A 57,671-nucleotide genomic window follows, 5' to 3' on the forward strand; every position below is an offset into this window, starting at 1 on the left:
GTGTCGGTGGACACGGCGTGTTCGTCGTCGTTGGTGGCGTTGCACCTGGCGGTGCAGTCGCTGCGGCGTGGCGAGTGCGACCTGGCCCTGGCCGGCGGCGTCACGGTCATGGCCACCCCCGGCACCTTCTTCGAGTTCTCCCGGCAGCGGGGACTGGCGGCCGACGGCCGGTGCAAGGCGTTCGCGGCGGGTGCCGACGGCACGGGCTGGGGTGAGGGTGTTGGTGTGCTGCTGGTGGAGCGGTTGTCGGACGCGCGGCGTAACGGTCACGAGGTGCTGGCGATCGTGCGGGGCAGTGCGGTCAATCAGGATGGTGCGTCGAACGGGCTGACGGCCCCGAACGGTCCGTCGCAGCAGCGGGTGATCCGCCAGGCGCTCGCCGGTGCCCGGCTGGGCAGCGCGGATGTCGACGTGGTGGAGGCGCACGGTACGGGCACGACGCTGGGTGACCCGATCGAGGCGCAGGCCCTGCTGGCGACCTACGGGCAGGGCCGGGAGGGACACGAGCCGCTGCTGCTCGGCTCGATCAAGTCGAACATCGGCCACACCCAGGCCGCCTCGGGTGTCGCCGGTGTGATCAAGATGGTGCTGGCGATGCGGGAGGGCGTGGTCCCGGCGACGCTGCACGTGGACGAGCCGTCGCCGCACATCGACTGGACCTCCGGTGCGGTGGAGCTGGCGACGCAGGCGCGGCCGTGGCCGGCGGTGGAGCGCCCGCGTCGGGCGGCGGTGTCGTCGTTCGGCATGTCCGGTACGAACGCCCACGTGATCATCGAGCAGGCCGACGAGCTGTCCGTCGCTCCGGTCGGGCACGGCCCGGGCCTGGTGGCCTCCGATGTCGTGGTGTGGCCGGTGTCGGCGCGGTCGAAGGGCGCGCTCGCGGGGCAGGCGGCCCGACTGGCGGACTTCCTGCGCGGGCGCGGCGCCGGCGGCGCCGGGCACCTCCAGCGGGCCAACGAAGCCGTGGTGGATGTGGCGGCGGTGGGCTGGTCCCTGGCTACGACCCGGTCGGCGTTCGGTCACCGTGCCGCTGTCGTCGGGTCGGGCACGGAGGAGTTGCTGGCGGGGCTGGAGGCCCTGTCCGCCGGTACCCCGGCGGGGAACCTCGTGACGGGTGCGGTTTCCGGCACCGGTGCGGGTGTGGTGTTCGTGTTCCCGGGTCAGGGTGCGCAGTCGGCACGAATGGCGGCGGGTCTCGTCGGTCGTGTGCCGGTGTTCGACGCGCGTCTGGCGGAGTGTCAGCGGGCGTTGGCGCCGTACCTGGATGTCGATCTGGTGTCGGTGTTGACCGGCGAGGATGAGTCGTGGCTGGAGCGGGTCGAGGTGGTGCAGCCGGTGCTGTGGGCCGTGGGTGTGGCTCTGGCGGCGGTGTGGCAGCACGCCGGGGTCACCCCGGCGGCGGTGGTCGGTCATTCGCAGGGCGAGATCGGCGCGGCGTGCGTGGCCGGGATCCTCAGCCTGGAGGACGCGGCGAAGGCGGTCGCGTTGCGGTCGCGGGCGCTGACGGTGCTGCGGGGTACAGGGACGATGGCGTCGGTCGACCTGTCGGCGGAGTCGGTGGCCGAGCGGCTGCCGGCGTTCCCGGGCGTCGGTGTCGCGGCGGTGAACGGTCCGTCGACGGTCGTGGTCTCGGGTCCGCCGCAGCCGGTCGCCGACCTGGTGGAGTCGTGTCAGGCCGACGGCGTTCGGGCCCGCCTGATCCCGGTCGACTACGCCTCGCATTCGGCGGCGGTGCAGGACGTCGCGGAGCAGTTGCGCGCCGACCTGGCCGACGTGACGCCGCAGCCGGGCCACACCCGCCTCGTGTCGACGCTCACCGGGGACTGGGTGGACCCGTCCTCGATGACGGCGGACTACTGGTACGACAACCTGCGGCAGACCGTCCAGTTCGACGCGGCGGTGCGGGTGGCCGTCGCCGCCGGGCACACCACGTTCGTCGAGATTTCCCCGCACCCGGTGCTGGCGATGCCGGTCACGGCGATCCTGGACGACGCCGGCGTGAGCGGGCACACGCTGGGCAGCCTGCGGCGCGGTGACGACGACGCGACGCGGCTGCTGACGAACCTCGCCACCGCGCACACGATCGGCCTGCCCGTCGACCTGACCAGGGTCCTCGCCGAGACCGGCACCGTCGCACTGCCCACGTACGCCTTCGAGCACGGACGCTACTGGCTGGACGCCCCCGCGCACCGCGTACGTGACGTCGGCTCCGCCGGCCTCCAGGATACCGGGCACCCGCTGCTCAGCGCGGCCGTACCCGTCGCCGACGACCGGACGGTGGTGCTGACCGGGCGGCTGTCGGTGCGTACCCACCCGTGGCTGGCCGACCACGCCGTCGGCGGCGCAGTGATCGTCCCCGGCACCGGCGTCGTCGACATGGTGGTCCGGGCCGGCGACGAGGTCGACGCCGGCCAGGTGGGCGACCTGACGCTGATCAACCCGCTGGTGCTCCCCGCGACCGGCGCGATGCAGGTGCAGGTCCGCGTGGGCCCGCCCGCCGACACCGGCGAGCGGAGCGTCACAGTGCACTCCCGCCCCGAGGAGGACGCCGACGCCGAGTGGACCCGGCACGCCGAGGGCCTCCTGCTGCCGCAGCTGCCCGACCCGGCCGCCGTACCAGGGCAGTGGCCGCCGGCCGGCGCCGTCGAGATCGACGCCGACCTGGACGCCTGGTACGCACAGATGGCCGAGGGTGGCCTCGGCTACGGCCCCGCCTTCCGTGGGCTGCGCCGGGTGTGGCGCGGCGACGGCGAGGTCTACGCCGAGGTGGCGCTCCCCGAGGAGGCGAGCGCCGACGCGTCCCGCTTCGGGCTGCACCCGGCCCTGTTCGACGCGGCCCTGCAGGCCAGCGGGGTCACCGCCCTGCTCGGCGACCCGGCGGACACCTCCGGGGCGGGCTGGATGCCGTTCGCCTTCCGCTCGGTCGCCCTGCACGCCCACGGGGCCACCCGGCTGCGGGCGCGGCTGCGCTCCCTCGGCCCGGACACCGTCGCGGTCACCCTCGCCGACACCGCCGGCCAGCCCGTCGCCACCGTCGAGTCGCTGACGTTCCGCCCCGTCGCCGCGGGCCGGGCCGACGAGGCGGCCGCGCTGCGCCGCACCTCGGTGTTCCACCTGGACTGGACGCCGCTGCCGGGTGCCGACGCGGCGGCGGGGCAGACGGTCAGCTGGGCGCTGCTCGGCGACGACACCCTCGGCCTCACCGGTGCGCTCACCGCCGCCGGGCACCCGGTGCGGTCCCACGCCGACCTGGCGGCGCTGGTCGCCGAGATCGGGGAGTCCGGGGACGTACCCGATATGGTGCTTGACCTGCGCTCCGGCGCGGAGCCGGACCCGCAGCGCGCCGGCGAGGCCGCGCACGACGCGGCCCGCGACGCGCTCGCGCTGGTGCAGCAGTGGCTGGGCGAGTCCCGGCTGGAGCGGTCCCGGCTGGTCCTGCACACCCGGGGCGCGGTCGGCGCGGCCCCGGGCGAGGCCCCCCGCGACCTGGCCCGGGCGAGCCTGTGGGGACTGGTCCGCTCCGCGCAGTCCGAGCACCCCGGCCGGTTCACGCTGCTCGACACCGACGACGACGCCGCCTCCCTGGCGGCCGTCCCGGCGGCCGTCGCCTCCGGCGAGCCGCAGCTCGCGCTCCGCGACGGCGCGCCGCTCGTGCCGCGGCTGACCCGGGCCCGCGACGCCGGGGTGCTGCCGCTGCCCGCCGGCGAGGTGCCATGGCGCCTCGACGTCACCGAGAAGGGCACGCTGGAGAACCTCGCCCTGCTGCCCGGCCCCGAGACGGCCGGGGAGCTGCCGGCGGGCCACGTCCTGGTCGGGATGCGCGCCTCCGGGCTGAACTTCCGCGACGTGGTGCTGGCCCTCGGCATGGTCCCCGACCAGGAGGTGCTGGGCAACGAGGGCGCCGGCGTGGTGCTCGGCGTGGGGCCGGGCGTCACCGACCTCGCCCCCGGCGACCGGGTGACGGGCATCTTCTCCGGCTCGTTCTCCTCGGCGGCGGTCACCGACCGCAGACTGCTCACCCGCATCCCCGACGGCTGGTCCTACACCGACGCCGCCGCCGTGCCCGTGGTCTTCCTGACCGCCTGGTACGGGCTGGTGGAGCTGGCCCGGCTGCGCGCGGGCGAGTCAGTGCTCGTCCACGCGGCGGCCGGCGGCGTCGGCATGGCCGCCGTGCAGATCGCCCGCCACCTCGGCGCGGAGGTCTACGGCACGGCCAGCCCCGGCAAGTGGCCGGCGCTGCGCGCCACCGGCTTCGACGACGCGCACCTCGCCTCCTCCCGCAGCCTCGACTTCGCCGACGAGTTCGCCCACCGCACCGGTGGCCGGGGCGTCGACGTGGTGCTCAACGCCCTGCGCGGCGAGTACGTCGACGCGTCGCTGCGGCTGCTCGCCGACGGCGGCCGGTTCGTCGAGATGGGCAAGACCGACAAGCGCGACCCGCAGCAGGTCGCCGCCGACCACCCGGGCGTCAGCTACCAGGTCTTCGACCTCATCGAGGCCGGCCCCGGGAAGATCGGCGCGATGCTGGGCGAACTGATGGCGCTCTTCGCCGCCGGTGCGCTGCGGCCCCTGCCCCGGCGCACCTGGGACGTCCGGCGCGCCCCCGAGGCGTTCCGCTTCCTCAGCCAGGCCCGGCACGTCGGCAAGCTCGCCCTGAGTATCCCGCAGACGCCCCGGCTCGACGGCACGGTCCTGGTCTCCGGGGCGACCGGCACCCTCGGCGCGCTGCTCTGCCGGCATCTGGTCACCGCGCACGGCGCCCGGCAACTGCTGCTGGTCAGCCGGCGCGGCCCGGACGCCGAGGGCGCCGACGACCTGCTCGCCGACCTCAAGGCCCTCGGCGCGGACGTGTCGATCGTCGCCGCCGACCTGGCCGACCCGGACGCCGTGGCGGACGTGCTGTCCACGGTGGACCGACGCCACCCGCTGCGCGCCGTCGTGCACGCCGCCGGCGTCCTCGACGACGCCACCGTCGAGTCGCTCACCCCCGACCGCCTCGCCGCGGTGCTGCGGCCCAAGGTCGACGTGGCGTGGAACCTGCACCGGGCCACCCTCGGCCACGAGCTGAGCGCGTTCGTGCTCTTCTCCGCCGCCGCGGGCGTGTTCGGCGGTCCCGGCCAGGGCAACTACGCCGCCGGCAACGCGTTCCTCGACGCCCTCGCCGAGCACCGGCGGGCCCTCGGCCTGCCGGCCGTCGCGCTGGCGTGGGGCCGCTGGGCGCAGGCCAGCGGCATGACCGGTCACCTCGACTCGGCCGACATCCGCCGCCTCGACCGGGGCGGCATGGCCGCCCTCTCCGACGCCGAGGGGCTCGCCCTGTTCGACGCGGTCTGGCGCTCGGAGCGGGCGACCCTCATGCCCGCCAAGATCGTCACCGGCGTGGCCGCGCCCGGGTCGCCCGTACACCCGCTGCTGACCAACCTGGTCCGCGCCGCCGGCCGCCGGGGCGCGGCCGGTGCGGCCACCGACGGGCAGGCGTACGCCGAGACGCTGCGCGCCCTGCCCGACGACAAGCGGGCACGCGCCCTGCGCGACCTGGTGCTGTCGCACGTGGCGGTCGTCCTCGGCCACGGCGACCCGGCCGGCATCGAGCCGACCCGGGCGTTCCGGGAACTCGGCTTCGACTCGCTCACCGCCGTCGAGCTGCGCAACCGGCTCGGCGCGGCCACCGGGCTGCGGCTGCCGGCGACGCTGGTCTTCGACAACCCGACGCCCGAGGCGCTCGCCGCCCACCTGGGCGGGCAGTTCGTCCCGGCGAACTCGGCGGGCGAGCCGTCGGGGGCGGGCCGGGAACTCGACCGGCTGGAGGCGGCGCTCGTCGGGCTGGACCCGGCCGACGACGAGTTCCGCCGGATCACCGACCGGCTGCACGGCCTGCTGGGCCGGCTGACCGAGCGGCAGGCGGACGCGGACGGCGACGACGACCTGGAGTCGGCCACCGCCGCGAACATCTTCGACCTGATCGACCGCGAGCTGGAGACGTCGTGACCACCAGCCGCAACGACATCGGCATGCCGAGTGAGGTAGGTCCACGGTGAGCAACGAGGACGAGAAGTACGTCGAGTACCTGAAGCGTACGACCTCGGAGCTGCGGCGTACCCGGCGTCGGCTGCGCGAGCTGGAGGCCCGCGACGCCGAGCCCGTCGCCATCGTGGCGATGAGCTGCCGTTACCCCGGCGGGGTCGACAGCCCCGAGGCGCTGTGGCAGCTCGTGCACGACGGCGGCGACGGGATCGGGCCGTTCCCCGCCGACCGGGGCTGGGACCTGGAGAACCTCTTCCACCCCGACCCCGACCACCCGGGCACCAGCTACGTGCGCGAGGGCGGCTTCGTCTACTCCGCCGCCGACTTCGACGCCGACCTGTTCGGCATCTCGCCCCGCGAGGCCGTCGCCATGGACCCGCAGCAGCGGCTGCTGCTGGAGACGTCCTGGGAGGCGTTCGAGCGGGCCGCGCTGCCGCTGCCGGCCGTCCGGGGCAGCCGCACCGGCGTCTTCGTCGGGGCGTCGTCGCACGGCTACGACGGCATGATGGCGCAGGCCGAGAACGGCGAGGGGCACCTGCTCACCGGCAACGCCACGAGCGTCATCTCCGGCCGCGTCGCGTACACGCTCGGGCTGGAGGGGCCGGCGGTCACCGTCGACACCGCCTGCTCGTCCTCGCTCGTCGCCCTTCACCTGGCCGCGCAGGCCCTGCGCAACGGCGACTGCGAGCTGGCCCTCGCGGGCGGCGTGACGGTGATGCCCACCCCGGCGGTCTTCGTCGGCTTCAGCCGGCAACGCGGCCTCGCCGCCGACGGCCGGTGCAAGGCGTTCGCCGCCGGCGCGGACGGCACCTCGTGGTCCGAGGGCATCGGCATCCTGCTGCTCACCCGGCTCTCCGACGCGCAGCGGCACGGCCACCCGGTGCTCGCCGTGATACGCGGCAGCGCGGTCAACCAGGACGGCGCGTCCAACGGGCTCAGCGCCCCGCACGGCCCCTCCCAGGTGCGCGTCATCCGCCAGGCCCTGGGCAACGCCCGCCTCACGCCCGAGCAGGTCGACGTGGTGGAGGCGCACGGCACGGGCACCCGGCTCGGCGACCCGATCGAGGCGCAGGCGCTGCTGGCCACGTACGGACAGGACCGGGGGGACTCCGCGCCGCTGCTGCTCGGGTCGGTCAAGTCGAACATCGGGCACACGCAGGCCGCCGCCGGCGTGGCCGGTGTGATCAAGATGGTGATGGCGATGCGGCACGGCGTCGTGCCGCCCACCCTGCACGTCGACGAGCCGTCCCCGCACATCGACTGGACCGCCGGGGCGGTCACCCTCGCCACCGCCGCGACGCCCTGGCCCGCCGTGGACCGGCCGCGCCGGGCCGCCGTGTCGTCGTTCGGCGTGTCCGGCACCAACGCGCACACCATCATCGAGCAGGCCCCGGCTCCCGCCGAGGTCGAGGCCGAGCCGACCACGCCGCAGGCCCGCACAGTGGCCCCCGTGCTGCTCTCCGCCCGCTCCGACGCCGCGCTCGCCGCGCAGGCCGGCCGCTGGGCCGCCCGGTTCGCCGCCGACGAGACCCTCCGCCCGCTCGACGTGGCCTTCTCGTCGGTCACCTTCCGCTCCACCCTGGACCGTCGGGCCGTGCTGTCCGCGACCGGCCGCGACGACCTGCTCGCGGGGCTGCGCGCCCTTGCCGCCGGGGAACCGGCCGGTACCGTCGTGACCGGTGCCGGGGCGCCGCGCGGCCAGCTCGCGGTGCTCTTCTCGGGTCAGGGCGCGCAGCGCGTCGGCATGGGCCGGGAGTTGTACGCCGAGTTCCCCGTGTTCGCCGCCGCGCTGGACGAGGTGTGCGGGCACCTGGATCGAGCCTTGCCGCGCCCCCTGCGTGAGGTGCTCTTCGCCGCTGAGGGCTCGGCCGACGCCGACCTGCTGGACCAGACGGTGTTCACGCAGGCCGGTCTGTTCGCCGTCGAGGTGGCGCTGTTCCGGCTGGTGGAGTCCTTCGGCGTCGCCCCCGACCTGGTCGGCGGTCACTCGATCGGCGAGGTCACGGCCGCGTACGTGGCCGGGGTGCTGTCGCTGGAGCACGCCTGCGCGCTGGTGACGGCGCGGGGCCGGTTGATGCAGGCGCTGCCCGCCGGGGGTGGGATGCTGGCCGTCGCGGCCACCGAGGCCGACGTCCTCGCCACGCTCGACGGCCTGGCCGACGTGGGGATCGCGGCGGTCAACGGGCCGACCTCGGTCGTGGTCTCGGGCGCCGTGGCGGCCCTGGACGAGGTGGAGCGGCTCTGGAAGAACCGGGGCGTACGCACCCGCCGCCTCACCGTCAGCCACGCGTTCCACAGTCCGCTGATGGAGCCGATGCTCGCCCAGTTCCGCGCCGTCCTCGACGGGTTGACGTTCTCCGCGCCGTCGCTGCCGGTGGTGTCGAACGTGACCGGTGCGCTGGCCGACGCCGACGAGATCCGTACGGCCGACTACTGGGTGCGTCACGTCCGCGAGGCCGTCCGCTTCGCCGACGGAATCACCGCGCTGCGCGCCGCCGGGGCGGACACGTTCCTGGAGGTCGGGCCGCGCAGCGTACTGACCGCGATGGTCGGCGACGCCCTGTCGGACGGGGCCGGTGTGCTCGCCGTGCCGGCGCAGCGCGGGGACCGGCCCGAGGCGCACGGGCTGCTGGCCGGGCTGGCGGAGCTGCACGTGCGCGGGGTCGCAGTCGACTGGCGGCAGTGGTTCGCCGAGACCGGCGCGCGGCGGGTGAACCTGCCCACGTACGCCTTCCAGCACCAGCGCTACTGGCCCGAGGCCGGCGGCACCGCCGTGACGGCCGCGCCGGGCGACGCCGCCGAGGGGGACTTCTGGGCGGCCGTGGAGCGCGGCGACCTGACCGGGGTCGCCGCCCACCTGGCCGTGCAGGACGACCCCGCCGCGGTCGAGGCCCTCGCCCCGGCCGTACCGGTGCTCTCGTCGTGGCGACGGGCCCGGCAGCGCGACGCCGTGGTGGACGGCTGGACGTACCGGATCGACTGGGAGCCGGTACGCCCCGCCGCCGCGCCCGCGCTGACCGGCCGCTGGCTGGTCGTCACCGCCGACGCCGACGACGCCGGGGCGGCCGGCACGCTGACCGGCGCGGGCGCCCACGTCGACACGCTCACCGTCGCCCCCGGCGTCGACCGTGCCGAGCTGACCGGGCTGCTGCGCGGCCACGGCGAGCAGGGCTGGACCGGTGTGCTCTGCGTGCTCCCCGCGACCGACCGGGCGCTGCCGGACGCCCCGGCCGTCTCCGTCGGCGCCGCGCTGCTGCTCACCCTCACCCAGGCGCTCGCCGACGCCGGCCTGCCCGGCCGGCTCTGGTGCCTCACCCGGGGCGCCGTGCGCGTCGGGGCCGGCGAGACCCTCACCGACCCCTGGCCCGCCCTGGCCTGGGGCCTGGGCCGGGTCGTCGCGCTCGAACAGCCCGACCGCTGGGGCGGCCTGATCGACCTGCCCGCCCGCGCCGAGCGCACCGCGGCGGACGCGCTGCTCGCCGTCCTCGCCGACGCCGGCCACGACCAGGTGGCGATCCGCCCCCAGGGCGTCTTCGGCCGGCGGCTGGTGCCGGCCGCGCCGCCCGCGGGTGCGGGTTGGCGGCCCGCCGGGACGGTGCTGGTGACCGGTGGTACGGGTGCGCTGGGTCGGCACGTGGCGCGCTGGTTGCTGGCGAACGGGGCGGCCGAGGTGGTGCTGGCGTCGCGGCGGGGTCCGGCGGCGCCGGGCGCTGCGGAGCTGGTCGACGAGTTGGGCGCGGTACGCGTGGTGGCGTGCGACGTCACCGATCGGGCGGCCGTCGACGCCCTCGTGGCCGGCCTGCCGGAGTTGACCGCCGTCGTGCACACCGCCGGCGTGATCGACGACGGCGTCCTCGACGGGCTCGACCTGGGCCGGATGCAGACCGTCCTCGACGGCAAGGTCCGCGCCGCCCAGGTGCTGCACGAGGCCACCGCCCACCGCGACCTCGACGCGTTCGTGCTCTTCTCCTCCCTCGCCGGGATCATCGGCAGCGCCGGACAGGGCAACTACGCGGCGGCCAACGCCTATCTCGACGCGTTCGCGGCCTGGCGACGCGACCAGGGCCTGCCCGGCACCGCCATCGCCTGGGGCGCCTGGGCCGAGGACGGCATGGCCGCCGCGCTGACCGCCCGGCTCGCCCGGGGCGGCGTCGACGCGCTCCCCGCCGCAGAGGCCGTCACCGCCCTCGGCCGGCTGGTCAACACCGCCGAGCCGGCCGTCACCGTCGCCGCCGTCGACTGGGGCCGCCTCGCCGCCTCCTGGGGCCGCCCGACGCCACTGATCGCCGCCCTGCCCGGGGTGCCCGCCGTGCCCACCGGCCCCGCCCGCGCCGTGGTGGTCGGCCGGTCCCTGCCGCAGCTCGCCGACCTCGTACGCACCCAGGCCGCCGTCGTGCTCGGCTACCCGGCCGGCCGGCCGCTGCCCGAGCGCACCTTCCGCGACCTCGGCTTCGACTCGCTCACCGCCGTCGAGCTGCGCAACCGGCTCACCGCCGAGACCGGGATGACCCTGCCCGCCACGCTGGTCTTCGACCACCCCACGGTCGCCGAACTCGCCGCCCACCTGCACGGCCTCACCGCCGGGCACACCACCGGCGAGGTGGTCGCCGACGGCACCGGCCGCGACCGCGAACCGATCGCCATCGTCGCCATGAGCTGCCGCTTCCCCGGCGGGGTCACCTCGCCCGAGCAGCTCTGGGACCTGCTGGCCACCGGCACCGACGCGCTGAGCCTGATGCCCGGCGAGCGCGGCTGGAACCTCGCCGAGCTGTACCACCCCGACCCCGAGCACCTCGGCACCAGCTACGTCCGGGAGGGCGGCTTCGTCGCCGGAGCCGGCGAGTTCGACCCGGCGTTCTTCGGCATCAGCCCCCGCGAGGCCCTCGCCATGGACCCGCAGCAGCGGCTGCTGCTGGAGACCACCTGGGAGGCGTTCGAGCGGGCCCGGATCGACCCGACCGCCCTGCGCGGCAGCCGCACCGGCGTGTACGTCGGCACCAACGGCCAGGACTACGGCTCGCTGCTGATGGCCAACGGGGACGTCGACGAGAACTACCTCGCCACCGGCACCTCCGCCAGCGTCATCTCCGGCCGGCTGGCGTACACCTTCGGACTGCACGGCCCGGCGGTCACCGTCGACACGGCCTGCTCGTCGTCGCTGGTCGCGATGCACCTGGCCGCGCAGGCCCTCCAGACGGGCGAGTGTGACCTCGCCCTGGCCGGCGGCGCCACCGTGATGGCCACCCCCGGCATCTTCGTCGGCTTCTCCCGCCAGCGTGGCCTCGCCGCCGACGGCCGGTGCAAGCCGTTCGCCGGAGCCGCCGACGGCACCGGCTGGGGCGAGGGCGTCGGCCTGCTGGTGCTCCAGCGCCTCTCCGACGCCCGCCGCGACGGCAACCCGGTCCTCGCCGTGCTGCGCGGCAGCGCCGTCAACCAGGACGGCGCCTCCAACGGCCTCACCGCACCCAACGGCCCCGCCCAGCAGCGGGTGATCCGGCAGGCCCTCGCCAACGCCGGACTCACCGCCGACCAGGTGGACGCCGTCGAGGCGCACGGCACCGGCACCACCCTCGGCGACCCGATCGAGGCGCAGGCGCTCATCGCCACGTACGGCCAGGACCGGCCCGCCGACCGGCCGCTCTGGCTCGGCTCGATCAAGTCGAACATCGGGCACACCCAGGCGGCGGCCGGCGTCGCCGGGGTGATGAAGATGGTCCTGGCCATGCGGCACGGGGTGCTGCCGCCCACCCTGCACGTGGACGAGCCCACCCCGCACGTCGACTGGACCGCCGGCAGCGTCGAGCTGCTCACCGCCGCCCGGCCGTGGGAGCCGGCCGACGGGGTACGCCGCGCCGCCGTCTCCTCGTTCGGGATCAGCGGCACCAACGTGCACACCATCCTCGAACAGGCCCCCGCCGACGAGCCGGAGCCCGGACCGGCAGCCGACGTGCCGACCGGGGAACTGCCCTGGGTCCTCTCCGGGCGCACCGTCGACGCCCTCACCGCCCGCAGCCGGGACCTGCGCGAGCACCTCGGCACAGTGGACGACGACGCGCTCGCCGACGTCGGCTGGTCGCTGGCCGCCACCCGCGCCGCCCACGACCACCGGGCCGTCGTCTTCGCCGCCGACCGCGACGACCTGGCCGCGTCCCTCGACGCGCTCGCCGCCGGCCGGCCCGGCCCGCAGACCGTCACCCGCCTCCCCGGCACGCCGGGCGAGGTCGCGTTCGTCTTCCCGGGCCAGGGCTCGCAGTGGGCCGGGATGGCCGCCGAGCTGCTCGACACCGCCCCCGTCTTCGCGGAGACGTTCGCCGCCTGCGCCGAGGCGCTGCGCCCGTACGTCGACTGGTCACCGACCGACGTGGTGCGCGGCGCGCCCGACGCCCCGTCGCTGGAGCGCGTCGACGTCGTGCAGCCCACCCTGTTCGCGGTCAGCGTCTCGCTCGCCGCGCTCTGGGAGTCGTACGGGGTGCGCCCCGCAGCCGTCGTCGGCCACTCCCAGGGCGAGATCGCCGCCGCGTACGTCGCCGGTGGCCTCACCCTCGACGACGCGGCGGCCGTGGTCGCGCTGCGCAGCCGGATCATCGCCGGCATCGCCGGGGACGGCGGCATGGTCTCGGTCGCCACCACCGCCGACGAGGCCACCGCGACGATCGCCCGCTGGGCTGGCCGCATCGCCCTGGCCGCCGTCAACGGACCCACCTCCGTCGTGGTCTCCGGCGACGGCGCCGCCCTCGACGAGCTCGTCGCCCACTACGAGTCCCGCGAGGTGCGGGTGCGCCGCGTGCCCGTGGACTACGCCTCCCACTCCGCCCACGTCGAGCAGCTGCGCGAGCAGCTCCTGGAACTGCTCGCCGGGCTGCGGCCCCGCACCGGCGAGGTCCGGTTCCGCTCCACAGTCGAGGGCGACTGGCTCGACACCGCCGCCCTCGACGCCGACTACTGGTACCGCAACCTGCGGCAGACCGTCCGCTTCGACGAGGCGGTACGCAGCCTCGTCACCGCCGGCTACCAGACCTTCGTCGAGGTCAGCGCCCACCCGGTGCTGACCATGGCCGTGCAGGAGAGCGTCGAGCTGGCCGCCGCCGACCCGGACGCGGTCACCGTCACCGGCAGCCTGCGCCGGGGCGAGGGCGGCCTCGGCCGCTTCCTGCGCGCCCTGGCCGAGGTCTGGGCCGGGGGTACGGCCGTGGACTGGCGGCCCGCCTTCGCCGGTCTCGCCGGGCGTCGTCTCGACCTGCCCACGTATCCGTTCCAGCGGCAGCTCTACTGGCCGCAGCCGTCAACCGCGCCCGCCCCCGCGGCCGCCGGTCCCGTGGCCGACGACGAGGTCGACGCCCGGTTCTGGGCGGCCGTCGAGGCGGAGGACCTGACCGCGCTCACGGCCGAACTCTCCGCCACGGCCGAGTCGCGGCCCGTCCCGGAGACGGCGTTCGCCGACGTGCTGCCGGTGCTCGCCGCCTGGCGTCGCCGGCACCGCGACCAGGCCACCGTGGACTCCTGGCGGTACCGGGACAACTGGACGCCCGTCGCTCCCGACGCCTCCGGCGAGCCGGCAGCCACCGGCACCTGGTGGCTGCTCACCGGCCCCGACGACACCGGCGCGGCCGAGGCCGACTTCTGCACCGACGCATTGCGGCGGCACGGCGGCACCGTCGTACCGCTGGCGCTGGACGCCGACCGCACGGACCGCGCGGCGCTCGCCGCTCGGCTGCGCGACCTCGCCGACGGCGGCCCTCGCCCCGCCGGGATCGTGTCGCTGCTGCCGCTCGACGAGACGCCCGCCCCGGCGCACCAGTCGGTGCCGGTCGGTTTCGCCGGCACCGTCACCCTCGTGCAGGCGCTCGGCGACGCCGGAGTCCGCGCGCCGCTGTGGTGCCTCACCCGGGGTGCCGTCGCCACCGGCCCGGCCGACCCGCTGCCGCACCCGCTCCAGCAGCTCACCTGGGGCTTCGGCCGGGTCGCCGCACTCGAACACCCGGACCGCTGGGGCGGCCTCGTGGACCTGCCCGACGAACTCGACGACGCGGCCGGCCGACGGCTGGTCCGTGTCCTCGCCGGCGCCGACGGCGAGGACCAGGTCGCGCTGCGGTGGGCCGGCGCCTTCGGCCGGCGACTGCTGCACGCCCCGCTCGGCGACGCCCCCGCCCCGCGCACCTGGCGACCGTCGGGCACCGCCCTGGTCACCGGCGGCACCGGCGCGCTCGGCGGACACATGGCCCGCTGGCTCGCCGCCAACGGCGCCGCGCACCTGGTGCTGGTCAGCCGGCGCGGCCGGCAGGCCGAGGGCATCGCCGACCTCGAGGCCGAGCTGGTCGCACTGGGCGCCCGGGTCACCGTCGCCGCCTGCGACGCCGCCGACCGGTCGGCGCTCGCCGCCGTCCTCGCCGACCTGCCGCCCGAGCACCCGCTGACCACAGTCGTGCACACCGCCGCCGTCCTCGACGACTCGGTGATCAACTCGCTGACCCTGGAGCAGGTCGACTACGCGCTCAGCGCGAAGGTCACGACCGCGCTGAACCTGCACGAGCTGACCCGCGAGCTGGACCTCGACGCGTTCATCCTGTTCTCCTCGATGGCCGGCACCGTCGGCAGCTCCGGCGTGGGCAACTACGCCCCCGGCAACGCGTTCCTCAACGCCCTCGCCGAGCACCGGCGCGCCCTCGGCCTGCCCGCCACCTCCATCGGCTGGGGCGCCTGGGGCGGCGGCGGCATGGCCGACGGCGAGTTCGGCCGGATGCTGCACCGCCACGGCGCACCCGAGATGCCCCCGCGCCTCGCCGTCGCGGCCCTGCACCAGGCCGTCGAGCACGACGAGACCTTCCTGACCATCTCGAACATCGCCTGGGACCGGTTCTTCGTCGCGTTCACCGCCACCCGTCCCGGCCCGCTGATCTCGGAGATCCCCGAGGCGCAGCGGTTGCAGGCCACCAAGGGCCTCGCCGAGACGAAGGAGACCGACGAGGCCGGCCCCGCCGGCGCGTTCACCCGGATGAGCGCCGCCGAGCGCCAGCAGGCGCTGCTCGATCTGGTCCGCGACCAGGCGGCCGCGGTCCTCAAGTACGCCGACGGCCAGGCCGTCGACCCGCACCACGCGTTCCGGGACCTCGGCTTCGACTCGGTGACGGCGGTGGAGCTGCGCAACCGGCTCGCCACCGCCACCTCGCTGCGGCTGCCGGTGACCCTGGTCTTCGACTACCCGTCGCCGACCGCGCTCGCCCGGCACCTGCACGAGGAGTTGGGCGGCGAGGCCGCCGTGGCCGTCGAGGCCGCCCCGGTGACGCTCGGCGACGACGAGCCGGTGGCCATCGTCGCCATGTCCTGCCGCTTCCCCGGCGGGGCGAACGACCCCGAGCGGTTCTGGCAGATGCTGCACGCCGGCCGCGACGCCGTGTCCGACCTACCCGGCGATCGGGGTTGGGACGTCGAGAAGCTCTACGACCCCGACCCCTATTCCACCGGCACCTCATACGTCCGCAGCGGCGCCTTCCTCTATGAGGCGGCGGAGTTTGATGCCGGTTTCTTCGGGATTTCCCCCCGTGAGGCCTTGGCGATGGACCCGCAGCAGCGGTTGTTGCTGGAGGTTTCGTGGGAGGCGGTCGAGCGGGCAGGGGTTGAGCCTGGGGTTCTTCGGGGTTCGCGAACAGGGGTGTTCGTGGGCACGAATGGTCAGGACTATGGGGCCCTGCTGATGGTGGCGGGGGACGAGGTGGAGGGCTTCGCTGGCACGGGGAACGCCGCGAGTGTGGTGTCGGGTCGGGTGGCGTACGCGTTGGGGTTGGAGGGGCCGGCGGTGTCGGTGGACACGGCGTGTTCGTCGTCGCTTGTGGCGTTGCACCTGGCGGTGCAGTCGCTGCGGCGTGGCGAGTGCGACCTGGCCCTGGCCGGTGGCGTGACCGTGATGGCGACGCCCGGGCTGTTCGTGGAGTTCTCGCGGCAGCGGGGCCTGGCGGCCGACGGCCGGTGCAAGGCGTTCGCGGCGGGTGCCGACGGCACGGGCTGGGGCGAGGGCGTGGGCGTGCTGGTGGTGGAGCGGTTGTCGGACGCGCGGCGTAACGGTCATGAGGTGCTGGCGATCGTGCGGGGCAGTGCGGTCAATCAGGATGGTGCGTCGAACGGGCTGACGGCCCCGAACGGTCCGTCGCAGCAGCGGGTGATCCGCCAGGCGCTGGCGTCGGCCCGCCTCACCACGGCCGACGTGGACGTGGTCGAGGCCCACGGCACGGGCACCACCCTCGGCGACCCGATCGAGGCGCAGGCCCTGCTCGCCACGTACGGGCAGGAGCGCGACGAGCCGCTGCTGCTCGGCTCCGTGAAGTCGAACATCGGCCACACCCAGGCCGCCGCCGGCGTCGCCGGTGTGATCAAGATGGTGCTGGCGATGCGGGAGGGCGTGGTCCCCGCGACGCTGCACGTGGACGAGCCGTCCCCGCACATCGACTGGAACTCCGGGGCCGTCGAGCTGGCGATCGAGTCGCGGCCGTGGCCGGCCGTGGGCCGGGCGCGCCGGTCGGCGGTGTCCTCGTTCGGCATCTCCGGCACCAACGCCCACGTCATCATCGAACTGCCCGAGGACCTCCCCGCCGAGAGCGTGGAGCCCGACGGCGAGGCCGCCGAGGATCGCAGCCCGGGGCTCGTGGCCTCCGACGTCGTCGTCTGGACGGTGTCGGGGCGGTCGAAGGGCGCGCTGGCCGGTCAGGCCGCTCGCCTGGCCCAGCACGTCCGCGCGCACGCCGACCTCGACGCGGCGGTGTTGGGCTGGTCCCTCGCCGCCACCCGGTCGACGTTCGACCAGCGGGCCGCCGTCGTCGGGGCCACCGTGGCCGAGTTGCTGGCGGGGCTCGACGCCCTGTCCGCCGGCGCGCCGGCGGGGAACCTCGTCACGGGTACGGCCTCCGGAACCGGTGCGGTGTTCGTGTTCCCGGGTCAGGGTGCGCAGTCGGCGCGGATGGCGGCCGGTCTCGTCGGTCGTGTGCCGGTGTTCGACGCGCGGCTGGCGGAGTGTCAGCGGGCGTTGGCGCCGTACCTGGACGTCGATCTGGGGTCGGTGTTGACCGGTGACGACGAGTCGTGGTTGGCGCGGGTCGAGGTGGTGCAGCCGGTGCTGTGGGCCGTGGGTGTGGCTCTGGCGGCGGTGTGGCAGCACGCCGGGGTCACCCCGGCTGCGGTGGTCGGTCACTCGCAGGGCGAGATCGGCGCGGCGTGTGTGGCGGGGATCCTCAGCCTGGAGGATGCGGCGAAGGCGGTCGCGTTGCGGTCGCGGGCGCTGACGGTGCTGCGGGGCACCGGGACGATGGCGTCGGTCGACCTGTCGGCGGAGGCGGTGGCCGAGCGGCTCGGGGAGTTCCCCGGGGTGGGCGTTGCGGCGGTGAACGGTCCGTCGACGGTGGTGGTGTCGGGTCCGCCGCGGCCGGTTGCCGACCTCGTGGAGGCGTGCCAGGCCGACGGGGTGCGGGCGCGGTTGATTCCGGTGGACTACGCGTCGCACTCCGTGGCGGTGCAGGACGTCGCGGAGCAGTTGCGCGCCGACCTGGCCGACGTGACTCCGCGACAGGGCAACGTCCGGCTCGTCTCCACCCTCACCGGGGACTGGGTGGACCCGTCCTCGATGACGGCGGACTACTGGTACGACAATCTGCGGCAGACCGTCCAGTTCGAGGCCGCCGTCCGGGTGGCCGTCGAGGCGGGTCACACGACGTTCGTGGAGATCTCCCCGCATCCGGTGCTGGCGATGCCGGTCACGGCGATCCTGGACGACGCCGGCGTCACCGGGCACACGCTGGGCAGCCTGCGGCGCGGTGACGACGACGCGACGCGGCTGCTGACGAACCTCGCCACCGCCCACACGATCGGTCTGCCCGTCGACCTGACGGCCGTACTCGCCGAGACCGACACCGTCGCACTGCCCACGTACGCCTTCGACCGCAGCCGCTTCTGGCCGACCGCGGCGACCCGGCAGGACGGCGCCGAGGAGACCCCGAGCGGCGTCGACTCCGCGTTCTGGGCGGCCGTCGAGAGCGAGGACCTGGCCGCGCTCGCGGAACTCACCGAGCAGGACGCGACGGAATCCCTGGAACGGCTGGGCGCGGCCCTGCCCGTGCTCGCCTCCTGGCGACGCCAGCAGCGCAACCGCTCCGCCCTGGACGACCTGCGCTACCGCAGCGTCTGGCAGCCGTACACCGGGACGCCCGTCAGCTTCCTCCCCGGCGCCTGGTGGGTGATCGCCGACGCACGGCACCCGGAGGAGGGCGAGGCCGCCGTCGCCGAGCTGTCCCGCCGGGGCGCCGATGTCCGGCTGGTGTCGCTGCCGGAGAACCTGACCGACCGTGCCGCCCTCACCGCGCACCTGAGCGGTGTCACCCGTACCGCCGACGGCGGGCCGGCCCCGGTCGACGGGGTGCTGTCCCTGCTCGCCCTCGCCGACGGCCCGGTCGACGACACCCAGCCGGTGCCGCCGTTCCTCGCCCGGTCGCTCGCGCTGATCCAGGCGCTCGGCGACCTCGACGTCGCCGCGCCGCTGTGGTGCGTCACCCGGGGCGCCGCCGGCACCACCCGGAGCGGCACGCCCAGCCGACCGGAGCAGTCGCTGCTCTGGGGCCTCGGCCGGGTCGTGGCCCTCGAACACCCCGAGCGGTGGGGCGGCCTGGTCGACGTACCGGCCACCCTGGACGACCACGGCTGGGACCTGCTCTGCGCCGCCCTCGCCGGACTCGACGGCGAGGACCAGCTCGCGGTCGACGGCGCCACCATCCTGGTCCGCCGGCTGGTGCGGGCACCCGGCGGCGAGGCGCCCGCCGACGACGCCGGCTACCCGGGCACGACGCTGGTCACCGGCGGCACCGGCGCGCTCGGCGCGGAGGTGGCCCGCTGGCTGGCCGCCCGGGGCGCCGAGCACCTGATGCTCGTCAGCCGCCGTGGCGCGGACGCCCCCGGCGCCGCCGAACTCGTCCGCGAGCTGACCGGGGCGGGCACCCGGGTGACCGTCGCGGCCTGCGACGTGGCCGACCGGGCCGCGCTGGCCAAGCTGCTCGACGAGGTACCCGCCGACGCGCCGCTGACCAGCGTCGTGCACGCGGCCGGCGTCCTCGAGGACGGGGTGCTCGACGGGCTCACCGCCGACCGCCTCGCCACCGTCCTGCGCCCCAAGGTGCTCGGTGCCCTGCACCTGCACGAGCTGACCGTCGGGCGGGAACTGCGCGCGTTCGTGCTGTTCTCCGCGCTGGCCGGGCAGCTCGGCGCCGCCGGTCAGGGCAGCTACGCCGCCGCCAACGCCTACCTCGACGCCCTCGCCGAGCAGCGGCACCGGCAGGGCCTGCCGGCCACCTCGGTCGCCTGGGGCCCCTGGGCGGCCGGCGGGATGGCCACCACCGACCCTGCCGTGGAGGAGCGCCGCCGGCGTACCGGCGTGGCCCGCCTCGACACCGCGCCCGCGCTCACGGCGCTCGCGCAGTGCGTCGCGCGGGGCGAGCCGGCGACGATGGTGGCCGGCATCGACTGGGCCCGTTACGTGCCCGGCTTCGTCGCCGTGCGGCCCAGCCCGCTCATCGCGGGCGTGGCCGAGGCGCGGCGGGCCGTCGCCGAGCGGGCCGAGGACACCGGCGTCTCCGCGGAGTCCCTGGCCGCCCTGCTCGCCGGGCAGACCGACGCCGAACGACGCAAGACCCTGCTGGAGCTGGTACGCGGGCAGGCCGCCGCGGTGCTCGGCCACGCCTCGATGGACGCCGTCGAGCCGGACCGGGCGTTCCGCGAACTCGGCTTCGACTCGCTGACCGCCGTGGAGCTGCGCAACCGGCTCACCGCGGCGACCGGCGTCCGGCTGCCCGCCACGGTCGTCTTCGACTACCCGACCGCCGCCGGGCTGGCCGAGTACGTGCGGGCCGCCGTCGTCGACGGCGGGGTGGTCGGGGTCGCACCGGTCTTCGGCGAGCTGGACAGGTTGGAAGCGGCGCTCTCCGGCTCGGCGCCGGACCGCAGCGCCCGAATTCGGATCACCGAGCGGCTGCGGGCGCTGCTGGCCTCCCTCAACGAGGCCGACGCCCCGGCGGACGGCGACACCGTCGCCGAGAAGCTCCAGGACGCGACGCCGGACGAGGTCTTCGACTTCATCGACCGCGAGCTGGGGATGTCCTGACGTGATCGCTGCTGCGACGACGGGTCAACACAAGGAGTGCGCGGTCCATGGCTGACGAGGCGAAGCTTCTCGACTACCTCAAGCGGGTCACCGCTGACCTGCACCAGGTGCGCCAGCGCCTGCGCGAGGTGGAAGCCGGTGAACAGGAACCGGTCGCCATCGTCTCCATGAGCTGCCGCTTCCCGGGCGGGGTGCGCTCGCCCGAGGACCTGTGGGAGGTGGTCGCGTCCGGCCGGGACGTGGTCTCCGACTTCCCGACCGACCGCGGCTGGGACCTCGGGTCGCTCTACGACAGCGACCCCGAGCAGGCCGGCACGTCGTACACGCGGCAGGGTGGCTTCGTCCACGACCTGGCCGACTTCGACCCGGGCTTCTTCGCGATCTCCCCCCGGGAGGCGCTGGCGATGGACCCGCAGCAGCGCTGGCTGCTGGAGACCTCGTGGGAGGCCCTGGAGCGGGCCGGCATCGACCCGCACTCGCTGCGCGGCAGCCGCACCGGCGTCTTCGCCGGTAGCACCGGCCAGGACTACGGCACCGTGCTGATGGGTGCCGCGCAGGGCCTCGAGGGGCACCTGATGACCGGCAACGCCGGCAGCGTGGTCTCCGGCCGGATCGCCTACACCTTCGGGCTGGAGGGGCCGGCGGTCACCATCGACACCGCCTGCTCGTCGTCCCTGGTCGCCCTGCACCTCGCGGGCCAGGCGCTGCGGCAGCAGGAGTGCACTTTGGCCATCGTCGCCGGCGTCACCGCCATGTGCACCCCGGCCGCCTTCGTCGAGTTCTCCCGGCAGCGCGGCCTCGCCGCCGACGGCCGGTGCAAGGCGTTCGCCGCCGCCGCCGACGGGACCGGCTGGTCCGAGGGCGTCGGCGTCCTGGTGCTGGAACGGCTCTCGGACGCGCAGCGCAACGGCCACCCCATCCTCGCCGTGGTACGGGGCAGCGCGGTGAACCAGGACGGCGCCTCCAACGGGCTGAGCGCCCCGAACGGGCCGTCGCAGCAGCGGGTGATCCAGCAGGCCCTGGCCAACGCCGGCCTCGCCGCCGGCGGCGTGGACGTGGTGGAGGCGCACGGCACCGGCACCCGGCTCGGCGACCCGATCGAGGCGCAGGCGCTGCTGGCCACGTACGGGCAGGACCGGGGGGACTCCGCGCCGCTGCTGCTCGGCTCGGTCAAGTCGAACATCGGCCACGCGCAGGCGGCCGCCGGGGTGGCCGGCGTCATCAAGATGGTCATGGCGATGCGGCACGGCGTCGTACCGCCCACCCTGCACGTCGACGAGCCGACGCCCGAGGTCGACTGGTCGGCCGGCGACGTCTCGCTGGTGACCGAGGCGACGCCGTGGCCGGCGGTGGACCGGCCGCGCCGCTCGGCGGTCTCCTCGTTCGGGGTGTCCGGCACCAACGCGCACACCATCCTGGAGCAGGCCCCGGCACCGCAGCCGGCCCCGTCGGCCGCCGCGCCGGTGGTCGAGCGGCCGGTCGTACCGGTGCCGGTGTCGGCCCGGGACGCTGCCGGCCTCGCCGCGCAGGCGGCCCGCTGGGCGGCCCGGATCGCCGCCGACGAGACCCTGCGCCCCCTGGATGTGGCCTTCTCGTCGGTCACCTCCCGGTCCACCCTGGACCACCGCGCCGTGGTCCACGCGACCGGCCGCGAGGACCTGCTGGCCGGGCTGCGCGCCCTCGCCGCCGGTCAGCCGTCCGGCGCGGTCGTCGCCGGGCAGGCCGGCGGCCGGGGCTCGCTCGCGGTGCTCTTCTCCGGCCAGGGCGCGCAGCGCGCCGGCATGGGCCGGGAGTTGTACGCGGGCTTCCCGGTGTTCGCCGCCACGCTGGACGAGGTGTGCGTGTACCTGGACGCGCTGCTGCCGCGTCCGCTGCGGGAGGTGCTGTTCGCGCTGGAGGGTTCCGCCGAGGCGGCCCTGCTGGACCGGACGGTGTTCACGCAGGCGGGCCTGTTCGCCGTCGAGGTGGCGCTGTTCCGCCTCGTCGAGTCGTTCGGCATCGCGCCGGAGTTCGTGGGCGGTCACTCGATCGGTGAGGTGACGGCCGCGTACGTGGCGGGGGTGCTGTCGCTGGCCGACGCGTGTGCGCTGGTGGCGGCGCGGGGCCGGCTGATGCAGGCCCTGCCGGCCGGTGGCGGCATGCTCGCGGTGGCCGCCGACGAGGTGGCTGTGGTCGAGTCGATCGCCGGCTCGACCGACCGGGTCGGGATCGCGGCCGTCAACGGGCCGACCTCGGTCGTGGTCTCCGGCGCCGTCGAGGGCCTCGACGAGGTGGAGCGGGTCTGGCGGGACCGGGGCGTGCGTACGCGCCGGCTGACCGTCAGCCACGCGTTCCACAGTCCGCTGATGGAGCCGATGCTCGCCCAGTTCCGCGCCGTCCTCGACGGGTTGACGTTCTCCGCGCCGTCGCTGCCGGTGGTGTCGAACGTGACCGGTGCGCTGGCCGACGCCGACGAGATCCGTACGGCCGACTACTGGGTGCGCCACGTCCGCGAGGCCGTCCGCTTCGCCGACGGAATCACCGCGCTGCGCGCCGCCGGGGCGGACACGTTCCTGGAGGTCGGGCCGCGCAGCGTCCTGACCGCGATGGTCGGCGAGATCCTGCCGGGCGACGACGTCGTGCTGGCCGTCGCCGCGCAGCGCAAGGACCGGCCCGAGGTGCACGGGCTGCTGGCCGGGTTGGCCGAGCTGCACGTGCACGGGGTTGCAGTCAACTGGCGGCAGTGGTTCGCCGACACCGGCGCCCGGCGGGTGGACCTGCCCACGTACGCCTTCCAGCACCAGCGCTACTGGCCCGAGGCGGGCGCCGGGTGGACCGGCGACGTCACCGCGGTCGGCCTGCGCCCCGCGCAACACCCCCTGCTCGGAGCCGCCGTCGGCGTCGCGCACGCCGAGGGCTTCCTCTTCACCGGCCGGCTGGCCCGGCGTACCCACCCGTGGATCTGCGACCACGTCGTCTTCGACACCGTGCTGCTGCCCGGCACGGGTTTCGTCGAACTCGCCCTCCAAGCGGGCGCGCACGTCGGCGCGGACCACGTCCGCGAACTGACCCTGGAGTCGCCGCTGATCCTGCCCGAGACCGGGGGCGTGGACATCCAGCTCTGGATCGGCCCGGCGGACGAGACCGGGTGCCGTTCCGTGTCGCTGCACTCCGCGCAGGACGACGAGCCGACCGAGGGCACGGGTGAGCGGGCCTGGACCCGCAACGCCAGCGGCGTGCTGGCCAGCGGCCCGGCCGTGCCGAGCGGTCCCGCCGGCTGGTCCGACCTGACCACCTGGCCGCCGCCGGGCGCGACCGAGGTCGGCACCGACGACCTCTACCTGAACCTCGCCGCCCAGGGCTACGACTACGGCCCGTCGTTCATCGCCCTGCGCTCCGCCTGGCGGCGCGGCGACGACCTCTTCGCCGAGCTGGCGCTGCCCGAGGCCCCCGCCGCCGAGGCCGCCGGGTACGGCCTGCACCCGGCCCTGCTCGACGCGGCGCTGCACACCCTCGGCCTGACCACGCCGGCCGGGGAGCCCTCCGGGGCGGGCATGCCCCCCGGATTCGGCCGCCTGCCGTTCTCCTGGAACGACGTCGCCCTGCACGGTGCCGGGGCCGCGGCGGCCCGCGTCCGGGTCTCGCACACCGGCCCCGACAGCATCTCGCTGCTGCTCACCGACGTCACAGGCGCGCCGGTCATCTCCGTCGGCTCCCTCGTCCTGCGGCCGGTCTCCGCCGACCAGCTCCGCACCGCCTCCGGCGGCGGCACCGAGTCGCTGTTCCGGGTCGAGTGGGCCCCGCTCGCGCTGCCCGCCGGCCCGGCCACGGTCGACTGGGCGGTGCTCGGCGACGCCGCGGCGCTCACCGACGCGGTCGCCGCCACCGGCACGGCCGTGGCGGCGTACCCCGACCTGGCGGCCCTGGCCACGGCGATGGACGGCGGGACGGACGCGCCCGGCGTGCTGGTCCTGCCGTTGCTCGACCCGCCCGCGTCGGCGGACGTGCCGCGCGCCGTCGCCGAGGCGACCCACCGGGTGCTCGCCGTGCTCCAGCAGTTCCTCGCCGAGGAGCGCTACGCGGTGTCCCGACTGGTGGTGCTGACCTCGGGCGCGGTCGCCACCGACCGGGACACCGACCTGACGGACCTGGCCGGCGCCGCCGTGATCGGCCTGCTGCGCTCCGCCCAGTCGGAGAACCCCGACCGGTTCGTGCTGGTGGACGTCGACGACGTGGCCGGCTGCGCCGCCGCGCTCGTCCCGGCCGTCGCGACCGACGAGCCGCAGGTCGTGATCCGCGCGGGCGTCGCCGCCGGTGCCCGGCTCACCCGGGTCGCCGCCCCGACCGAGCCGCCGGCAGCCCCGTTCGACTCCGACGGCACCGTCCTGATCACCGGCGCCACCGGCACCCTCGGCCGGCTGATGAGCCGGCACCTGGTCAGCACGTACGGCGTCCGGCACCTGATCCTCACCAGCCGGCGCGGCCGCGCCGCCGAGGGTGTCGCGGAGCTCTGCGCCGAGTTGGAGGCGCTCGGCGTGAGCGTCACCGTCGCCGCCTGCGACGTCGCCGACCGTAGCGCGGTGGCCGAGCTGCTGGCCGGCATCCCGGCGGAGCACCCGCTGACCGCCGTCATCCACGCCGCCGGCGTCCGCGACGACGGCGTCATCTCCTCGCTCACCCCCGAGCGGATGGACGGCGTGCTGCGGCCCAAGGTCGACGCCGCCTGGCACCTGCACGAGCTGACCGCCGACCTCGACCTGAAGGCGTTCGTCTCGTACTCCTCGCTGGCCGCCACCGCCGGCGGCCCGGGCCAGGGCAACTACGCCGCCGCCAACGCGTTCCTCGACGGGCTGGCCCAGCACCGCAAGGCGCGCGGCCTCGCCGCCCTCACCCTCGCTTGGGGCCTCTGGGCCGACCGCAGCGGCATGACCACCGAGCTGGACGACGTCCACCTGAACCGGATCTCCCGCTCCGGCGTCGCCGCCATGGAGGCCGAGGAAGGGCTCGCCCTCTTCGACGCGGCCTGCCGCACCACCGACGCCGCGCTCGTCCCGGCCCGGCTGGACCTCGCCGCGATGAAGGTGCAGTTCGCCGGCGGGACCATCCCGCCGCTGTACCGGGCGCTGATCCGCACGCCCGCCCGCGCCGCCGCGGCCAGCACCGGCGCGTCGCTGGTGCAGCAGCTCGCCGGGCTCGGCGACGCCGAGCGGGCCGCCGCGCTGGTCGAGATCGTCCGGGGGCAGGCCGCCGCCGTGCTCGGCTACCCCGACCCGGCGGCCATCGAGCCGCGCCGGGCGTTCAGCGAGTTCGGCTTCGACTCGCTCACCGCCGTCGAGATGCGCAACCGGCTCAACAACGCCTTCGGGATGCGGCTGCCGGCCACCCTCGTCTTCGACTACCCGACCCCGCACGACCTGGCGGCCTTCCTGGGTACGGAGATCGCCGGCACCCCGGTTCCCGTGCGACCCACGACGACCGCCGTGTCGGTCGGCGACGACGAGCCCCTCGCGATCATCGGCATGGCCTGCCGGCTGCCCGGCGGCGTGTGGTCGCCCGACGACCTGTGGCGGCTGGTGGTCGACGGCGTGGACGCGATCAGCGACCTGCCCACCGACCGTGGCTGGGACCTCGACAGCCTCTACAGCCCCGACCCCGACGCCCCCGGCACCTTCTACGCCCGCGGCGGCGGCTTCCTCAGCGGCGTCGACAGGTTCGACCCCAACTTCTTCGGCATCTCGCCCCGCGAGGCCCTGGCCATGGACCCGCAGCAGCGACTGCTGCTGGAGACCACCTGGGAGTCCTTCGAGTCCGCCGGCATCGACCCCACCGACGTACGGGGCAGCAGCACCGGCGTCTTCGTCGGCACCAGCGGCCAGGACTACGGCTCGCTGCTCGTGTACTCGCCGGAGGCCGCCGAGGGCTACATGCTGACCGGGATGACCAGCAGCGTCATCTCCGGGCGGGTGGCGTACACGTTCGGGCTGGAGGGGCCGGCGGTGTCGCTGGACACGGCCTGCTCGTCCTCCCTGGTCGCGCTGCACTGGGCCGGCCAGGCGCTGCGGCGCGGCGAGTGCGACATGGCCCTCGCCGGTGGCGTCATGGTGATGGCCACCCCGACCGCCTTCGTCGAGTTCTCCCGGCAGCGCGGCCTGGCCGCCGACGGCCGGTGCAAGTCGTTCGCCGCGTCCGCCGACGGCACCGGCTGGTCCGAGGGCGTCGGCATGCTGCTCGTGCAGCGGCTCTCCGACGCCCGCCGGCAGGGCCGCACCGTCTACGCGGTGGTGCGCGGCTCGGCGATCAACTCCGACGGCGCCTCCAACGGGCTGACCGCCCCGAACGGCCCCTCGCAGCAGCGGGTGATCCGGCAGGCGCTGGCGTCGGCCCGCCTCACCACGGCCGACGTGGACGTGGTCGAGGCGCACGGCACGGGCACCACCCTCGGCGACCCGATCGAGGCCCAGGCCCTGCTCGCCACGTACGGGCGAGAGCGGCCCGCCGACCGGCCCCTGCTGCTCGGCTCGATCAAGTCGAACATCGGCCACGCCCAGGCCGCCGCCGGTGTGGCCGGCGTGATCAAGATGGTGCAGGCCATCCGGCACGGCCTCGTCCCGGCGACGCTGCACGTGGACGAGCCGTCCCCGCACATCGACTGGACCTCCGGCGCGGTGGAGCTGGCGACGCAGTCGCGGCCCTGGCCGGCGGTGGACCGGCCGCGCCGGGCGGCGGTGTCGTCGTTCGGCATCTCCGGCACCAACGCCCACGTCATCATCGAGCAGGCCGACGAACTGTCCGTGGCACCGGCCGAGCCCGGCCCCGGGCTCGTGGCCTCCGACGCGGTGCTGTGGCCGCTGTCGGGACGGTCGAAGGGCGCCCTGGCCGGCCAGGCGGCCCGTCTCGCGGAGTACGTGCGTGAGCGCGGTGACATCGACGCGGCGGCGGTGGGCTGGTCCCTGGCTACGACCCGGTCGGCGTTCGGTCACCGTGCCGCTGTCGTCGGGTCGGGCACTGAGGAGTTGCTGGCGGGGCTGGACGCGGTGGTGTCCGGGACGCCGGCCGGCAACGTCGTCGCCGACACCACCACGTCCCACGGCGCGGGCCCGGTGTTCGTGTTCCCGGGCCAGGGCGCGCAGTCGGCACGAATGGCCGCCGGTCTCGTCGGTCGTACGCCCGTGTTCGACGCGCGGCTGGCGGAGTGCCAGCGGGCTCTCGCCCCGTACCTCGATGTCGATCTCGTGTCGGTGTTGACCGGCGAGGACGAGTCGTGGCTGGAGCGGGTCGAGGTGGTGCAGCCGGTGCTGTGGGCCGTCGGTGTGGCTCTGGCGGCGGTGTGGCGGCACGCGGGTGTGGTGCCGGCTGCGGTGGTCGGTCACTCGCAGGGTGAGATCGGTGCCGCGTGTGTGGCCGGCATCCTCAGCCTGGAGGACGCGGCGAAGGCCGTGGCCCTGCGCTCCCGTGCGCTGACGGTCCTGCGGGGTACAGGCACGATGGCGTCGATCGACCTGTCCGCCGAGGCGGTGGCCGAGCGGCTGCCGGCGTTCCCGGGCGTCGGTGTCGCGGCAGTGAACGGTCCGTCCACGGTCGTGGTCTCGGGTCCGCCGCAGCCGGTCGCCGACCTGGTGGAGGCGTGTCAGGCCGACGGTGTTCGGGCCCGCTTGATCCCGGTGGACTATGCGTCGCATTCGGCGGCGGTGCAGGACGTCGCCGAACAGCTCCGCGCCGACCTGGCCGACGTGACGCCGCAGCCGGGCCACACCCGCCTCGTGTCGACGCTCACCGGGGACTGGGTGGACCCGGCGTCGATGACGGCGGACTACTGGTATGAGAACCTGCGGCAGACCGTCCAGTTCGACGCGGCGGTGCGGGTGGCTGTCGCCGCCGGGCACACCACGTTCGTGGAGATCTCTCCGCATCCGGTGCTGGCGATGCCGGTGACGGCGATCCTGGACGACGCCGGCGCGAGCGGGCACACGCTGGGCAGTCTGCGGCGGGGTGACGACGACGCGACGCGGCTGCTGACGAATCTGGCCACCGCCCACACGATCGGCCTGCCCGTCGACCTGACGGCCGTACTCGCCGAGACCGACACCGTCGCACTGCCCACGTACGCCTTCGACCACCAGCGGTACTGGGTCGAACCGCCGGTGCACCGGGCGCAGGACATCGCCTCCGCCGGCCTCCAGGACGCCGGGCACCCGCTGCTCAGCGCCGCGCTGACCTTCCCCGACAGCGAGCGGATGGTCTTCACCGGGCGGCTGTCGGTGCGTACCCACCCGTGGCTCGGCGAGCACCGGGTGATGGACAACATCCTGCTGCCCGGCACCGCCTTCGTCGAACTGGCCACGTACGCCGGTGAGCAGGCCGGCTGCCCGACGGTGGAGGAGCTGACCCTGCTCGCCCCGCTCGTCCTGCCCGAACTCGGCGCGCTCCAGGTGCAGCTGACGGTCGGCGACCGGGACGACGACGGGCGGCGTACCGTCCAGCTCTACTCCCGGCCCTACCGGGACGGCTCGGACGAGATCCTCGCCGACGTCGCCTGGACCTGCCACGCCACCGGTCTGCTCGGCCCGCAGCCGGCCGACGCCGCGCCCGCCTTCGACCTAGGGGTCTGGCCGCCGCCCGGCGCGACACGCGTCGAGTCCGACGACTTCTACTCCGGTATCGAGGCGACCGTCTTCGGCTACGGACCGGCGTTCCGTGGCCTGCGCGCCGCGTGGACCCGCGACGACGAGGTCTTCGCCGAGGTCGAGCTGCCCGCCGACCACCACGCCACGGCCGGCCGCTTCGGCGTGCACCCGGCACTGCTGGACGGCGCGCTGCAGGCCATGTCGATCGGCGGCTTCCTCGGCCGGATGGGCGACGGCGCCGACGCCAGCGTGCCCCGTCTGCCGTTCGCCTGGACCGGGGTCTCCCTGCTCGCCGCCGGGGCCACCGCCCTGCGCGTACGCGTCGCCGCGGCCGGCGAGGTCGGCGTCTCCTTCCAGGTGGCCGACGCCACCGGCGCCCCGGTGCTGCACGTCGACTCGCTGATCATGCGCCGCGTCTCCGGGGACTCCCTCGGCGCGGCCCGCTCCGGCCGGCACGAGTCGCTGTTCCAGGTGGACTGGCCGGTGCTGCCGGTGCCAACCGGCCCCGTGCCGGCGGCCACCCGCTGGGTGGCGCTCGGCGACGACCTGGCGCTCAGCGCCGCCTGCGAGGCGGCCGGTGCCCGGGTGCGTACCGACGTCGGGCTCGACTCGCTGGGCGACCTGCTCGCCGGGGGTGAGCCGACGCCCGAGGCGGTGATCGTCCCGGTCGGCGACGCCGGGGACCCGACGGACCCGGAGCTCGCCGCACAGGCGCGGGCCACCACGCACCGTACGCTCGCCGCGTTGCGGACCTGGCTCGCCGACGACCGGTTCGCCGACTCGCGGCTGGTGCTCGTCACCCGGAACGCGGTCGCGGCAGGGGAGCAGGAGCCGGTGAACCTGCGCCAGGCCCCCGTCTGGGGCCTGCTGCGCACCGCCCAGCTCGAACACCCGGGCCGGTGCCAGCTCGTCGACCTCGACGACGCCCCGGACAGCGCCGCCGCGGTGGCCGCCGCCATCGCCTCCGGCGAGCCGCAGCTCGCCGTGCGCGACGGGCAGGTCCGCACGCCACGGCTCGGCCGGGTTCCGGCCGCCGTCGAACCGCTGCCCGGCGGGATCGACCCGGCCGGCACCGTGCTGATCACCGGCGGCACCGGCGTGCTGGGCCGCATCCTGGCCCGCCACCTCGCCACCAGCCACGGCGTACGGCACCTGCTGCTGGCCGGGCGGCGCGGCGCGGCGGCCGAGGGGATCGGCGACCTGATCACCGAACTCGCCGGCACCGGTACGGAGGTGGCCGTCGTGGCCTGCGACGCCGCCGACCCCGAGGCCCTGTCGGCGCTGCTGGCCGGGGTGCCCGCGGCGCACCCGCTCACCGCCGTGGTGCACGCCGCCGGCGTCCTCGACGACGGCGTGCTGGAGTCGATGACCCCCGACCGGGTGGACGCGGTCGCCGTGCCGAAGATCGACGCCGCCTGGCACCTGCACCGCCTCACGGCCGACGCGAACCTCGCGGCCTTCGTCCTGTTCTCCTCGGCGGCGGCCACGCTGGGCAGCGCCGGCCAGTCCAACTACGCGGCGTCGAACGCCTTCCTCGACGCCCTCGCGGCGCACCGCCGGGCACGTGGGCTCGCCGGCAACTCGCTCGCCTGGGGCCTGTGGGAGCAGGCCAGCGGCATGACGGGTCACCTCGGCGACGACGACGTGCGACGGATGGCCGAGCAGGGCGCCACCGGCCTGGCCACCGAGCAGGCGCTGAATCTCTTCGACGCCGCGTGGCGGCTCGACGCGGCGGCCGTCCTGCCGATGCGCCTGGACGTCGGGACGCTGCGCGGGCAGGCGGAGGGCGGCACCCTCGCGCCCATCCTCCGGGCCCTGGTCCGGGTGCCGCTGCGGCGCTCCGTGGACGCCACCGGTGCCCGCTCCGGCGGGGTCCAACTCGGCCAGCGGCTCGCCGGACTGGCCGCCCCGGAGCGGCTCAAGGTGGTGCTCGACGTGGTACGGGCGAACATCGCCGCCGTCCTCGGCCACGCCGGCCCTGACGCGGTCGACCCGAACCGGCTCTTCACCGACCTGGGCTTCGACTCACTCACCGCCGTCGACCTGCGCAACCGGCTCAACAACCTGTCCGGCCTGCGGCTGCCGGCGACGCTCGTCTTCGACTACCCGACGCCGACGGCGCTCGCCGAGAAGCTGACAAGCGAGATCGCCGCCGACACGGCGCCCTCCACCCAACCGCTCTTCCAGGGCATCGACACGGTGGAGAGCCTGCTCACCGCCATCCCGCTCGACCCGGCGGCCCGCGCCCGGTTCACCGCCCGGATGCAGGACCTGCTCGCCAAGGCGTCCGACCTTGCGGCCGGGCCCTCCGTCGAACCGGACCGGCCAGACCTCGACTCGGCCAGCGACGACGAGATCTTCGACTTCATCAGCAAAGAGTTTGGAATCTCCTGAGATGACCAACCTTCGGATCGAGGCAGGGGCCACCCGATGAGCGACGACAAGCTGCGGTACTTCCTCAAGCGGGTGACCGCAGACCTGCACGACACCAAGCGCAAGCTGCAGACCGTCGAGGCCCGGGATCAGGAGCCGCTGGCCATCGTCTCCATGAGCTGCCGCTTCCCCGGTGGCGTCCGGTCGCCGGAGGACCTGTGGGAGCTCGTCGCCGACGGCCGGGACGCGCTCACCGAGTTCCCCGACGACCGGGGGTGGGACCTGGAGGCGCTCTACGACCCCGATCCCAACAAGCCGGGTAAGAGCTACACCCGCATCGGTGGGTTCCTCGACGGTGCCGGCGACTTCGACCCGTCCCTCTTCGGCATCTCCCCGCGTGAGGCCCTCGCCATGGACCCGCAGCAGCGGTTGTTGCTGGAGACGTCCTGGGAGGCCGTCGAGCGGGCCGGCATCGACCCGCTGTCGCTGCGCGGCAGCTCCACCGGTGTCTTCGTCGGGCTGAGCACCTCGAACTACGGCATGGGTCTGCCGCACGTGCCCGAGGGCGTCGACATGTACATCGGCACCGGCAACACCACAAGCGTCGCGTCCGGCCGGATCTCGTTCACCCTCGGCCTCAACGGCCCGGCCGTCACCGTGGACACCGCCTGCTCCTCCTCGCTGGTGGCCCTGCACCTCGCCGTGAACGCGCTGCGCCGCGGCGAGTGCGACCTGGCCATCGCCGGTGGCGTCACAGTCATGGTCACCCCCGGTGTGTTCGTCGTCTTCTCCCGGCAGCGCGGCATGTCCGTCGACGGCCGGTGCAGGGCCTTCGCGGCCGGCGCGGACGGCACCGGCTGGGGCGAGGGCGGCGGCGTGCTCGTCGTGGAGCGGCTGGCCGACGCCGAACGCAACGGCCACCCGGTCCTCGCCGTGATCCGGGGCAGCGCCCTCAACCAGGACGGCGCCTCCAACGGGCTCACCGCCCCCAACGGCCCCTCCCAGCAGCGGGTCATCCGCCAGGCCCTCGCCAACGCCCGGCTCTCCACCGCCGACGTCGACATGGTCGAGGCGCACGGCACCGGCACCACCCTCGGCGACCCGATCGAGGCGCAGGCGCTCATCGCCACGTACGGGCAGGACCGCCCGGCGGACCGGCCGCTGTGGCTGGGCTCGGTGAAGTCGAACATCGGCCACACCCAGAGCGCCGCCGGCGTCGCAGGTCTGGTCAAGATGGTGATGGCGCTGCGCAACGGCGTCATGCCGGAGACCCTGCACATCGACGAGCCGTCCCCGCACGTGGACTGGACGGCCGGGGCGGTCTCCCTGCTCACCGAGTCCAAGCCGTGGCCGGAGCTGGACCGCCCCCGCCGCGGCGGCGTCTCCTCCTTCGGGGTCAGCGGCACCAACGCCCACGTCATCCTCGAGGAGTACCGCCCGCGCGTCGCCGAGGCGGCGACCGTCGACGGCGAGCAGGCGGACGGGACCGGCGCCGTCGAGCCCGCGCGCCGGCCGGACCTGGTCGCCTCGGACGTGACCCTCTGGCCGGTGTCGGCCCGGTCGAGGACCGCCCTGGGCGGGCAGGCGGCCCGGCTCGCGGACTTCCTGCGCAGGCGCGGCGAGATCGATCCGGCGGCGGTCGGCTGGTCGCTGGCCACCACCCGCTCGACGTTCGACCACCGTGCCGCCGTCGTCGGGTCGACCGCCGACGAGCTGCTGGCCGGGCTGGACGCCCTCGCCGCCGGCCAGCCGGCAGGGAACCTCGTCACCGGTACGGTCACCAGCGCCGGCGCAGGTCCCGTCTTCGTGTTCCCGGGTCAGGGGGCGCAGTCGGCGCGGATGGCGGCCGGGCTCGTCGGTCGTACGCCGGTGTTCGACGCGAAGCTGGCCGAGTGCCAGCGGGCCCTGGCGCCGTACCTCGACGTGGACCTCATCGCGGTGTTGACCGGTGACGACGAGTCGTGGCTGGAGCGGGTCGAGGTCGTGCAGCCCGTGCTGTGGGCCGTCGGCATCGCCCTGGCGGCCGTGTGGCGCGCGGCGGGCGTCGTCCCGGACGCGGTGATCGGTCACTCGCAGGGCGAGATCGGCGCGGCCTGTGTCGCCGGGATCCTGGGCCTGGAGGACGCTGCGAGGGCAGTGGCGTTGCGGTCGCGGGCGCTGACGGTGCTGCGGGGGACCGGGACGATGGCGTCGATCGACCTGTCGGCCGACGCGGTTGCCGAGCGCCTGGGGGAGTTCCCGGGTGTCGGTGTCGCGGCCGTCAACGGGCCGTCCACCGTCGTGGTGTCCGGTCCGCCGCAGCCCGTGGCCGACCTCGTGCAGGCGTGCCAGGCGCAGGGCGTCCGCGCCCGGCTGATCCCCGTGGACTACGCGTCGCACTCCGAGGCCGTGCAGCAGGTGGCCGAGCAGCTTCGCACGGACCTGGCCGGCGTCACCCCGCGGGCCGGCCACACCCGGCTGGTCTCCACCCTCACGGGCGAGTGGGCTGACCCGCTCACCATGACCGCTGACTACTGGTACGACAATCTGCGGCAGACTGTGCTCTTCGACGCGGCCGTGCGGACGGCTGTGGCTGCCGGGTACACCACGTTCGTCGAGATCAGTCCGCATCCGGTGCTGGCGATGCCGGTGACTGCGATTCTTGACGACGCCGGTGTGAGTGGGCACACCATCGGTAGTCTGCGTCGTGGTGACGACGACGTGACCCGGTTGCTGACCAACCTGGCCACCGCGTACACCGTCGGCCTGCCCGTCGACCTGACGAAGGTGCTTCCGGCCGCGGCGACCGTCGACCTGCCCACCTACGCCTTCGACCACCACCGGTACTGGCTCGACGGCAGCGGCGGGCCCGATCTGGAGAGCCTGCTGTCGGGCATGAGCGGCGACCCGGGCGACGCGGGCTTCTGGGCCGCCGTCGAGAGCGGGGACGTCACGGCCCTCGCCGAGACCATCGCCACCGAGGAGACCCCGGCACACGAGGTCCTCGACGCGCTGCTGCCGGCCCTGCCGATGCTCGCCTCCTGGCGCCGGCAGCGGCGCCGGCAGGCCGACATCGACAGCTGGCGCTACCAGGACACCTGGAAGCCGCTGACCGGCGTCGCCAACCGCGGCATGGACGGCACCTGGGTCGTGGTCCTGCCGACCGGCGACATCATCGAGCCATGGCAGGACGCCTGCGTCGAGGCGTTCGCGGCGGCCGGCGCGACCCTCGTCCCGGTGGCCGTCTCCACGCCCGACGTCGACCGCGACCAGTTCGGCAAGCTGCTGCGGGAGGCGCTGGCCGCCGCACCGGGCGGCGACGCCACCGCCGAGGTCGCCGGCGTGGTCTCGCTGCTCGCCTTCGACGAACTGGCCCACCCGCTGCACCCCTCCGTGCCCGGCGGCTTCGCCGCCACCGTCGCGCTCTTCCAGGCCCTCGGCGACATCGGCCTGCGCGCGCCGATGTGGAGCGTCACCTCCGGCGCCGCGTCCGTCGGTATGGCCGACCTGCTGCGCTCCCCGGTGCAGTCGCTGGTCTGGGGCTTCGGCCGGGTCGCCGCGCTGGAGCACCCGCAGCGCTGGGGCGGGCTCGTGGACCTGCCCGAGGCCGTCGAGGACCGCTGCGCCGACCTGCTCGTCGCGGCCCTCACCACCGCCGGGGACGAGGACCAGATCGCGGTACGGCCGACTGGCCTGCTCGCCCGCCGGCTCACCCGCGTCCCGCTCGGCGACAGCCAGCCCGCCAACCCGTGGCAGCCGTACGGCACGGCGCTCGTCACCGGCGGCACCGGCGCGCTCGGTGGGCACGCCGCCCGCTGGCTGGCCCGCAGCGGTGTGGAGAACATCGTCGTCGTCAGCCGCCGGGGCATGGCCGCACCCGGTGCGCAGCAGCTCGTCGACGACCTCACCGCGCTGGGCGCCCAGGCCGTCGTGGCCGAGTGCGACGCCTCCGACCGCGAAGCCCTGGCCGAGCTGATCGACCAGATCCCCGCCGAGTACCCGCTCACCGTGGTCGTGCACGCCTCCGCCGTCCTCGACGACGCCATGATCAACGACATCCGGCCCGAGCAGATCGAACGGGTGCTGCAGGCCAAGGTCGACGTCGCGTACAACCTGCACGAGCTGACCCTCGACCACGAGCTGTCCGCGTTCGTCATGTTCTCGTCCTTCGCCGGCAGCGTGGCCAGCTCCGGCGTCGGCAACTACGCCCCGAGCAACGCGTTCCTCGACGCGCTCGCCCAGCACCGTCGCGGCCTCGGCCTCACCGCCACCTCCATCGCCTGGGGGGCGTGGGCCGGCGGCGGTATGGCCGACGGGCCGCTCGGCGATCTGCTGCACCGCCACGGTGTACCCGAGATGACCCCGGAGGCGGCGATCACCGCGCTGCACCAGGCCGTGGACCACGGCGAGGCGTTCCTCACCATCGCCGACATCGCCTGGGAACGGTTCTCCGTCGCGTTCACCGCCACCCGGCCCGGTCCGCTGATCAGCGACCTGCCGGACGTCCGGCGGCTCGCAGCCGCCGAGGCGGTGGCCAGTGTGGAAGTCGGCGACGGCCCGGAGTCGTTGCGGGACCGGCTCGCCGGGCTGCCCGCCACCGAGCGGTTCGCCGTGCTGCTCGGCCTGGTCCGTAGCCAGGTCGCCGCCGTGCTCAACTACCCGTCCGCCGAGTCGGTGGACGAGCATCGGGCGTTCCGGGAGCTGGGCTTCGACTCCGTCACCGCCGTCGAGCTGCGTAACCGGCTCGGCTCGGCCACCGCCGTGGCCCTCCCGGTCACCCTGGTCTTCGACTACCCGACCCCGACGACCCTGGCGGAGTACCTCTACGCCGAGGTCGCCCATGACGACGTGGTCACCCCGAACGCGCTCCTCGACGATCTGGACCGGATCGCCGAGGGCCTCGACGTGGTCGCGCGGGACGAGGCGGCCCGGGTGCGGGCCACCGTACGCCTGCAGGCGATGCTCTCCCGGCTCGGCCAGGACAGCGGCGGCGCCGACATCGGCCGGCATCTCGACGACGCCACCGACGACGAACTGTTCGCGATGGTGGACAAGGACCTCGGCATCTCCTGACCCCAGCTCCAGCTCTCTCCCGTCTCTTTCGAGGAAGCGGCACTCCGATGGCCAATGAAGACAAGCTCCGCGATTACCTCAAGCGGGTCATGGCTGATCTCCACGACACCCGCCGCCGACTCAGCGAGGCCCAGTCCCAGGAACTGGAGCCGGTGGCGATCGTGGCGATGAGCTGCCGGTTGCCGGGCGGGGTGCGCAACCCCGACGACCTGTGGGAGCTGTTGCGGGAGGGCCGGGACGCGGTCGCGCCCTTCCCCGGCGACCGGGGCTGGGATCTGGAGCGCCTCTACCACCCCGACCCCGACCACCCGGGCACCTCGTACGCCCGGGAGGGCGGGTTCGTCGACGGGGCCGGCGACTTCGACTCCGCCTTCTTCGGCATCTCGCCCCGCGAGGCGCTGACCATGGACCCCCAGCAGCGGCTGCTGCTGGAGACCTCCTGGGAGGCGGTAGAGGCCGCCGGCATCGATCCCGCCTCGCTGCGCGGCAGCCGGACCGGGGTGTTCGTCGGCACCAACGGGCAGGACTACGGCACCCTGCTGATGATGTCGCCCGACGGCGACGAGGGGCACTCGATGACCGGGGGCGCGGCGGCCGTCGCGTCGGGCCGGGTGTCGTACGCCCTCGGGCTCGAAGGACCGGCCGTCTCCATCGACACGGCCTGCTCGTCGTCTCTGGTGGCGCTGCACCTCGCCGTGCAGGCGCTGCGGGCGAGGGAGTGCGACCTGGCGCTGGCCGGCGGGGTGACGGTGATGGCCACTCCGGGCCTCTACATCGGATCCAGCCGGCAGCGCGCACTCTCCACCGACGGGCGGTGCCGGTCGTTCGCCGCCGCCGCCGACGGCGCCGGGTTCTCCGAGGGGGTCGGCTGGCTGCTGGTCGAGCGGCTGTCGGACGCCCGCCGCAACGGCCACCGCGTCCTGGCGGTGGTACGCGGCACGGCCGTCAACCAGGACGGCGCGTCGAACGGGCTGACCGCGCCCAACGGGCCGGCGCAGCAGCGGGTCATCAGCCAGGCCCTCACCTCCGCCCGGCTCTCCACCGCCGACGTCGACGTCGTGGAGGCGCACGGCACCGGCACCAAGCTGGGCGACCCGATCGAGGCGCAGGCGCTCATCGCCACGTACGGGCAGGACCGTGGCGAGGCCCCGCCACTGCTGCTCGGCTCGGTGAAGTCGAACATCGGCCATGCCCAGGCCGCCGCGGGCGTGGCCGGCGTGATCAAGCTGGTGCTCGCCATCCGGCACGGCCTCGTGCCGGCGACGCTGCACGTCGACGCGCCGTCTCCGCACGTCGACTGGGCGGCCGGCGCGGTGGAACTGGCCACGGAGGCACGCCCGTGGCCCGAGACGGGCCGGGTACGCCGGGGCGCCGTCTCCTCGTTCGGCATCTCCGGCACCAACGCCCACGTGATCATCGAGCAGCCGACCGAGCCGGTTGAGCCGGGTGTTGTCGAGTCCGTGTCCGGGTCCGGTCTGGTCGCTTCGGATGTGGTTGTCTGGCCGGTGTCGGCGCGGTCGAGGGCTGCGTTGGCTGGGCAGGTTGTCCGGCTCGCGGGGCACGTGCGTGAGCGGGGTGAGGTCGATCCGGTGGCGGTGGGGTGGTCGTTGGCGACCACCCGGTCGGCGTTCGATCATCGGGTGGTCGTCGTCGGGTCGTCTGCTGAGGGGCTGCTCGCTGGGCTGGACGCTTTCGCTGCCGGTGAGCCGGCGGGGAATGTGGTCGCGGGGGCGGCGTCGGGTCCGGGTGCGGGTCCGGTTTTCGTGTTTCCGGGTCAGGGTGCGCAGTCGGTGCGGATGGCGGCGGGCCTGGTGGGTCGTGTGCCGGTGTTCGACGAGTGTTTGGCCGAGTGCCGGCGGGCTTTGGCGCCGTATCTCGATGTGGATCTCGTGTCGGTGCTCACGGGTGAGGACGAGTCGTGGCTGGAGCGGGTCGAGGTCGTGCAGCCGGTGCTGTGGGCCGTCGGTGTCGCTCTGGCGGCTGTGTGGCGCGCGGCGGGTGTGGTGCCGGAGGTGGTGATCGGCCATTCGCAGGGTGAGATCGGTGCGGCGTGTGTGGCGGGCATTCTGAGTCTGGAGGATGCGGCGAGGACGGTGGCGCTGCGTTCGCGTGCTCTGGCCGTGCTGCGTGGTACGGGGACGATGGCGTCGGTGGACCTGCCGGTCGACGCGGTGGCCGAACGGCTGCCCGCGTTTGCCGGTGTCGGGGTCGCGGCGGTCAACGGTCCGTCCACCGTCGTGGTGTCCGGTCCGCCGGAGCGTGTCGCCGGCCTTGTGCAGGCGTGCCGGGCCGAGGGTGTCCGTGCCCGGTTGATCCCGGTGGACTACGCGTCGCATTCGCCCGCGGTGCAGGAGGTCGCCGAGCAGCTCCGCGCGGATCTGGCCGGTGTCAGTCCGCGCGCCGGCCACACCCGGCTGGTCTCCACTCTCACCGGGGACTGGGTCGACCCGGCGGTGATGACCGCTGACTACTGGTACGACAATCTGCGGCAGACTGTGCTCTTCGACGCGGCCGTGCGGACGGCTGTGGCTGCCGGGTACACCACGTTCGTCGAGATCAGTCCGCATCCGGTGCTGGCGATGCCGGTGACTGCGATTCTTGACGACGCCGGTGTGAGTGGGCACACCATCGGTAGTCTGCGTCGTGGTGACGACGACGTGACCCGGTTGCTGACCAACCTGGCCACCGCGTACACCGTCGGCCTGCCCGTCGACCTGACGAAGGTGCTTCCGGCCGCGGCCACCGTCGACCTGCCCACCTACGCCTTCGACCACCACCGGTACTGGCCCGCGCCGCCGCTCTTCCTCGCCGCGGCCGACGCCGCCCCGGACATCGACCGCTGGCGCTACCGGGTCACCTGGCGAGCCCTGCCCGACCTGCCGCTGACCTGGCTCGCCGGCACCTGGCTCGTGCCGGTGCCCGCGGCGCTGGAAGACGACCCGCTGGTCACCGACGTGCTGTCGGCCCTCGGCAACTTCGGCGCGGACGTCGTCCCGGTGGAGCTGGACGCCACCGGCGATCCGGCGGCGCTGGCCGAGCGGCTCAGCGCCGCGCTCGCCGGCCCCGGCGGACCCGTCGCCGTGCTCTCGCTGCTGGGCCTGGACGAGCGGGCGCACCCGGAGCACCCGGCCACCTCGCTGGCCGTCTCGGGCACCGCCCTGCTGGTGCAGGCGCTCGGGCTGCTCGGCGTCGAGGCGCCGCTGTGGTGCGCCACCCGGGGAGCCGTCGTGGCCTGCGCCGACGACCCGGCGCCACGCCCCGCCGCCGCCTCCGTCTGGGGGCTCGGCCGCGCCGTCGCCCTGGAACACCCCGCCCGCTGGGGCGGCCTGCTCGACCTGCCCGACGTGCTCGACGCGCAGGCCGGCGCGCTGCTCTGCGCGGCGCTCGGCGCCAGCGGTGGCGAAGACGCCTTCGGCGACGACGGCGCGGAGCAGTCCGGCCGGGGCGAGGACCAGCTCGCCGTCCGCGCCTCCGGCGTCTTCGTCCGCCGCCTCACCCGGATCACCGAACCCGAGCCGGCCGCCTCCGGCGACGCGGACGACACCTGGCGGATGCGCGGCACCGTGTTGATCACCGGTGGCACCGGCGGACTGGGCGGGCATCTGGCCCGCTGGGCGGGCCGCTCCGGCGCCGCGCACGTCCTGCTGGCCAGCCGGCGCGGCCCGGACGCCCCGGGCGCCGCCGAGCTGGAGGCGGAGCTGACCGACCTCGGCGTACGGGTCACAGTGGCCCGCTGCGACGTCGCCGACCGGGCACAGGTGGCCGACCTGCTCGCCGCCGTCCCCGCCGACGCCCCGCTGAGCGCCGTGCTGCACACCGCCGCCGTCCTCGACGACGGCATCGTCGACACCGTCACCGCGCAGCGCCTGCACACAGTCGCCGCGTCGAAGTGCGTCGCCGCGCTGCACCTGGACGAGCTGACCCGCGACCTCGACCTGGACGCCTTCGTGCTCTTCTCCTCGGTGGCCGGCACCACCGGCAACGCCGGGCAGGGCGCGTACGGGGCGGCCAACGCCTTCCTCGACGCCCTCGCCGAGCGGCGCCGGGCCGAGGGACTGCCGGCCCTCTCGGTGGCCTGGGGTGCCTGGCGCGGGGCCGGCCTGCCCGCCGAGAACGAACGCGCCCAGGAGCGGCTGCGCCGGGGCGGCATGATCGGCATGGACCCGGAACTGGCCGTCGAGGCCCTCGCCCGGGCGCTGCGCCGCGACGAGCCCACCACAGTCGTCGCCGACATCGACTGGGCCCGTTTCGCCCCCGCGTTCACCCTGGTGCGGCCCAGCCCGCTGATCGGCGACCTCGCCGAGGCCCAGGAGGCGACGCAGCCGGCCGGGCAGGAGGCCGCCGAGGAGGAGACGGACGTACCGTCGGCCCTCGCCCGGCGGCTCGCCGCGCTCGCGCCGGGGGAGCGCGCCGCGACACTGCTGGAGCTGGTGCGGCAGTGCGCGGCGACGGCCCTCGGCTACGGGGCCGCCGACGACATCCCGGCCACCCAGCCCTTCCGCGACCTCGGCCTGGATTCGCTGACGGCAGTCGACATGCGCAACTTCTTGGCCGCCGCCACCGACCTGCGGCTGCCCGCGACGCTCGCCTTCGACTATCCGAACCCGACGGTGCTCGCCGCGCACCTCGGCGAACTGCTCACCGGGATCGTGCCCGACGTGTCCACCCCCGCCCCGGCCACCGCGGCCGAGGACGACGACCCGATCGCCATCGTGGCGATGAGCTGCCGCCTGCCGGGTGGGGCGGACACCCCGGAGCAGCTGTGGCAGCTCCTCGCCGCCGGCGGCGACGCCATCGGGGAGTTCCCCACCGACCGGGGCTGGGACCTGGACCGGCTCTTCGACTCCGACCCGGACAAGGAGGGCACCAGCTACGCCCGGGAGGGTGGCTTCGTCACCGGCGCCACCGACTTCGACGCCGGCTTCTTCGGCATCAGCCCCCGCGAGGCCCTCGCCATGGACCCGCAGCAGCGACTGCTGCTGGAGGCGTCCTGGGAGGCGATCGAGCGGGCCGGGATCGACCCGCACACGCTGCGCGGCAGCGCCACCGGCGTCTTCGTCGGCACCAACTACCAGGACTACCGCAACCTGATGTTCAGCGCCGAGGGCGCCGAGGGGCATCTGATGACCGGCAATGCCGGCAGCGTCCTCTCGGGCCGGGTGTCGTACACCCTCGGGCTGGAGGGGCCCGCCGTCTCGGTGGACACCGCCTGCTCGTCGTCGCTGGTCGCGCTGCACTGGGCCTGCCAGGCGCTGCGCCGCTCGGAGTGCTCCCTCGCCCTGGTCGGCGGCGTCACCGTCATGTCCACCCCCGGGGTGTTCGTCGGCTTCAGCCGGCAGCGGGGCCTCGCCCCGGACAGCCGGGTCAAGGCGTTCGCCTCCGCCGCCGACGGCACCGGCTGGGGCGAGGGCCTCGGCCTGCTGCTCGTCGAGCGGCTCTCCGACGCCCGCCGCAACGGTCACCCGGTGCTCGCGGTCATCCGGGGCAGCGCCGTCAACCAGGACGGCGCTTCCAACGGCCTCACCGCCCCGAACGGCCCGTCGCAGCAGCGGGTGATCCGGCAGGCGCTCGCCAACGCCGGCCTCGCCCCGGCCGACGTGGACGCCGTCGAGGCGCACGGCACCGGCACGAAGCTCGGCGACCCGATCGAGGCGCAGGCCCTGCTCGCCACGTACGGCCGGGAGCGGCCCGCCGAGCAGCCGCTCTGGCTCGGCTCGATCAAGTCGAACATCGGTCACACCCAGGCCGCCGCCGGTGTCGCCGGGATCATCAAGATGGTGCTGGCGCTGCGGCACGGCTACCTGCCGCAGACCCTGCACGTCGACGAGCCGACCGACCAGGTGGACTGGAGCGTCGGCGCGGTCGAGCTGCTCGGCGAGGGCCGCCCCTGGCCGGTCACCGACCACCCGCGCCGCGCCGCCGTCTCCTCGTTCGGCATCAGCGGCACCAACGCGCACACCATCCTGGAGCAGGCCCCGGAGCCGGTCGAAGCCGAGCAGCCGACGGGTGACCCGGCGCGGCTGCCGGTGGTGCCGGTGCTGCTGTCGGGCCGTTCGGCGTCCGCGCTGGCCGCCCAGGCGCAGCGCTGGTCCGAGCAGCTCACCGGGCTGGAGGCGCCACGTACGGTCGACGTCGGCTGGTCGTCGGCCGTCGCCCGGGCCGCCCTGGAGCACCGGGCCGTCGTGCTGGCCACCGACCGGATCGCGCTGGATGCCGGGCTGCGCGCCCTCGGCACCGGCAAGGACGCGCCGCTGGTGGTCACCGGCGTGGCGGTGCCCCGGCCGAAGGTGGCGTACCTGTTCTCGGGGCAGGGCGCCCAGCGGGCCGGGATGGGTCGCGAGCTGGCCGAGGCGTTCCCCGTCTTCGCCGCCGCCCTGGACGAGGCCTGCGCCGCCCTCGAAGCGCACCTGCCCCGCCCGCTCAAGCCACTGCTCTTCGCCGAGCCCGGCACGCCCGAGGCCGAGGCGCTGGACCGCACCGAATTCACCCAGCCGGCGTTGTTCGCCGTGGAGGTGGCGCTGTTCCGGCTGTTCGAGGCGTGGGGGGTCCGTCCCGACGCCGTCGCCGGGCACTCGATCGGCGAGATCGCCGCCGCCCACGCCGCAGGCGTGCTCTCCCTGGCCGACGCCGCCGAGCTGGTCGCCGCCCGGGGCCGGCTGATGCAGGCGCTGCCGGCCGGCGGGGCGATGCTCGCCGTCGCCGCCACCGAGGCCGAGGTGACCGCCACGCTCGGCGAGCGGGCCGACCGGGTCTCCGTCGCCGCCGTCAACGGCCCCTCCGCCGTCGTGGTGTCCGGGGCCGGCGACGCCGTCGAGGAACTGGCCTCCGAGTGGGCCGGCCGGGGCGTCCGGGTCCGGCGCCTGACGGTCAGCCACGCGTTCCACAGTCCGCTGATGAATCCGGTGCTCGACGACCTCGCCGCCGTCGCCGGACGGCTGCGGTACGCGGCTCCGAGCATCCCGATGGTCTCCACCGTCACCGGCGCGCCGGTCGACGCGGCGGAGATCGGCACGCCCGACTACTGGGTGCGCCACGCCCGCGAGGCGGTGCGCTTCGCCGACGCCGTCGTGGCACTGCGCGAGCGCAACGTCACCGGCTACGTCGAGATCGGCCCGGACGGGGTGCTCACCGCCCTCGCCCAGGCCGTCCTGGCCGAGGCCCCGGCCGGCGGCCGGGCCCCACTGGTGGTGCCCGCCCTGCGCCGGGACCGCGCCGAGCCGACCACCCTGCTGCGCGCGCTCGCCGCGCTGCACACCCACGGCGTCTCCCCGGACTGGTCCGTCCTCTACGCCGGCACCGGCGCCCAGCGGGTCGAGCTGCCCACCTACGCGTTCGACCGGCAGCGCTACTGGCCGGAGCCGCCGCCCTGGGCCGCCCTCGTGGCCGCCGACGAGGCCACCGAGGTCGAGCGCCGCTTCTGGGCCGCGGTCGAGGCCGAGGACCTCGAGTCGCTGGCCCGCGACCTCGACGTGCATCGCGACCAGCCCTTCGGCACCGTGCTGCCCGCCCTGTCGGCGTGGCGCCGGCGCGGCCGGGAGCAGGCCCTGGTCGACGGCACCCGTTACCGGGCGGTCTGGGAGCCCATCGCGGAGACCCCGCAGGAGCAGGACCCCGGCCGGTGGCTGGTGCTGCTGCCCGCCGACCGGGCGGACGACCCCGACCTGCACTCCTGCACCTGGGCCCTGGGCGCCGAGGTGAGCATCGTGCCCGTGGACACCGCCGCCGACTCCGAGGAGCTGTGCGGCGGGTTCGCCGACGTGCTCACCGAGGCGCTCGGCGCGGGCGACGGGCCGCTGTCGATCCTGTCCTTCCTCGGCCTGGACGACGCCCCGCACGCCGAGCACCCGGCGCTGCCGCGCGGCCTCGCCGCGACCGTGCACCTGCTCCAGCAGCTCGTCGACCTCGACGCCTCGGTCCGGCTCTGGTGCGTCACCCAGGGCGCCGTCGGCCTCGGCGACGGCGACGCCCCGGCCAACGCGCGGCAGGCGATGCTGTGGGGCCTGGGCCGGGTGGCCGCGCTGGAGCAGCCCGCCCGCTGGGCCGGGCTGGTCGACCTGCCCACCGACCTGGAGCCGTGGACGGCGATGCGTCTCGGCGGCATCCTCACCGGCGGCGGCGTGGAGGACCAGCTCGCAGTCCGCGAGTCCGGGGTGCTGGTGCGGCGGCTCGTACCGGCCACCACCGACGGGGAGCTCACGCCGTGGCAGCCCCGGGGCACGGTGCTGATCACCGGAGGCGCCGGCGCGCTCGGTGGGCACGTGGCCCGCTGGGTGGCCGCCGAGGGCGCGCAACGGGTGGTGCTGACCAGCCGGCGGGGGACCGACACCCCGGGCGCCGCCGAGCTGCTCTCCGAGCTGGCCGGGCTCGGCGTGGACTGCCGGGTGGTCCGCTGCGACGCCGCCGACCGCGCCGCCGTGGCCGACCTCCTGGCCGATCTCCGGCGGGAGGGGCCGCCGCTGCGCGCGGTGGTGCACGCCGCGGGGGTCAGCGAGGTGGTGCCGCTGGCCGACACCACCCTGGAGGACCTGGCGTACGTCATCGCCCCGAAGGTCAGCGGCGCCGAACACCTCGACGAGCTGCTCGGCGACGCCGAACTGGACGTGTTCGTGCTCTTCTCGTCCATCTCGGCGGTGTGGGGCAGCGGCGGACAGGGCGCGTACGCGGCCGGTAACGCCTACCTGGACGCGCTCGCCGAGCGGCGACGCGGCCGGGGCCTGGCGGCCACCTCCATCGCCTGGGGACCGTGGACCGAGTCGGGCATGTACACCGAGGGCGCGGCGGAGCAGCTGCGTCGCCGTGGCCTGCAGGTGATGCCACCCGGTGTGGCGATGGCCGGGCTGCGGCACGCCCTGGCGGCCGGCGACAGCTGCGTCACAGTCGCCGATGTCGACTGGGCCACCTTCCAGCCGCTGTTCACCTCGCTGCGGCCCAGTCCGCTGCTGGCCGACCTGCCGGCCGTACGCGGACTGGCCGCCACCCCCGCCGAGGCGCCGGACGCGGTCGCGCCCGGCTCCCGGGATCTGCTCGCCGGGCTGCGGGCGCTGCCCGACGACGAGCGGCGGGCCGCACTGCTGGAGATGGTGCGGGTCGACGCGGCGAAGGTGCTCGGCCACCCCTCGGCCGACGCGATCGAGACCGACCGGGGCTTCCTGGACCTCGGCTTCGACTCGCTCACGGCCGTGGAACTGCGCAACCTGCTCACCGCGGCGACCGGGCACGACCTGCCCACCACCGTCGTCTTCGACTACCCCACCCCGGACGGCCTGGCCGGCCACCTGTACGAGCAGCTCTTCGCGGGCGGCGAGGGGGACGACGGCGACGGCGGCGACGAGGAGTCGGTGCGCCGGGCCCTCGCCGCGATCCCGCTCGACGAGCTGCGGCAGGCGGGCCTGCTCGACCAGCTGCTCCAGCTGGCCCGTACGAGTGCCGGCACGCCGGCCGTGGCGCCCGCCGTCCCGGTCACGTCGCCCGCACCCGAGACCCAGATCCGCGAACTCGACGTCGCCGGCCTGGTCCGGATGGCCCTGGAAGGCTCCGACTCGTGACCCGGCCGGCCCTGAGGAGCGCCCGATGACTGTTTCCCTGGACGAGGTCGTCGGCGCGCTGCGTGCGTCCCTGCTCGACAACCAGAAGCTCAAGCAGCAGAACCAGCAGCTCACCGCAGCGCTCAGCGAACCGGTGGCGATCATCGGCATGAGCTGCCGGTTCCCTGGCGGTGTCAGGTCACCCGAGCAGCTCTGGGACCTGGTGGCCGCCGGCAGCGACGCGATGTCGGCGTTCCCGGACGACCGGGGCTGGAACCTGGGCGCGCTCTACGACCCGGACCCCGACCCCGACAGCCGGGGCACGTCGTACGTGCGCGAGGGCGGGTTCCTCTACTCCGCCGGGGACTTCGACCCGGCGTTCTTCGGCATCAGCCCCCGCGAGGCACTCGCCATGGACCCGCAGCAGCGGCTGCTGCTGGAGACCGCCTGGGAGGCGTTCGAGCGGGCCGGCATCGACCCCACCCGGCTGCGCGGCGCGCCGACCGGCGTCTACGCGGCCACCAGCAGTCAGGGTGACTACGCGGCTCTGCTCACCGGGGTCACCGGCGGCGTCGAGGGCTACCTCGGCACCGGCAGCGCCGCAGCCGTGGCGAGCGGCCGGATCTCGTACGCCCTCGGGCTGGAGGGGCCGGCGGTCACCGTTGACACCGCGTGCAGCTCGTCGCTGGTCGCGCTGCACCTCGCCTGCCAGGCGCTGCGGCTGGGCGAATGCACGATGGCGCTGGTCGGCGGGGTGTCGGTGATGGCCACCCCGACCGTCTTCGTGGAGTTCTCCCGGCAGCGGGGCCTGTCCACCGACGGCCGGTGCAAGTCGTTCGCCGCCGCCGCCGACGGCACCGGCTGGTCCGAGGGGGCCGGCATGCTGCTCGTCGAGCGGCTCTCCGACGCCCGCCGCAACGGCCATCCGGTCCTCGCCGTGCTGCGCGGCAGTGCCGTCAACCAGGACGGCGCGAGCAGCGGGCTGACCGCCCCGAACGGCCCGTCGCAGCGCCGGGTGATCCGGCAGGCTCTCGCGAACGCGGGGCTGAGTGCCGACCAGGTGGACGTGGTCGAGGCGCATGGCACGGGTACCACTTTGGGTGATCCGATCGAGGCGCAGGCCCTGATCGCCACGTATGGGCAGGGTCGGTCCGCGGACCGGCCGCTCTGGCTCGGCTCGATCAAGTCGAACATCGGGCACACGCAGGCGGCGGCGGGTGTGGCCGGGGTGATGAAGATGGTGCTGGCGATGCGGCACGGGGTGCTGCCGCCCACGTTGCACGTGGACGAGCCCACCCCGCACGTCGACTGGTCGGCCGGGGCGGTGTCCCTGCTGACCGGCACACAGCCCTGGCCGGAGACCGGGCAGCCACGCCGGGCCGGGGTCTCCGCGTTCGGGATCAGCGGCACCAACGCACACGTCGTCATCGAGCAGGCCGTCGCGACGGACACCGACGACGTCCGGCCGGCCGGTACGCCCGCCCCGCCGGCACCGTGGATCGTCTCGGCCCGCTCCGCGCCGGCCCTGGCCGGGCAGGCACGGCGGCTGCTGGCGCATCTGGCCGATCACCCCGACCTGACCGCCGCCGACGTGGCGTACTCGCTGGTCACCACCCGGGCGGCCCTGCCGTACCGGGCAGCGGTGATCGGCGGGGACCGCGACGAGCTGCGGGCCGGCCTGCACGCGGTCGCCGAGGAGCGCGACACCCCCGGCGTGGTGCGCGGCGTGGCCCGCCGGGCCGGCAAGGTCGCGTTCCTCTTCACCGGGCAGGGTGCCCAGCGCCCCGGCATGGGCGCCGAGCTGTGCCGCCGGTTCCCGGTCTTCGCCGCCGCCTTCGACGAGGTGGCCGGGGAGCTGAACCGGCACTTGAGCCGGCCGCTGCGGGAGGTGGTCTTCGCCGGGGCCGACTCGCCCGACGCGGATCTGCTGGACCGTACCGAGTTCACCCAGCCGGCGCTGTTCGCCTACGAGGTCGCCGCATACCGGCTGGTCACCGCCTGGGGGCTACGCCCGCAGTTCCTGCTCGGCCACTCGGTCGGCGAGCTGGCCGCGGCGCACGTCGCCGGGGTGCTGTCGCTGGCCGACGCGGCGACCCTGGTGGCCGCCCGGGCCCGGCTCATGCAGCAGTTGCCGCCCGGCGGGGCGATGCTGGCGGTACAGGCGTCCGAGGCGGAGGTGGTCCCGCTGCTCGACGAGCGGGTGTCCCTGGCCGCCGTGAACGGCCCCCGGTCGGTGGTGCTCTCCGGCGACGAGGAGGCCGTGCTCGCGGCGGGGCGGCGGCTGTCTGCCGAGGACCGGCGGTCCCGTCGGCTGCGGGTCAGCCACGCCTTCCACTCCGCCCGGATGGACGCCATGCTGGCCGACTTCCGGATCGTCGCGGAGAAGGTCGCCTGGCACCCGCCGAACCTTCCGATCGTCTCCGACCGCACCGGCGAGCCGCTCACCGCCGCCCAGGCCACGGACCCGGGCTACTGGGTCGACCACGTCCGGGACACCGTCCGCTTCCACGCCGGCGTCGCCACCCTCGCCGCCGGCGGCGTCGGAACCTTCGTGGAACTCGGCCCCGACGGCGCCCTGACCGTGCTGGCCCGGGAGTGCCTGCCCGACATGGAACCGGCGGCCTTCGTGCCGCTCGCCCGCCGGGACCAGCCGGAGGCGACCACGCTGCTCGCCGCGCTGGCCGCGGTCGACCTGCGCGGTGCCGGAGTCGACTGGGCGGCTCCCTTCGACGGCAGCGACGCCGCGCGCGTCGAACTGCCCACCTACGCCTTCGACCGCGAGCGCTTCTGGCCGGACCCGCCCACCGTGGATCTCGTCCCGCCCGCCGCGACCGGCGAAGACGAGGAGTTCTGGGCGGCCGTGGCGCAGGGACGACCCGCCGAGCTGGCCGCCGCGCTCGGCCTGCCCGCCGACCGGCAGGACGCGCTCGCCGACTTGCTGCCCGCCCTCGCCTCCTACCGGGACCGGCGGCGTCGCGGATCGGAACTGGACGGGCTGCGCTACCGCGCCGACTGGGAACGCGTCGACCTGTCAGCCCCTACCACGCCGGCCGGTCGATGCCTGCTGGTGGCCGGGGCAGGCACCGACGCCACCGCGGTGCTCACCGTGCTGCGCGCCGAGGGCCTGGACCCGACGCTGGTCACCGTGGGCGACGACCTGGACGCCGTGGCCCGGGCCCTGCTCGCCGACGGCACCTGGTCGGTCGTGGTCTCGCTGCTGGCGGCGGAGGAACGGGCGGCCGGCACGGGGACCGGCGCGCTCGCCGGGACAGCCGCGCTCGTGCGGGCCCTCGCCGCTGCGGGGAACGGTACGCCGATGTGGACCGTGACCCGGGGCGCGGTGGCCGTCGACGCGCACGACGCCGCTCCCGGCGTGGCCGGGGCGTACGTCTGGGGGCTGGGCCGGGTGCTGGCGCTGGAGCAGCCGCGCTCGTGGGGCGGGCTGGTCGACCTGCCGGCGGAGCCGGACGACGTCGCGCTCGCCGCGCTCGCCCGGGTCGTCGCGTCCGGCGGCGACGAGGACCAGGTGGCGGTACGCACCGGCGGGGTGTACGCCCGGCGGCTCCACCGGGCCCCGGCCGGCGCCACCGATACGGACTGGCGGCCCCGCGGCGCGGTCCTGGTGCACGGTTCCGCGCAGGTGCGTACCCCACACCTGCTGCGCTGGCTCGCCGAGCGGGGCGCGTCGCACCTCGTCCTCGTGGGGCCGGTGGCGGACGCCGACCCGCTCGGCCCGGACGTCACCGTCACCGCCGTCGACGACCTGGACGGGCTGCCCGAGGCGCTTGACCGGCTGGCCGCCACCGGCAGCGAGATCCGTACCGTCCTGCACGTCGCCGACTCCGACGGGGCCGGCGACCCGGTGGCGGTGCTGGATCCGCACGACCTGGCCGACGCCGTGGCCGCCCGTACCACCGCGGTGGAACTGCTCGGGCGGGCCTGCGCCGGCCTACCGATCGACGAGTTCGTCGTCTTCACCTCGACGGCCGCCGTCTGGGGCAGCGGGGGAGCGGCGGTCGCCGCCGCCGTGGGCGCCGGGCTGGAGACGCTGGCCGCCGGCTGGCGTGCCGCTGGCCGCCCGGCCACCGTCGTCGCGTGGGTGCCCTGGGCGGACGAGGTCACCGATGCGGCGCAGCTGCGCCGCCGGGGGGTCCGGCCGCTGCCCGCCGACGTGGCCCTGGCCGCGCTGGGGCAGGCCCTGGTCCGTGGCGACGACGAACTGGCCGTCGCCGACCTCGACTGGCCCGCGTTCGTGCCGGCCTTCACCGCCGTACGGCCCAGCGCGCTGCTGCGCGGCGTGCCCGAGGCGACGGCCGGTGCCGAGCCGGAGGCCGGCGATGCCGCGGCGACCGATCCCGCTCGCGCGCTGCGCGAGCGGCTGGCCGGCGTCCCGGCCGGCGACCGGCACCGGATCCTGCTGGACCTGGTCCGGGCGCGGGTGGCCACCGTCCTCGGGCACGCCTCGCCCAACGCGGTCGAGGCCGACCGGGACTTCCTGGAACTCGGCTTCGACTCGCTGACCGCACTGGAGCTGCGCGACGCGCTGCGCCAGGAGACCGGGGCGGAGCTGTCGACGACCCTGCTCTTCGACCACCCCACGCCTACGGCGCTGGCCGTTCACCTGATCGGCCAGCTCCTCGGCGCGGAGGCGGCCGGGGACGGCGCGGACGACGCCGGGGGATCTGCCGGGAATGGTGCTGGCGGCGGACTGCTCGGCGGGTTGTTCAACCAGCCGAAGGCGCGCGAGGACCCGGCCGGGTATGCCGAACTGCTGGTCAAGCTCGCCCAGTTCCGCCCCAGCTTCCGCGAGCCGGCGGAGCTCACCCGCCCGGCCGGCATCCTCCGGCTGGCCGAGGGCGGCGCCCGGGCGCAGTTGGTGTGCTGCTGCACGATGTCGTTGCTGTCCGGCGCGCACGAGTACGCCCGGCTGGCCGCCGGCTTCCGGGGCGTACGTGACGTGTGGGCCCTGCCCAACCCCGGGTTCGGCGCGGGCGAGGAGCTTCCCGCCGACCTCGACGCGCTGCTGCGGGTGCACGCCGACACGGTTCTGCGTACCGTCGGCGCCGGCCCGTTCGTGCTGGCCGGTCACTCCGGTGGTGCGATGGTGGCCAACCTGCTCGCCGGGGAGCTGGAACGCCAGGGCCGCCCGCCGGACGCGGTAGTACTCATGGACACCTACCCGGCCGACAGCGAGGTGCTCGGCGGGTGGGTGCCGCAGCTTCTCGACGGGATGATCGACCGGGACACCGCGTACACGCCGATGGACGACTGGCGGACGACGGCGTGGGCGGGCTACCTGCCGCTGTTCCTGGACTGGCAGCCGACCGAGACGGCGGCGGCGACCCTGCTGGTGCGGGCCACCGAGCCGCTGGGGGAGTGGGACGGCGAACCGGACGGCTGGCGGTCGCGCTGGCCCTACCCGCACGAGGCCGTCGACGCGGCCGGCGACCACTTCAGCATGGTCGCCGACCGGGGTCCGGAACTCGCCGGCACGGTCCAGCGCTGGCTGGTCGCGCGGGGCCTGTGACCGGTTCCGCCCCTGGCGTGCCCCTAGCGCCCCCTATCGGCGCACATACATCTATCGGACCGACGTTCCAGGACGGAGCATGACGACGTGGACGAGGCAGTGGTGGTCACAGAGCTGGTCAAGCGGTACCAGCCCAACATGCCACCGGCGGTGGACGGGCTGAGTTTCTCCGTCGCCGCCGGTGAGGTCTTCGGCCTGCTCGGGCCGAACGGTGCGGGCAAGACGACGACGATCGGGGTGCTGACCACACGGGTGCGGGCCACCTCGGGCCGGGCCCAGGTGTGCGGCGCCGACGTGATCGGCTCGCCCGCCGTCGCCCGGCAGTTGCTGGCGGTCGTACCGCAGCGGGTGAACCTGGACCGGGCGCTGACCGTCCGGCAGAACCTGCTGTTCCACGCGGCCTACCACCGGGTGCCCCGGGCGCAGCGCATCCGGCGGGCGGACGAGTTGCTGGACCAGATGGGGCTCAAGGACTTCGCGAACCACCGCACCGACTTCCTGTCCGGCGGCCTCGCCCAGCGCACGATGATCGCCCGCGCGCTGATGCACTCGCCCCGGGTGCTCTTCCTCGACGAGCCGTCCGCGGGCCTCGACCCGCAGTCCCGGCTCTTCGTGCACGACCGGGTCGCCGAGCTGAAGCGGGCCGGGGTGACCGTGGTGGTCACCACGCACGACATGGACGAGGCGGAGAAGCTCTGCGACCGGGTCGGCATCGTCGACCACGGCAAGCTGCTCACCCTGGACACCCCGTCCGCGCTGACCCGTACGCTGCCGGGCAGCAGCACCCTGACCCTCGTGGTGACCCCCGGCGCCCCCGCCGAGGAGGTGCGGGCCGCGCTCGATGCGATCCCCGACGTGGAGCAGGTGGAACACTTCAAGATGACCGCCAAGGTGCCCGCCGCCGCGCCGGCGTTTCCCGGCATGCCGGCGATGCCGATGCCCGCCCCGGTCCCGGACGCGCCCGCCGACTCGGACGCCCCCCTGTCCTTCCGGGTCTACACCAGCGGCCAGCCGGCCAACGCCATCCCGATGGCGATGAAGATCCTCGCCGACCTGGGCTGCGAGGTCCGTGACCTGAACATCGGCCAGCCCAGCCTGGAAGATGTCTTCATCCACCTGACCGGAAGGGAACTTCGGTGAGCGTCGCCGCCCCCGCCCCCCCGTCCGCGCCGTCGCCGGCCTCGTCGCCGCCGCCGGTGCGCGCGCTGGACCAGTTCGCCACGTTTCGGGCGGTGCTCTCGCGGGACCTGTTCGTCACCGGCCGGGAGCTGGTCGGCTTCCTGCTCCAGGTCTTCATCCAGCCGCTGTTCATGCTGCTGATCTTCGGCAAGGTGCTCAGCGACCTGGGCTACGCCAGTGACGACTTCTCCAACGTGCTGCTGCCCGGCGTCATCGCGCTGAACGCCTTCCTGATCGGCCTGGAGAACACCGCGCTGCCGATGATGATGGACTTCTCCTTCACCCGGGAGATCGAGGACCGCCTCCTGTCGCCCATGGCGATTCCGCTGGTGGCCCTGGAGAAGATCGTCTTCGGCGGCATCCGCGGTCTGATCGCCGGCGTGGTGCTGATCCCGGTCGGCATGCTCATGCTCGGTGTCACCTGGCCCTGGGCGGTGGTGCTCAAGGTGGTCGGGGTGTTGGCGATCGGCGCGCTGGTCGGCGCGGCGGTCGGTCTCGCCTTCGGCACCCTGGTGCCCACGCAGCACATCCAGATCATGTTCACAGTGGTGATGACCCCGATCATGTTCACCGGTGCCACCCAGTTCCCGCTGCTCGGCCTGGACTCGCTGCGCTGGTATCAGGTGATCTGTTCGCTGAACCCGCTGACCTACATCAGCGAGGCGACCCGGTCGCTCGTCGGCCCGCCGGGGGTCGAGTCGCTGCCGCTCTGGCTGTGCATGTGTGTCCTCACCGGGGTCTTCGTGGCGTTCTCGGCGATCGGCATGCGTGGCTTCATGCGCCGCGCCATGGACTGACCGGCCCGGGATGCGTCCGCCGAGGGCCCGAACCGCTTCTGCGGTTCGGGCCCTCGCTGCGTCGTCGCCGGTCGCGGTGGGTGTCGCAGGGGGCGGTTCCACCGCGCCCCTGCGACAGCCGTCAGGACGTGGCGCTCTGTGTCTCGTCGGCCAGTGTCTCGGCGTACATGACGAGCCGGGACGGAAGGTCGGTCCGGCGCTTCACGTCGAGCTTGCGGTAGACCCGGGTCAGGTGCTGCTCGACAGTGCTCACCGTGATGAAGAGCCGGCTGGAGATCTGGCGGTTGGTGTGGCCCTGTGCGGCCAGCGCGGCGACGCGCCGCTCGGCGTCACTCAGCCCGTCGTCCGGTTCCTGGAGCTCGGCGGCGGCCGGGTACGCCGGCAGTCCGCTGCCCGGCTCCCGGCGGATCAGCCGCTGAGCCAGCACCGACGCCCCGCAGTCCTGCGCGAGCTGGTAGGCGCGGCGGACGAGCAGCCGGGCGCGGGCGGAGTCTCCGGCGCGCTGGAGTGTCTGACCGGTGTCGCCGAGGGCGCGGACGAGCTCCAACCGGTCGCCGCTGGACTGGAGCAGGTTGACCGCCTCGGAGAGCAGCTTGCGCCGGTGGTCCTGGGCGGCGGTGGTGGCGAGCAGGCGCAGCGTACGGCCCCGGGTCCGGTCGTCGACCCCGTGCGGCACCCGCAACTGCTCCTGCAGGAGCTGCATCGCCTGCGTCTTGTTGCCGACGCTGAGCTGCACCCGGGCCAGCTCCAGCCGCCACGGCACCAGTCCGGCCGCGTCGATCCCCCACGTACGCATCAGCTCGCCGCAGCGCCGCAGGTCGGTGGTGGCGGCGTGCGGCCGGCGTACGGCCAGGTGGTGCCGGCCGCGCGCGGCCAGGTAGTGCAGGCCCAACGGGGTGCGGAACATGCCGGGCGGGGTCGGGTGGGCCAGCCACCGGTCGGCCTCGGCGAACCGGCCCGACTCCGTCGCGGACGCGATCAGGGTGGACAGCGGTCCGGCGATCGCCACACCCCAGGCGGGGGCGGGCATGTCTTCCAGGGCCGCACGGGCGTGGTGCTCGGCACCGGGCAGATCGCCGACGCGCAGGGCCGCCTCCGCCCGGATCGCCCGGATCACGGCCCGCCAGCCCGGCGCGTGCTGAGCCACCGGCCGGTCGAGCAGCACGTCGCCCCAGACCGCGGCCCGGTCCGACCGGCCGGCCCAGAGCAGCGCCAGCAGGGGCGCGGTCAGCAGGCCGAGGGCGCCGTCGTCCGTGTGGTGGCGCTGCAGGATCTGCTCGGCGGTCGTCACCGTGTCGTTGTCGGCGGTCGGCGTCAGCGCGGCGCCGAGCACCGTGACCGCCTGCAGGAGCGGGCTGACGGTGGTCGGGGCGCCGGCCGCGCGGCTCCAGGTGGCCGGGGTCTGCCGCACGCTCGCCAGGTGGTCCGGGTGGGAGAGGGAGATCAGAAGCTGCATGATCCGCAGGCGGCCGGGCGGGGCGGCCGGGCCCTGCTCCTCGTCCGCCGAGAAGCCGCTGACGGCCTCGGCAGCCTCATCGATGCGGCCCTGCCAGAGCAGGTACGGCACGGCGGAGAGGCTCGCATCGGTGGACCAGCCGGCGGCCCGCGCCGTCTGCACCAGCTCCGTCAGCTGCCCGTTCACCGTCAACGGGTTGATCTGCCAGCGGGCATTCACCAGCATCTCGGTGGTGGCGGTGCGTTGCCGCTCGTCCACCGGCGCGCGGGCGAGCAGCCGCAGGCAGGCTGCCGCCACGTCGGGCCGGCCCGACGAGAGCGCGTGACCGGCGGCGTCCTGGAGCACCGGCACCCTCCAGCCGGTCACCGCCGCACCGGCGGCAACGAGGTGCTCGGCGACCACGCTCGCCTCGGCGCCGCGGTCGTGCAGCACCTCGGCGGCCCGCTGGTGCAGGCTGCGCCGCTCGTCGGCCGACATGTCAGCCAGGATCGAGCGCAGGATGCGCGAGTGGCGTAGCTGGTCGCACTCCATCAGGCCCGAGGTACGCAACACCCGTACCGCCGGGACCGTGGTCGCGGGCATCACGTCGAGGAGGTGGCCGAGCAGTTCGGTCGACGCGGGCCGGTCGAGCACGGCGAGCGCCTGGGCCACCCGGCGTACCCCGGGCTCGTGGCGGTAGAGGCACCCGAGCACGGCCTGGTCGAACGCGTCACCGACGGACGGAACGTCGTGGTCGCTGCCCTCGCCACCGGCCCGTTCGTCGAGCAGCGCCCGGGTGAGCAGCGGATTGCCTCCGGTCATCCGTACGTAGTGTTCCGCGGTCGCGCGGGTGTCGGCGTCGTCGACGGCGCCCTCGACCAGCCGGGCGACGGCGTCGACGGTCAGCGGTGGCAGGCCGATCCGGGAGAAGTGCGGCTGGCTGAGCAGCTCGGCGCGGAACAGCGGGTGCGGCGGGCGCAGCGTCGACGCCTCCGCGAACACGACCATGATCCGGGCGTGGCGCAGCCGCCGGGTCACGTAGAGAAGGCAGTGCAGCGAGGCCGGGTCTGCGTGGTGCACGTCGTCGACGAGGAGGACCAGGGGCCCGTTGGCAGTCAGGTCGATCAGGGTGGTGAAGAGGCCGTGCAGCAGGGGTGCCCAGGCCCGGTCTCCGTCGGACGCCTCGCCGCCGACTTCGGGCAACGGCACCGCGGAGGTGGCGTCGCGCAGCAGCTTCTCGACGTGGGCGGCGGTCTCCGGGGCGAGTCGTGCACTGTGGAACAGCTGCCCGACGACTCCCAGGTGGAGACCGCGCTCCGCCCGCGAGCCGGTCGCGCTCATCACCTGCCCGCGGGAGCCGGCCGTCCACTCGCCGAACGACTCCAGCAGGCTGGTCTTGCCGCTGCCCACGGCACCGGTGACCAGCGCGACGTGTCCGCGCTGCTGCTCCTCGCACGCGTGGAACACGCGCCGCAGACGGGTGATCTGTTCCTCTTGCTGAACCAACACCTGCGCGTAAGCCCTCCTTGTACGCGGCGCGGGCCTGGAAACGCCGGTGCGGCCCGACACCGCCACCCCTGCCGGAGACAGCCGCCCCTCCGCCCGCGTCTCGACGGGTAGGGGTGGAGCGCGCCGGGCGGCCACGCCGGGTGGACCTGAAATCCTTCGTCGGACCGGTCTTCTTGCCGTACGGTCCGCGTGTCGAGGCGAGTCTGGCACCGGCATGATGGTGCGACAACGGGCGTGAGACCCCATCGTTTCGCACCCAAACCTGCGGCCCCAGAAGGCATTTAGGGGTTGCGCGACTCGGGGTGAGGGGTGTTGGAGCCGATCGGCCCGGGGAAGGCGACACGCCGGTGAGCGGCCGGTGTCGGGGCGTACGGCTTGATGGTGCCACACCGCGACTCCCGGCGCACGCCTGGTGGTACCCACAGTGGTGGTGAGCAGACTCTTCGCGACGGCCGGCGAGGGCGACGGTCGCGTGACACCCGGTGGCTGTTCCGTGCGGAAGCCCGACCGGGATCAGCGCGGCCGAGGGCCGGACGGACGGCCGCCCGGGGGGTCCGTGCCCCGCGTCAGCGGATCCAGCACCGTCGTACCGGGGCGGTCGAACCGCAGCCGTCCGGCGAGTTCGCCGCGCGAGTTGACGTCCAGCTTCCGGTAGATGCGCGTCATTCGCTGTTCGATCGCGCTGACCGTCAGGAAGAGCTTCTCGGCGATCTCACGATTGGTGTGACCCTGGGCGGCCAGGGTGGCCATCCTGGATTCGGTGTCCGTCAGGCCCTGGACCACGACCGCCGCACCCGCCCGGCCGCCGGTGGCACCGTCTCTGGTGGACAGGGCGCTGGGCCACAACGTCGGGATGCCGCACTCCTCCGCGAGAGCCCGGGCCGACCGGGTCGCGGCGCGGGCCTGCCGCCGGTCGCCGGCCTGCTCGTAGGCATGACCGAGGTCGGCAAGGTTGTGCGCCAGTTCCATCCGGTCGCCGCACTGCCGCAGCAGCCGTACGGCGCTGCGCAGGTGCGGGATCCGTTCCTGTCCCTCCTCGGTCGCGGCCAGAACCCGCAGGGCCGCGGCCCGGTACCGGACATGGACGGGCCGCAGCCGGGCCAACTCGTCGCGCACCAGCTTGCGCGCCTGCTGACGGCGGCCCATCCGGAGCAGCGCCCGAGCCGATTCGGTGCGCCACGGCACCAGGCCCGAGAAGTCCAGCCGCCACCGCTGCATCAGCTGCCCGCAGAGCTGGAAGTCGGCCAGCGCGGCCTCGGGGTTTCCCGCGGCGAGGGCGTGCGTCCCGCGGGCGTGCAGGTAGTGCAGCCCGAGCGGGGTCTCGAAGATCGCCGGCGGCACCGGCACCTGAAGGCAGGCGGCCGCCGTGTCGAGCTGGTCCATGAAGGTCAGGGCCCGTATCCGGACGGCGAGAGGTATCCCGATCACCACCCCCCAGCCTTTCGGCGAGAGCTGCCCCAGTGCCTCGTCGGCCAGCTTGCCGGCGCGGGGGAGGTCGCCGAGCCGGCCGGCGACGG

General features: G+C 75.0%; 10 protein-coding genes (1 of these 10 running past the window's edge). 8 read left to right on the forward strand and 2 right to left on the reverse strand.

All coding sequences use genetic code 11. The features are described 5' to 3' along the window. The 8 genes from ABD52_RS02575 to ABD52_RS02610 form a co-directional block, all read left to right on the forward strand. Positions 1 to 5,988: type I polyketide synthase (locus tag ABD52_RS02575; RefSeq protein WP_047890655.1), on the forward strand; the 5,988-nt coding region annotated here is incomplete at its 5' end. A 46-nt stretch (positions 5,989 to 6,034) separates the two neighbouring features. Beyond that, entirely contained in the window at positions 6,035 to 20,155 is a 14,121-nt protein-coding gene (locus tag ABD52_RS02580) for a type I polyketide synthase (RefSeq protein WP_047890656.1), read from the forward strand. Between the two features lie 47 nt (positions 20,156 to 20,202). Next, positions 20,203 to 31,152: a type I polyketide synthase gene (locus ABD52_RS02585; protein WP_047890657.1), complete on the forward strand. Its 10,950-nt coding sequence runs from the start codon at positions 20,203 to 20,205 to the stop codon at positions 31,150 to 31,152. A gap of 36 nt (positions 31,153 to 31,188) precedes the next feature. After that, a complete protein-coding gene (locus tag ABD52_RS02590) occupies positions 31,189 to 36,183 on the forward strand; it encodes a type I polyketide synthase (RefSeq protein ID WP_047890658.1) in 4,995 nt (1,664 codons plus the stop codon). A gap of 47 nt (positions 36,184 to 36,230) precedes the next feature. Then, positions 36,231 to 45,728 carry a type I polyketide synthase gene (locus tag ABD52_RS02595; protein WP_047890659.1) on the forward strand — a complete coding sequence of 3,166 codons (9,498 nt, stop codon included), beginning with the start codon at positions 36,231 to 36,233 and terminating at the stop codon, positions 45,726 to 45,728. 25 nt (positions 45,729 to 45,753) lie between these two features. Beyond that, complete coding sequence (locus ABD52_RS41555) at positions 45,754 to 51,234, forward strand: type I polyketide synthase (RefSeq protein ID WP_047890660.1); 5,481 nt, start codon at positions 45,754 to 45,756, stop codon at positions 51,232 to 51,234. Positions 51,235 to 51,321: 87 nt separating this feature from the next. Next, positions 51,322 to 52,374, forward strand: a complete 1,053-nt coding sequence (locus ABD52_RS02605) for an ABC transporter ATP-binding protein (RefSeq protein ID WP_047890661.1) — start codon at positions 51,322 to 51,324, stop codon at positions 52,372 to 52,374. Then, positions 52,371 to 53,210: an ABC transporter permease gene (locus ABD52_RS02610; RefSeq protein WP_013285643.1), complete on the forward strand. Its 840-nt coding sequence runs from the start codon at positions 52,371 to 52,373 to the stop codon at positions 53,208 to 53,210. The genes ABD52_RS02605 and ABD52_RS02610 overlap by 4 nt, the downstream gene beginning before the upstream one ends. A 121-nt stretch (positions 53,211 to 53,331) precedes the next feature. Here ABD52_RS02610 and ABD52_RS02615 read toward each other — a convergent pair whose 3' ends face one another. After that, the gene (locus tag ABD52_RS02615) at positions 53,332 to 56,154 is read right to left on the reverse strand and encodes a LuxR family transcriptional regulator (RefSeq protein ID WP_047890662.1); all 2,823 of its coding nucleotides are present in this window, start codon (positions 56,152 to 56,154) and stop codon (positions 53,332 to 53,334) included. Positions 56,155 to 56,667: 513 nt separating this feature from the next. Continuing rightward, positions 56,668 to 57,671, reverse strand: the 3' portion of a protein-coding gene (locus ABD52_RS02620) for a LuxR family transcriptional regulator (protein ID WP_047890663.1). Its footprint extends 1,852 nt past the window's final position; only the last 1,004 of its 2,856 coding nucleotides appear in the window; its start codon lies off the right edge, out of view; it ends in the stop codon at positions 56,668 to 56,670.

This window comes from Micromonospora sp. RV43 (assembly GCF_001029515.1).
Lineage (GTDB): Bacteria > Actinomycetota > Actinomycetes > Mycobacteriales > Micromonosporaceae > Micromonospora > Micromonospora aurantiaca.

Bases quoted from the DNA above. Each gene is read 5' to 3' on its own strand.
- ABD52_RS02590 (WP_047890658.1), top strand. From the start codon at position 31,189: ATGAGCGACGACAAGCTGCGGTACTTCCTCAAGCGGGTGACCGCAGAC.
- ABD52_RS02585 (WP_047890657.1), top strand. From the start codon at position 20,203: ATGGCTGACGAGGCGAAGCTTCTCGACTACCTCAAGCGGGTCACCGCT.
- ABD52_RS02595 (WP_047890659.1), top strand. From the start codon at position 36,231: ATGGCCAATGAAGACAAGCTCCGCGATTACCTCAAGCGGGTCATGGCT.
- ABD52_RS41555 (WP_047890660.1), top strand. From the start codon at position 45,754: ATGACTGTTTCCCTGGACGAGGTCGTCGGCGCGCTGCGTGCGTCCCTG.